General features: G+C 71.8%; 54 protein-coding genes and 3 pseudogenes (2 of these 57 only partly in view). 34 read left to right on the forward strand and 23 right to left on the reverse strand.

All coding sequences use genetic code 11. From position 1 onward, the window contains the following. Both BLW76_RS20135 and BLW76_RS49710 read left to right on the forward strand, forming a co-directional pair. A protein-coding gene (locus BLW76_RS20135; RefSeq protein WP_091309671.1) for a succinate dehydrogenase/fumarate reductase iron-sulfur subunit crosses the window boundary here: on the forward strand, positions 1 to 472 show its 3' portion. It extends 275 nt beyond the left edge of the window; 472 of the gene's 747 nt are visible here — the last part of the coding sequence; its start codon lies off the left edge, out of view; it ends in the stop codon at positions 470 to 472. Positions 473 to 531: 59 nt separating this feature from the next. After that, positions 532 to 711, forward strand: a pseudogene (locus BLW76_RS49710) (IS982 family transposase); the annotation flags it as partial. Between the two features lie 450 nt (positions 712 to 1,161). Here BLW76_RS49710 and BLW76_RS49715 read toward each other — a convergent pair. From BLW76_RS49715 to BLW76_RS20150, 3 genes and pseudogenes are all read right to left on the reverse strand, one after another. Further along, positions 1,162 to 1,362 (reverse strand): annotated as a pseudogene (locus BLW76_RS49715) (HNH endonuclease signature motif containing protein); the annotation flags it as partial. 109 nt (positions 1,363 to 1,471) lie between these two features. Further along, a complete protein-coding gene (ltrA, locus tag BLW76_RS20145) occupies positions 1,472 to 2,929 on the reverse strand; it encodes a group II intron reverse transcriptase/maturase (RefSeq protein WP_167384663.1) in 1,458 nt (485 codons plus the stop codon). A 494-nt stretch (positions 2,930 to 3,423) separates the two neighbouring features. After that, positions 3,424 to 4,551: an HNH endonuclease signature motif containing protein gene (locus tag BLW76_RS20150; protein ID WP_091309676.1), complete on the reverse strand. Its 1,128-nt coding sequence runs from the start codon at positions 4,549 to 4,551 to the stop codon at positions 3,424 to 3,426. Positions 4,552 to 4,738: 187 nt separating this feature from the next. On the opposite strand from BLW76_RS20150, the gene BLW76_RS48590 reads away from it, so the two are divergent. Then, positions 4,739 to 4,876: a hypothetical protein gene (locus BLW76_RS48590; RefSeq protein WP_167384664.1), complete on the forward strand. Its 138-nt coding sequence runs from the start codon at positions 4,739 to 4,741 to the stop codon at positions 4,874 to 4,876. Here BLW76_RS48590 and BLW76_RS20155 read toward each other — a convergent pair. Continuing rightward, positions 4,873 to 5,586, reverse strand: coding sequence for an ArsR/SmtB family transcription factor (locus BLW76_RS20155; protein WP_091319607.1), 714 nt, complete (start codon positions 5,584 to 5,586; stop codon positions 4,873 to 4,875). The two genes, BLW76_RS48590 and BLW76_RS20155, sit on opposite strands and share 4 nt — an antisense overlap. A gap of 94 nt (positions 5,587 to 5,680) precedes the next feature. Here BLW76_RS20155 and BLW76_RS20160 point away from each other — a divergent pair, with 94 nt between their 5' ends. The 7 genes from BLW76_RS20160 to BLW76_RS20190 all read left to right on the forward strand — a co-directional run bounded on the left by BLW76_RS20160 (position 5,681) and on the right by BLW76_RS20190 (position 13,284). Further along, positions 5,681 to 6,853, forward strand: coding sequence for an MFS transporter (locus BLW76_RS20160; protein ID WP_091309677.1), 1,173 nt, complete (start codon positions 5,681 to 5,683; stop codon positions 6,851 to 6,853). Between the two features lie 509 nt (positions 6,854 to 7,362). Next, complete coding sequence (locus tag BLW76_RS20165; protein WP_091309680.1) at positions 7,363 to 9,381, forward strand: phosphocholine-specific phospholipase C; 2,019 nt, start codon at positions 7,363 to 7,365, stop codon at positions 9,379 to 9,381. A gap of 134 nt (positions 9,382 to 9,515) precedes the next feature. Next, positions 9,516 to 9,812: a DUF1540 domain-containing protein gene (locus tag BLW76_RS20170; protein ID WP_091309682.1), complete on the forward strand. Its 297-nt coding sequence runs from the start codon at positions 9,516 to 9,518 to the stop codon at positions 9,810 to 9,812. Positions 9,813 to 9,955: 143 nt separating this feature from the next. Then, entirely contained in the window at positions 9,956 to 10,525 is a 570-nt protein-coding gene (locus tag BLW76_RS20175) for a helix-turn-helix domain-containing protein (protein ID WP_167384995.1), read from the forward strand. Positions 10,526 to 10,577: 52 nt separating this feature from the next. Further along, entirely contained in the window at positions 10,578 to 11,744 is a 1,167-nt protein-coding gene (locus BLW76_RS20180; RefSeq protein ID WP_091309686.1) for an NAD(P)/FAD-dependent oxidoreductase, read from the forward strand. Next, positions 11,741 to 12,004 (forward strand): (2Fe-2S)-binding protein, encoded by a 264-nt coding sequence (locus tag BLW76_RS20185; protein ID WP_091309689.1) that lies wholly within the window; start codon positions 11,741 to 11,743, stop codon positions 12,002 to 12,004. Before BLW76_RS20180 ends, BLW76_RS20185 begins: the two co-directional genes overlap by 4 nt. Beyond that, complete coding sequence (locus BLW76_RS20190; protein ID WP_091309691.1) at positions 12,001 to 13,284, forward strand: FAD/NAD(P)-dependent oxidoreductase; 1,284 nt, start codon at positions 12,001 to 12,003, stop codon at positions 13,282 to 13,284. Before BLW76_RS20185 ends, BLW76_RS20190 begins: the two co-directional genes overlap by 4 nt. Before the next feature lie 5 nt (positions 13,285 to 13,289). On the opposite strand, the gene BLW76_RS20195 is transcribed toward BLW76_RS20190, so the two are convergent. Further along, positions 13,290 to 14,501, reverse strand: a complete 1,212-nt coding sequence (locus BLW76_RS20195; protein WP_091307059.1) for an IS110 family RNA-guided transposase — start codon at positions 14,499 to 14,501, stop codon at positions 13,290 to 13,292. A 245-nt stretch (positions 14,502 to 14,746) separates the two neighbouring features. On the opposite strand from BLW76_RS20195, the gene BLW76_RS20200 reads away from it, so the two are divergent. After that, entirely contained in the window at positions 14,747 to 15,658 is a 912-nt protein-coding gene (locus tag BLW76_RS20200; protein WP_091309693.1) for a dihydrodipicolinate synthase family protein, read from the forward strand. Then, positions 15,659 to 16,660 (forward strand): proline racemase family protein, encoded by a 1,002-nt coding sequence (locus tag BLW76_RS20205; protein ID WP_091309695.1) that lies wholly within the window; start codon positions 15,659 to 15,661, stop codon positions 16,658 to 16,660. Here BLW76_RS20205 and BLW76_RS20210 read toward each other — a convergent pair. From BLW76_RS20210 to BLW76_RS20235, 6 genes are all read right to left on the reverse strand, one after another. Then, positions 16,657 to 17,010, reverse strand: a complete 354-nt coding sequence (locus tag BLW76_RS20210) for a VOC family protein (RefSeq protein WP_091309698.1) — start codon at positions 17,008 to 17,010, stop codon at positions 16,657 to 16,659. The genes BLW76_RS20205 and BLW76_RS20210 overlap by 4 nt on opposite strands. A 49-nt stretch (positions 17,011 to 17,059) precedes the next feature. Beyond that, positions 17,060 to 18,640, reverse strand: coding sequence for a glucuronyl esterase domain-containing protein (locus tag BLW76_RS49720; protein ID WP_244170226.1), 1,581 nt, complete (start codon positions 18,638 to 18,640; stop codon positions 17,060 to 17,062). A gap of 132 nt (positions 18,641 to 18,772) precedes the next feature. Continuing rightward, positions 18,773 to 19,864: a family 2 encapsulin nanocompartment cargo protein terpene cyclase gene (locus BLW76_RS20220; RefSeq protein WP_091309701.1), complete on the reverse strand. Its 1,092-nt coding sequence runs from the start codon at positions 19,862 to 19,864 to the stop codon at positions 18,773 to 18,775. An 18-nt stretch (positions 19,865 to 19,882) separates the two neighbouring features. Next, positions 19,883 to 20,734, reverse strand: coding sequence for a geranyl diphosphate 2-C-methyltransferase (locus BLW76_RS20225; protein WP_091309702.1), 852 nt, complete (start codon positions 20,732 to 20,734; stop codon positions 19,883 to 19,885). 221 nt (positions 20,735 to 20,955) lie between these two features. After that, on the reverse strand, positions 20,956 to 22,509 hold the full coding sequence (locus BLW76_RS20230; RefSeq protein WP_091309705.1) for a multicopper oxidase family protein: 1,554 nt from the start codon (positions 22,507 to 22,509) through the stop codon (positions 20,956 to 20,958). Next, positions 22,502 to 22,885 carry a hypothetical protein gene (locus tag BLW76_RS20235; protein WP_091309707.1) on the reverse strand — a complete coding sequence of 128 codons (384 nt, stop codon included), beginning with the start codon at positions 22,883 to 22,885 and terminating at the stop codon, positions 22,502 to 22,504. The genes BLW76_RS20230 and BLW76_RS20235 overlap by 8 nt, the downstream gene beginning before the upstream one ends. Before the next feature lie 76 nt (positions 22,886 to 22,961). Between BLW76_RS20235 and BLW76_RS20240 the strand changes: the two genes are divergently transcribed. Further along, positions 22,962 to 23,843 (forward strand): LysR family transcriptional regulator, encoded by an 882-nt coding sequence (locus BLW76_RS20240; RefSeq protein ID WP_091309709.1) that lies wholly within the window; start codon positions 22,962 to 22,964, stop codon positions 23,841 to 23,843. A gap of 172 nt (positions 23,844 to 24,015) precedes the next feature. On the opposite strand, the gene BLW76_RS20245 is transcribed toward BLW76_RS20240, so the two are convergent. From BLW76_RS20245 to BLW76_RS20265, 5 genes are all read right to left on the reverse strand, one after another. Further along, entirely contained in the window at positions 24,016 to 24,381 is a 366-nt protein-coding gene (locus BLW76_RS20245) for an ABC transporter permease family protein (protein WP_244170227.1), read from the reverse strand. Further along, positions 24,378 to 25,016, reverse strand: coding sequence for a carbohydrate ABC transporter permease (locus tag BLW76_RS20250; protein WP_244170228.1), 639 nt, complete (start codon positions 25,014 to 25,016; stop codon positions 24,378 to 24,380). The genes BLW76_RS20245 and BLW76_RS20250 overlap by 4 nt, the downstream gene beginning before the upstream one ends. Positions 25,017 to 25,079: 63 nt before the next feature. Then, positions 25,080 to 26,105, reverse strand: a complete 1,026-nt coding sequence (locus BLW76_RS20255) for an ABC transporter substrate-binding protein (protein WP_244170229.1) — start codon at positions 26,103 to 26,105, stop codon at positions 25,080 to 25,082. 49 nt (positions 26,106 to 26,154) lie between these two features. Beyond that, entirely contained in the window at positions 26,155 to 27,360 is a 1,206-nt protein-coding gene (locus BLW76_RS20260) for a DUF3152 domain-containing protein (protein WP_244170230.1), read from the reverse strand. A gap of 19 nt (positions 27,361 to 27,379) precedes the next feature. Then, complete coding sequence (locus tag BLW76_RS20265; RefSeq protein ID WP_091309711.1) at positions 27,380 to 28,387, reverse strand: polysaccharide deacetylase family protein; 1,008 nt, start codon at positions 28,385 to 28,387, stop codon at positions 27,380 to 27,382. Between the two features lie 194 nt (positions 28,388 to 28,581). Here BLW76_RS20265 and BLW76_RS20270 point away from each other — a divergent pair, with 194 nt between their 5' ends. Then, entirely contained in the window at positions 28,582 to 29,523 is a 942-nt protein-coding gene (locus tag BLW76_RS20270; protein ID WP_244170231.1) for a hypothetical protein, read from the forward strand. A 129-nt stretch (positions 29,524 to 29,652) separates the two neighbouring features. Here BLW76_RS20270 and BLW76_RS20275 read toward each other — a convergent pair whose 3' ends face one another. After that, positions 29,653 to 30,123, reverse strand: coding sequence for a hypothetical protein (locus BLW76_RS20275; protein ID WP_091309715.1), 471 nt, complete (start codon positions 30,121 to 30,123; stop codon positions 29,653 to 29,655). Positions 30,124 to 31,074: 951 nt separating this feature from the next. Continuing rightward, positions 31,075 to 31,428: a WGxxGxxG family protein gene (locus tag BLW76_RS20280; RefSeq protein ID WP_091309717.1), complete on the reverse strand. Its 354-nt coding sequence runs from the start codon at positions 31,426 to 31,428 to the stop codon at positions 31,075 to 31,077. Positions 31,429 to 31,689: 261 nt separating this feature from the next. On the opposite strand from BLW76_RS20280, the gene BLW76_RS20285 reads away from it, so the two are divergent. From BLW76_RS20285 to BLW76_RS20295, 3 genes are all read left to right on the forward strand, one after another. Beyond that, the gene (locus tag BLW76_RS20285; RefSeq protein ID WP_091309718.1) at positions 31,690 to 32,031 is read left to right on the forward strand and encodes a hypothetical protein; all 342 of its coding nucleotides are present in this window, start codon (positions 31,690 to 31,692) and stop codon (positions 32,029 to 32,031) included. A 275-nt stretch (positions 32,032 to 32,306) separates the two neighbouring features. Then, a complete protein-coding gene (locus BLW76_RS20290) occupies positions 32,307 to 32,681 on the forward strand; it encodes a hypothetical protein (RefSeq protein WP_091309721.1) in 375 nt (124 codons plus the stop codon). Positions 32,682 to 32,994: 313 nt separating this feature from the next. After that, a complete protein-coding gene (locus BLW76_RS20295; protein WP_091309722.1) occupies positions 32,995 to 33,348 on the forward strand; it encodes a hypothetical protein in 354 nt (117 codons plus the stop codon). Positions 33,349 to 33,404: 56 nt separating this feature from the next. On the opposite strand, the gene BLW76_RS20300 is transcribed toward BLW76_RS20295, so the two are convergent. Then, positions 33,405 to 34,502: an AI-2E family transporter gene (locus BLW76_RS20300; RefSeq protein ID WP_244170232.1), complete on the reverse strand. Its 1,098-nt coding sequence runs from the start codon at positions 34,500 to 34,502 to the stop codon at positions 33,405 to 33,407. 129 nt (positions 34,503 to 34,631) lie between these two features. Between BLW76_RS20300 and BLW76_RS20305 the strand changes: the two genes are divergently transcribed. Next, positions 34,632 to 35,567: a glycoside hydrolase family 43 protein gene (locus BLW76_RS20305; protein WP_091309724.1), complete on the forward strand. Its 936-nt coding sequence runs from the start codon at positions 34,632 to 34,634 to the stop codon at positions 35,565 to 35,567. Between the two features lie 836 nt (positions 35,568 to 36,403). Here the strand turns inward: BLW76_RS20305 and ligD are convergent. Together ligD and BLW76_RS20315 are read right to left on the reverse strand one after the other, a co-directional pair. Then, a complete protein-coding gene (ligD, locus tag BLW76_RS20310; protein ID WP_091309725.1) occupies positions 36,404 to 38,377 on the reverse strand; it encodes a DNA ligase D in 1,974 nt (657 codons plus the stop codon). A 102-nt stretch (positions 38,378 to 38,479) separates the two neighbouring features. Next, positions 38,480 to 39,034, reverse strand: a complete 555-nt coding sequence (locus BLW76_RS20315) for a TetR/AcrR family transcriptional regulator (protein ID WP_091309728.1) — start codon at positions 39,032 to 39,034, stop codon at positions 38,480 to 38,482. A 122-nt stretch (positions 39,035 to 39,156) separates the two neighbouring features. Here BLW76_RS20315 and BLW76_RS20320 point away from each other — a divergent pair, with 122 nt between their 5' ends. Beyond that, on the forward strand, positions 39,157 to 39,861 hold the full coding sequence (locus BLW76_RS20320; protein WP_091309730.1) for an alpha/beta fold hydrolase: 705 nt from the start codon (positions 39,157 to 39,159) through the stop codon (positions 39,859 to 39,861). Between the two features lie 34 nt (positions 39,862 to 39,895). Next, a complete protein-coding gene (locus BLW76_RS20325; RefSeq protein ID WP_091309731.1) occupies positions 39,896 to 40,513 on the forward strand; it encodes a class I SAM-dependent methyltransferase in 618 nt (205 codons plus the stop codon). On the opposite strand, the gene BLW76_RS20330 is transcribed toward BLW76_RS20325, so the two are convergent. Next, positions 40,506 to 41,249 (reverse strand): HAD family hydrolase, encoded by a 744-nt coding sequence (locus BLW76_RS20330; protein WP_244170233.1) that lies wholly within the window; start codon positions 41,247 to 41,249, stop codon positions 40,506 to 40,508. The two genes, BLW76_RS20325 and BLW76_RS20330, sit on opposite strands and share 8 nt — an antisense overlap. 155 nt (positions 41,250 to 41,404) lie before the next feature. Here BLW76_RS20330 and BLW76_RS20335 point away from each other — a divergent pair, with 155 nt between their 5' ends. From BLW76_RS20335 to BLW76_RS20395, 14 genes and pseudogenes are all read left to right on the forward strand, one after another. Next, positions 41,405 to 41,683 (forward strand): Clp protease/crotonase-like domain-containing protein, encoded by a 279-nt coding sequence (locus tag BLW76_RS20335; protein ID WP_244170234.1) that lies wholly within the window; start codon positions 41,405 to 41,407, stop codon positions 41,681 to 41,683. 95 nt (positions 41,684 to 41,778) lie between these two features. Then, a pseudogene (locus BLW76_RS49725) lies at positions 41,779 to 41,898 on the forward strand (DeoR family transcriptional regulator); the annotation flags it as partial. A 199-nt stretch (positions 41,899 to 42,097) separates the two neighbouring features. After that, positions 42,098 to 42,853, forward strand: a complete 756-nt coding sequence (locus tag BLW76_RS20340) for a substrate-binding domain-containing protein (RefSeq protein ID WP_244170235.1) — start codon at positions 42,098 to 42,100, stop codon at positions 42,851 to 42,853. Between the two features lie 79 nt (positions 42,854 to 42,932). After that, positions 42,933 to 44,240: an ABC transporter substrate-binding protein gene (locus tag BLW76_RS20345; protein ID WP_091309733.1), complete on the forward strand. Its 1,308-nt coding sequence runs from the start codon at positions 42,933 to 42,935 to the stop codon at positions 44,238 to 44,240. 13 nt (positions 44,241 to 44,253) lie between these two features. Continuing rightward, positions 44,254 to 45,204, forward strand: coding sequence for a carbohydrate ABC transporter permease (locus tag BLW76_RS20350; RefSeq protein WP_091309735.1), 951 nt, complete (start codon positions 44,254 to 44,256; stop codon positions 45,202 to 45,204). Then, entirely contained in the window at positions 45,201 to 46,043 is an 843-nt protein-coding gene (locus BLW76_RS20355) for a carbohydrate ABC transporter permease (RefSeq protein ID WP_091309737.1), read from the forward strand. Before BLW76_RS20350 ends, BLW76_RS20355 begins: the two co-directional genes overlap by 4 nt. Next, positions 46,040 to 47,044 carry a hydroxyacid dehydrogenase gene (locus tag BLW76_RS20360; RefSeq protein WP_091309739.1) on the forward strand — a complete coding sequence of 335 codons (1,005 nt, stop codon included), beginning with the start codon at positions 46,040 to 46,042 and terminating at the stop codon, positions 47,042 to 47,044. The genes BLW76_RS20355 and BLW76_RS20360 overlap by 4 nt, the downstream gene beginning before the upstream one ends. Next, a complete protein-coding gene (locus BLW76_RS20365) occupies positions 47,041 to 48,876 on the forward strand; it encodes a DUF2264 domain-containing protein (protein WP_091309741.1) in 1,836 nt (611 codons plus the stop codon). Before BLW76_RS20360 ends, BLW76_RS20365 begins: the two co-directional genes overlap by 4 nt. A 79-nt stretch (positions 48,877 to 48,955) precedes the next feature. Next, complete coding sequence (locus BLW76_RS20370; RefSeq protein WP_244170236.1) at positions 48,956 to 49,990, forward strand: LacI family DNA-binding transcriptional regulator; 1,035 nt, start codon at positions 48,956 to 48,958, stop codon at positions 49,988 to 49,990. Between the two features lie 109 nt (positions 49,991 to 50,099). After that, entirely contained in the window at positions 50,100 to 51,368 is a 1,269-nt protein-coding gene (locus BLW76_RS20375; RefSeq protein WP_244170237.1) for an ABC transporter substrate-binding protein, read from the forward strand. A 32-nt stretch (positions 51,369 to 51,400) separates the two neighbouring features. Beyond that, positions 51,401 to 52,336 (forward strand): carbohydrate ABC transporter permease, encoded by a 936-nt coding sequence (locus tag BLW76_RS20380; protein WP_091309742.1) that lies wholly within the window; start codon positions 51,401 to 51,403, stop codon positions 52,334 to 52,336. Next, on the forward strand, positions 52,333 to 53,238 hold the full coding sequence (locus BLW76_RS20385) for a carbohydrate ABC transporter permease (RefSeq protein ID WP_091309744.1): 906 nt from the start codon (positions 52,333 to 52,335) through the stop codon (positions 53,236 to 53,238). The genes BLW76_RS20380 and BLW76_RS20385 overlap by 4 nt, the downstream gene beginning before the upstream one ends. 20 nt (positions 53,239 to 53,258) lie before the next feature. Then, entirely contained in the window at positions 53,259 to 54,212 is a 954-nt protein-coding gene (locus BLW76_RS20390; protein WP_091309747.1) for a glycoside hydrolase family protein, read from the forward strand. A gap of 16 nt (positions 54,213 to 54,228) precedes the next feature. After that, complete coding sequence (locus tag BLW76_RS20395; protein ID WP_091309748.1) at positions 54,229 to 56,175, forward strand: glycoside hydrolase family 32 protein; 1,947 nt, start codon at positions 54,229 to 54,231, stop codon at positions 56,173 to 56,175. Positions 56,176 to 56,217: 42 nt separating this feature from the next. Here the strand turns inward: BLW76_RS20395 and BLW76_RS20400 are convergent, their stop codons facing one another. Further along, positions 56,218 to 56,269 carry the final stretch of an IS110 family RNA-guided transposase gene (locus BLW76_RS20400; RefSeq protein WP_091309750.1) on the reverse strand. It continues 1,142 nt past the right edge of the window, so only the last 52 of its 1,194 coding nucleotides appear in the window; the start codon falls outside the window, past its right edge; the stop codon is at positions 56,218 to 56,220.

A 56,269-nucleotide genomic window follows, 5' to 3' on the forward strand; every position in this document is an offset into this window, starting at 1 on the left:
CGGCGACGTCATCGACGTGGAACCGTGGCGCGCGGCGGGTTTCCCGATCGTCAAGGACCTGGTGGTGGACCGTTCGGCGCTCGACCGGATCGTCCAGGCGGGCGGGTACGTCAGCGCCCCGACGGGCAGCGCCCCGGACGCCCACGCGACCCCGGTCCCGAAGCCGGACGCGGACCTGGCGTTCGACAACGCCACGTGCATCGGCTGCGGAGCCTGCGTGGCGGCCTGCCCGAACGGCTCGGCCACCCTCTTCACGGCGGCGAAGGTGACGCACCTGAGCCTGCTGCCCCAGGGCGGCCCGGAGCGGGCGAACCGGGTGCTGGACATGGTGGCGGCGATGGACGCCGAGGGCTTCGGCGGCTGCACGAACACGGGGGAGTGCGTGGCGTCGTGCCCGAAGGGGATCCCGTTCACGAGCATCGCGACGCTGAACCGCGAGTACCTCGCCGCGAGCCGCTCCGGGCGCCGCTAGACGAGTAATGCGGAAGTCTGGGTGGTGACCGGAGATGGGCGAAGGGTGTGGCCGGCCGCCGACACCGACCGACGGTGAAGCGTTCGGAGCCGGCGGGCTGGGCCAAGTACGGCTTCTGCCGCTCGCACTCGCGCTGGTTCTGGGGCTCGCGGCTGCATCTGGTCTGCACCCCGGCCGGGCTCCCGGTCGCCTGGGCGCCGGCTGCTCCGAAGGTCGACGAGTGGCAGGTGCTCATGGCCAAACCGCCTAGGGCGTGTTCTGTGGATCTTCGTCGGAGGTGGAGGACGATGCAGGCGAGGACGATCTCGGCCCGGTGGTAGGCAGTTCGCTTGGCGTATCGAGTTGCTCGGATGGGTGTAGGCCTCGTCGGCCAGCGCCCGCCCGCCCCGCACCAGCAGCGGCAGCGGCTGCGGGTTGTCCCCGGCCTGGCCCGGAGTGAGGATCACCGCCAAAGGCAGCCCCGCGCCCGGACACTCGTGGAATCGACGCTGATCACGAACTCGACGTTGTCCTCCAGCGTGCCCAGGGAGCCGTCTTTGACGATCACCTCGCTGGCCTGTTTGTGCAGGTCGCAGCGGCGCGATCCGCGCCAAGGCTTTGCCTGTCGGCCCGGGCCCCGAATCGCCGCGATCGGGGGTGGGCTCGTGGGTGTCGGCCCGTAGCCGTGTGGCTGCGGACCTTTCCCGTGGTCAGGCTGCGAATGGCAGTGGTTCGTGCAGGTTGTTGCGCCTCGGTCTTCGTCGACGGTCGATGAAGACCGGTGGCAGGAATTCGGGGAGCCCGTCGGAGGCGATACGGACTTCCCACCCCGAGCGATGCAGCAACCGGTGGTGGTGGGCGCACATCAGCACCAGATTGCTCAGATCGGTGGGGCCGCCGTCTGCCCAGTGAGAGTCGGCAGGGGGCGCGGTGTCCGGATTTCGCCGGGTCGTTTCCCCCTGCCGCTCTCCCGAACCCGGCGTACCCGTTTCCGAGTACCGGGCTCTCCACGAGTCGCCGTCAGGCAGGCGAGACGCCTGGTTTGTCCCATGGTGTCGGTATCCGGTGGCCCCGGTAGCGATAACGCTGAATGGTCATCGTGGCGGGTTGCCAGAGTGCGACACTGTTGTATTCCGGCCACCACCGGTTGTAGTAGCGGCGGATGATCCACCGTCTGCTGGTGCGGGGGTGTTTGTTCTTCAGCCATTCCCAGACCCGCCACCACAGGTAGTGCTGGAGATGGTGGTAGGCCTTGCTGGAGGAACTGTGCCGGAAGTACTGGGCCCATCCGCGGGTCATCGTCCCGAGTTGCCGGAACAGTCGGTCCGCGTCCTGATGGGTGATCCGCTTGGTCGCTGCCTTCACCTTCCGTTTGATGGAAGTCATCGACTTCTTCGACGGATAGGTGTAGATCAGTTTCCGGTCGCTTCCGTATTGAGTGTGCCGCTGGATGCGGAATCCCAGGAAGTCGAATCCCTCGTCGATGTGCACGATCTGTGTCTTTTCCGGGGCGAGCCGAAGCCCGATCCGGTCCAGGATCGCACCGATCTCATCCCATAGTTTCTCCGCGTGGTCTCGGGTTCCGTTGACCAGGACGACGAAGTCGTCGGCATAACGGGTCAGCCGGAATGTTGCGCCGCCGCGTTGGCGATGGCGCGCCCGGGTCCAGGAGTTCCTGTGGTTCTCCCAGATCTGGTGGAAATAGTCGTCCAGTTCGGAGAGAGTGATGTTGGCCAGCAGCGGCGACAGAATGCCGCCCTGAGGGGTTCCGGAATGGGTGTCCCGGTCGGCGCCGTCCTCGCTGAGGATTCCCGCGCGCAGGAACGCCTTGATCAGCTCCAGGATCCGCTTGTCCTTGATCCGTTTCCGCGCCAGCCCGAGCAGGGCGGTGTGGTCGATCTCGTCGAAACAGGCGGCGATGTCGCCCTCGAAGACCCACTCATAGCCCTGCTGGGCATAGTGGCGGATCTCCTCGACGGCGTCCTGGGCCCGGCGTCTGGGCCGGAAACCATAACTGGAGTCCCGGAACCCGGCCTCGAAGATCGGTTCCAGGACCAGCTTCAGCGAGGCTTGAACGACCCGATCGGTCACGGTCGGTATCCCCAGCCGGCGCGTCTTCCCGCCGGTTCTGGGAATGTGCCGTTCCCGGACCGGGAGCGGACGGAACGCCCGAGCCTTCAGATCAGCCCGGATTTCCTCCAACAACCCGACAACACCCAGCTTCGATTCGGTGATCGAGCGGACAGTCCGCCGATCGACACCCGCGCTGCGTGCTCCGGTGTTCCCCGACACCCGTTCCCACGCCGTGACGAGGAATGCGGGGTCGGCCACGAGGTTATAGAGATCATCAAACCGGCGGCCGGGATCGGCCGCCGCCCAACGGTGCAGCTTCGTTTGCATTCCCAGTACCCGCTGCCCTGCGGTGAACGGCACCAACAGCAGATCACCGATGTTCACCGGTGAGGCTTCTTCTGGCATTACCTCAACTTCCCTGCTTCGTCTCGCTGCCGCCCTTCCCCATGTGGACGGCTTTTCCGTCCTCGGAGTACTACGGCGACTCCGCCCCATCGCAAGCCTCTCGGCAGGCAATGCGCCTATCCGTCATCAGACCACCGGCTGTGACCCGTTTATGGAAGGCTTGCGGTGGTTCCCATGTTCACGTGTTCCCGATCGACGAGTGAGGCACCCAGCTTTACCCCGGCAGTCCCTGTGAATACGCCACAGACTTTCTCCACAGGCTGCCCGAGAACAATTCCCGGGCGGACGCTACCCCTACCACTTGGTTCACGCGCACTGCACTACCGACCCATATCCGCCAGGTTCGAGTCGGCTCCACATAACGAGGCTTCAGACACTGATTCCTATTCGTATACCTTCTCGTCTCGCTCACCGAGCCCGCACCATCTGGCGATACTGGCACGACTCGACTTCGTCAGGGCCGCTTGCCACCTCAACCTGCCCATTCCCGCAGGTCAGGCTGCCCTCAGCTTCACCGAACCGCTGTGACGATCCAGCGTCGGAGGTCTTGCACCTCCGATCGGATAAACACGCGCCTCATGGCGCACGTGCCGGATGTGGTGACCTTGGCAATGCCGGGGTGGTCGGTGGCAGCCGGGGAAGGCGCAGCCTCGGTCGCGGAGGAATAAGGCTCGGCGGAGTCCCGCGGAGATCAGGCGACGGAGGCGGCCGAGGTTCAGTGGTTCGCTCTCGGCGCCCAGGACCGCGGGGATGATCATGGCGTCGCAAGCATGCAGCCGCGCTTCAGCCGCGGTCATCGTCCCGGTGTCACCGAGGGTGGCCTTCCCGACCCCGGACTTCAGATCCGCCGACGACACGGCGACCATGACGTGGGCGCGTTCCCCGGCCTGCATCGGCAGGTCCGGGGAGTTGAGGGCGAGATCCACGGCGTCGGAGAACGCATCCCCGTAGCGTTGCGGGGTGGTGCGGAAGTCCGGGCCCTCGTCGCCAGTGCGGCGCTCGGCCAACGCATCCAGCAACGCACTGGCACGCTTACCGGTCTCATCATCGAACCGGCCACTCAGCTCCCACACCCCGGTTCTTTTCCTGCGCAGGAACAACTCCCGGGCCGGAACAACCGGCTCGCTGTCGTGAGGCGCCAAGCCGTCCGGAGCCAGGTGAGCGAGGATGCGGGCCCCGAGACCCGCGACCTGCTTGTGCCCGGCCTCCTCCGCGAACGTCAGCAAATGGGCCTCGGCGCTCAACCGATGCTCGGCCGGAACCCGGGTCAGGACATCGGTGATCACATCGATCATCGGGTTGCTCAACCGCCCCGCCCGCGCGGCAGCGCCGGTGGCGGGTGCCAGGGCGGGAATCGGGCTGCCATCAAGGTTCCGGCCCGGGTTCACCAAGCGAGCACGTTTCACCCATCGCTCGGCAGCCGGCTTCGGAACGTCACCGAGATGCTCCAGAAGCCTTGCCACAGAACGATAGCCGAAGAGCTCCATGGCTCCGCGCTGCTCGATTTCCACCAGCAGGGCACCGAGTTCAGCCTCGGCAGGGCGGATGGTCGCGAGCAGCTCGCCGATGCGGTGGGCTAAAGCCACCGCGTCGGAGGAGGGGTGAGCCGCGTTGTCGGTCATACCTCCAAACTACCGACCATTCGAACACACCGGCATCACACGAAACGGTGAGAACACAAGGTAAAGAAAAGGCCATCTCCGGCGCGGGAAATCGACGCCGCCGACCAGGTCCTGTACTTCTCATGCGGTACCGGCCCGGCGGGTTGTGCATGGACAAGCAGACGCCGTTCGCCGGCCACTGAGGACCGTGCGGACCCCGGGGACGGAAAGCGCGCTGCAGGAACTCGAAGCGGCCGAGCTCGACTGGTACGGCGAGAAGTTCACGTTGCGCCGGCTCGCTCCCGAGCGGGCCGCGCGAGTGCGCCACGAGCTGTTCGGCTGCTAAGGCGCAAACCCCGGCAGCAGTTCACCGAACCGGCGGCGCCCGCGCGGGGTGATGTGCAGCTCGCGGTCTCCGGTTCCCCGCCGGACCAAGCCGTCGGCCAGAAACGCCGCCAGTACTTCGTGGCCGAGGACGCCGCCCAGGTGCGGCACGCGGTGGGTCCGGTCCAGGCACGCCGTCGCCGGCCGCCGCCTGCCTGGCTCGATCTCCGTCGGGGAGACGCCGAGATCCGCGAACGCCGACAGGTCGTCGCCGAGAACCACCTCGGCGCCGGAACCGTCGGGCGGCCGCAGTGCTCCGCGCGCGACGAGCAGGGCGAACACCGCCACGCCCAGCCGGCCCGCCGCGTGGTCGTAACACGTGTGCGCGATGTCCGCGCCGGACTCGGCTCGGTCCGGCAGCGCGATTCCCTCGTTGCCGGCGTAGTGCGCCAACGCCGTGAGCACGCCCAACAGGTCTTCGCGGCCGACGCGGTACAGCGCGTGCCGTCCGGTGTGCTCGACCGTCACCAGCCCGGCCGCGCGCAGGCGGGCCAGGTGGTTGCCCAGGCGGGGTGCGCTCACCCCGAGCGCGTCGGCCAGCTGCACCATCGTGTGCGGGCCTTCCGCCGCCAGCACCTGCAGGGCCGTGAGCCGGACCGGGTCGGCCAGCTCGCGGGTCAGCTCGACGATCGCGCCTTGGACCGCGTTGCCCGCATCGACCAGTCCGCCCACCACGCGACCCTAACACAGTTCATGAACTCGTGAATGATGTTTGCCGCCGCCCCGACGGGGAATTACCATTCACAACTTCGTGAAGGGTGGTTGCATGCGGAGTCTCCTGTGGGGCCGCGGGGTTTCCGCGCTCGGCGACGGCCTCTGGTTCACGATCTGGGCGCTGTACCTCACCCGGATCGCCGGGCTCCCGCCGGTCGCGGTCGGCGCCGGACTGGCCGTGGCGAGCGCGGTCGGCATGGTCGCCGCGGTGCCGCTGGGCGCGTTCGCCGACCGGGCGGGCGCGCGGCCGGTGCTCGTCGCGCTCACGCTGGTGCGGGCCGTCGCGATGGCCGGCTACCTCGCGGTGGACGGCGTCGGGACGTTCCTGGCCGTGACGATCCCGTTCACCGCACTGGCCACCGGGGGCACCGCGGTGCGGACGGCGCTGATCACCGGGCTGGTCACCGGATCCGCCGAGCGCGTGCGCGTGCTGGCCCAGCAGCGGGTGGCCCAGCACGTCGGGTACGCCGCCGGCGCCGGGCTGGGTGCACTGGTGCTCACCGCGGACGCCAGGTGGGCGTACACGCTGGCCATCGCCGGCAACGCCGTCAGCTTCCTCGTGCTCGCCGGCGCGACGCTGCTGGTGCCGGCGCCGGCGCGGACCCAGAAGACGACGACCCGGGTGGTGCTGCAGGACCGGCCCTACCTGTACGTCACCGCGGCGACGGCCGTGCTTTCCCTGTGCTGGGCCATGTTGTCGGCCGGGCTGCCGCTGTGGCTCGCCGGCCGGACCCACCTGCCGCTCGGGCTCGGCGGGATCGTGGTCGTGGTCAGCTCGGTGGGGATCGCGCTGTTCCAGGTCCCGTTCGCCCGGTTCGCGCGGACGGCGACCCAGGCCGCGCGCACGGCCGTGGTGTCCGGCGCCGTGCTCGCGGCGAGCTGCGTGCTGCTCGCCACCACGGCCGGCGGCGCGGGAGCGGGCGCGATCGCGGTGGTGGGGCTGGCCGCGGTGCTGCACGTCGTCGGGGAACTCGGGTACGTGGCCGCCAACTGGGGCCTTTCCGTGCGGCTCATGCGCGAAGACGCCAAGGGCGCCTACCAAGGCGTGACCGAAGCGGCCACGGCCACCGTGCAGATGGTCGGGCCCGGCGTGTTCACCCTCGCGGTCGGCGGCCTCGGCGGACCGGGGTGGCTGCTGATCGCGCTCGTGTTCCTCGCGGCCGTCGCACCGGTGCCGGCGTTGACGCGCCGGGCGATCCGGACGCGGGAACCGGCCGTCCGCTGAGCGACGCACGTCACCCTCGGAGTCCGGAACACCAGCCCTGCCAAGACGTTGTACAGGGTGTCGGTACGGCGGTGCCCCCGGGCCTCACCCCTTGCCTTCACGGCTCTGCCTTCTAAAAGAGGCCGGTAGCGCTGGAGCCGTGTTGTGCCTTCCGCCGCGAGGCGGCCCCCGTACCGGCCTGAAACTCCCGTCTCCGCTCGCAGGTCGACCCCCCTCGGACCTCCGCTGGGCGGAGGCGGGCCTCACGTTTGCCGGGTTCCGCCCCGGGTACACCGGTTCCGGCGGTGCCTCGCCCGGTGTTCGAGCTCAGCCCGTGGTCTCCACAGCCCGGGCGCCCGGGCGGGTCACCGCCGTCGAAGCGGGCGAGGTGGTACTGGTTCTCGACCAGCCGCAGGCACAGGCTGACGTTAACCAGGGTTTCGCCCGGCGTTAGCCTCGGTCCCGGGGCAGGTTCGCTTTTCGCCGCCCATACTGACCCGGCTCGCCACCACGACACCCCCGGAGTCCCCATGACGGACGTCAACCGACGACGTTTTCTGCAGCTGGCCGGCGGTACCGCCGCCCTTTCCGCACTGTCCACCAGCATCGCGCGCGCGGCGGAAATCCCCGCGCACCACCGAACCGGGACACTGCGGGACGTCGAGCACATCGTGGTGCTGATGCAGGAAAACCGGTCGTTCGACCACTACTTCGGCACGCTGCGCGGGGTCCGCGGCTTCGGCGACCCGCGGCCGGCGACCCTGGCCAACGGGAAGGCCGTCTGGGCGCAGTCGGACGGCAAGCGCGACATCCTGCCGTTCCGGCCCGAAGCGGACAACCTGGGCCTGCAGTTCATCCAGGACCTCCCGCACGGCTGGAACGACACGCACGCGGCGTGGAACGGCGGCCGCTACGACAAGTGGGTGCCCGCGAAGGGCTCGACCACGATGGCGTACCTGACGCGCGAGGACATCCCGTTCCACTACGCCCTCGCCGACGCGTTCACCATCTGCGACGCCTACCACTGCTCGTTCATGGGCTCGACCGACCCGAACCGCTACTACATGTGGACGGGCTACACGGGCAACGACGGCAAGGGCGGCGGCCCGGTCCTCGGCAACGACGAAAAGGGCTACTCCTGGACGACCTACCCCGAGCGCCTCGAACAGGCCGGCGTCTCGTGGAAGATCTACCAGGACGTCGGCGACGGCCTCGACGCCGCCGGCGGCTGGGGCTGGATCGACGACGCCTACCGCGGCAACTACGGCGACAACTCGTTGCTGTACTTCAACTCCTACCGCAACGCCAAGCCGGGCGACGCCCTCTACGAGAAGGCGCGCACCGGCACGAACGCCAAGGCGGGCGAAGGCTACTTCGACCGGCTGCGCGCCGACGTCAAGGCCGGGCAGCTGCCGCAGGTTTCGTGGATCACCGCGCCGGAGGCGTTCTGCGAGCACCCGAACTGGCCGGTGAACTACGGCGCCTGGTACATCGCGCAGGTCCTCGACGCGCTCACCGCGAACCCGGACGTGTGGAGCAAGACCGCGCTGTTCATCACCTACGACGAGAACGACGGCTTCTTCGACCACGTCGTCCCGCCGTACGCCACGGCCGGGCAGTCCACTGTGGACACGACGGGCGAGATCTTCGCGGGTTCGGCGGCGAACCCGGCCGGCCCGTACGGGCTCGGCCAGCGCGTGCCGATGCTGGTGGTGTCGCCGTGGAGCAAGGGCGGCTACGTCTGCTCGGAGACGTTCGACCACACCTCGATCATCCGGTTCGTCGAACGGCGCTTCGGCGTGCACGAGCCGAACATCTCGGCCTGGCGCCGGTCGGTGTGCGGTGACCTGACGTCGGCGTTCGACTTCGCCCGCACGGACACGCGGGTACCCGCCCTGCCGGACACCGCGGGCTACGAGCCGCCGGACCGCGAGCGGCACCCGGACTACGTGCCCGCGGTCCCGGCGCGGGCCGTGCTGCCGAAGCAGGAGCCGGGGCTGCGGCCGGCCCGGGCGCTGCCGTACGACCTGGCCGCCGACGCCCAGGTGGGCGCGGCGCTGAACCTGACGTTCGTCAACCAGGGCCGCGCGGGCGCGACGTTCTACGTCGTCTCGCCCGGGGGCGAGCCGCGGACGTACACGGCGGGCGCCGGCTGCTCGCTCGCCGCCGCACTGCCCGTCGCCGGGGGCTACGACTACACGGCGCACGGGCCGAACGGCTTCGTCCGCCAGTTCCGCGGCGGCGCCCTGGCCGGTCCCGAGGTGAGCGCCCGGCCGGCGGGCCGCAGCGGCAACCTGGAGCTGGTGCTGACCAACAGCGGCCCGACGCCGGTGCGGCTCACGCTGACCGACTCCTACGGCCGCCGTTCGACGTCCCGGCTGCTGCGGCCGGGCGCGCGGGTGGCCGAGGTGGTGGACACGCGACGCAGCGGCAACTGGTACGACGTCTCGATCGTGTCGGACCGCGATCCGCGCTTCCTGCGGCGGCTGGCCGGGCACGTCGAGACCGGGCGGCCGAGCACGAGCGACCCGAACACGCTCACGCACTGAGCTCGATCGGGTGCCGCCGGTTCCTGTCACCCGGCGGGGTTCACCCGGCCGCGTCCGCCGGTGTTGCGGGCCCTGGGCCGTGGTGGGAGCGTCGGGGAACCGACTGTTTTCCCACCACGGAACCAGGAGTGCGGATGACCACCACCGAGATGCCTGCCGTGCACGAGTGCACGGTCAGCGGCTGTTCCTACAACCACGACGGCTGCCACGCGTTCGCCATCACCGTCGGCGGCCACAACGGATCGGCGGACTGCGGCACGTTCGTCCCCCTCAACACGAAGGGCGGCTTGGACCGGGTCGTGGCCCAGGTCGGTGCGTGTTCCCGGACCGACTGCCGCCACAACGAATCGCTGGAGTGCACGGCGTCCAGCATCCGGGTCGGCCCCGGCGACGGCGGCCACGCGGCGAACTGCCTGACCTACAGCAAGTAACGGCTCGGCGGAGCTCCCCGCGGCGGACCGTGCCGCGGGGAGCTCGGCATGTCATCATGGCGCCCTGGCCCGATCGGCAAACCGAACGAACGGCGGCGCTGGTGGACGCTTTACCGAACGACGGTGACCCGTCGATCCGCGACATGCTGGCGGTCAACCTCCGCGCGGCGAGGGCGGCACGCGGCCTGTCGCTGTCCGAGCTGTCCCGGCGCTCGGGCATCGGCAAGGCGACGCTCTCGCAGCTCGAAGGCGGCACCGGCAACCCGACCATCGAGACGGTGTTCAGCCTGTCCCGGGTCCTCGAAGTGGCCATTTCCGACCTGCTCGACCACCGCCCGCGCGGCGGGCTGACCGTGGTGCGGGCGGCCGAGGTCGAGGTGCTCCGCGGCGAGGGCGTCGACCTGCGGCCGCTGCGCCGGATCGAGGCCGACAACAGCGTCTTCGAGGTGTACGACCAGGTCGTCCGCGGGGACGCGCCGCAGCGCTCGCAGGGGCACGTCGGCGTCGAGCACACGGTCGTGCAGACCGGCAGGCTGCGGGTCGAGGTCGCCGGCCGGACCGTGGACCTCGGGCCGGGCGACTACGTCGCGTTCGACGCCCGCGAGGCGCACAGCTACACCGCGCCCGACGGTCCGGTGCGGTCGGTGCTGCTGCTGCAGTACCGAGCGGACGAACGGCTCGAGGGCAGGCCGCACCCCGTCCTGACCGATTGACACCCCTCCCGGTCGATGCCTATCGTTCGCTATACCGAACGCTGGAGGGTCGATGAACCGAACGCGGGTGGTGGTGATCGGCGCCGGCATCGTCGGCGCGGCCTGCGCGCGGGAACTCGCGCTGGCCGGCTTCGACGTCCTGGTCGTCGACCGCGGCCGGCCCGCGGGCGGCACCACCTCGCACGGCGAAGGCAATCTGCTCGTGTCCGACAAGGGACCGGGCGCCGAGCTCGCGCTCGCGCAGCTGTCGGCCTGGTTGTGGCCGCAGGTACTGGCCGAAATCGCCGCCGACGGCCCGCGCGCGGCGGCCGCGACGGAGTACGACCCGAAGGGCGGCATCGTCGTGGCCACCACGGAAGCCGGCGCCGGTGCGCTCCTCGCGTTCGCCGAGGCCCAGGCCGCGGCCGGCGTCCGCACCGAGCGCCTCGACGCGGCCGACGTAGCGGCGGCCGAACCGGCCCTGACCCGTGCGGTGACCGCCGCCGTCCGCTACCCGGAAGACGCCCAGGTCCAGCCGGCCGGCGCCGCGCTCGCGCTGCTGGGTTCGGCGTTGCGCCGCGGCGCCCGGCTGCGCACCGGAGCCGAGGTCACCGGCGCCCGGACGTCGGGCGGCGGCATCACCGGAGTGCACGTGGCAGGGGAAGTGGTCGAGGCGGACGTCGTGGTGAACGCGGCGGGGCCGTGGGCGGGAGAGGTGTCGGCCCGGCTGGGCGCACCGATCGCGGTCCGGCCCCGGCGCGGCGAGGTCCTGGTGACCACGCCGATGCCGGGCGTGGTGCGGCACAAGGTCTACGACGCGGACTACGTCGGCGCGGTCGGCACGGGCAGCGGCGAGCTGCAGACGTCGGCGGTGGTCGAGTCGACCTGGGGCGGGACGGTGCTGATCGGTTCGTCCCGCCGCCGAGTGGGCTTCGACGACACGATCCGCCCGGACGTGCTGGGCGCGATCGCGGCCAAGGCGGTCCGCCTGTTCCCACCACTGGCCGACGCGGCGGTGATGCGCGCGTACGGCGGCTTCCGGCCGTACGTGGAAGACCACCTGCCGGTGCTGGGCGAGGACCCGCGCCTGGCCGGCCTGTGGCACGCGACGGGACACGAGGGGGCGGGAATCGGCTTGAGCACCGGAACGGCGAGGCTCCTGCGCGAACTGCTGACCGGGGTGGCACCGTCGATGCCGGTGGAAGAGTTCACTGTGGACCGTCCGGCGGTGCTGGCGTGAGCGAGCCGATCGCGATCACCGTCGACGGCGAGACCGTGACCGGCACCGCCGGGCAGACCCTCGCCGGCCTTCTGCTCGCCGCCGGGCGGGTGTCCTGGCGGACCACCCGGTCCGGTGCGCCGCGCGGTGTCTTCTGCGGCATCGGTGCCTGCTTCGACTGCCTGCTCACCGTCAACGGCGTCGCCGACGTCCGCGCCTGCCGCCGTCGTGCCGCCGACGGCGATGATGTCCGGACCCAGTCACGGGAGGCGGGCGCGTGACGCACGTCGTCATCGTCGGTGCCGGGCCCGCCGGGCTCGCGGCCGCCGAAGCCGCGCTTGCCGCCGGGGCCGACGTCACCGTCCTCGACCAGGCCGATGTGCCCGGCGGGCAGTACCACCGGGGTGCCGCGCACCGGTTCGAGGCGCTCCTGAGCCGGTGCGCGTGGTGGCCGGAAAGCACCGTCTGGGCCGTGGAAGGCCGGCGGGTCCACGTCCTGCGCGGCCCGGCCGACGGGACGAACCGCCGGCGCCACACCCTCGAACCCGACGCCCTGATCCTCGCCACCGGCGCGCACGACCGCGTCCTGCCCTTCCCCGGCTGGCAGCTGCCCGGCGTCTTCACCGCGGGCGCCGCGCAGGCACTGGCCAAGGGGGAGCGGGTCGCCGTCGGGCGGCGGGTGCTCGTCGCCGGGGCCGGGCCCTTCCTCCTGCCCGTTGCGCAGTCGCTGCTGGACGTCGGCGCCGAAGTGCGCGCCGTCCTGGAGGCGAACCCGGTGCGCACTGTCCTCAGTGGATGGTCCTGGCGGGCGGCCGCGCACCTCGGGAAGATGAACGAACTGGTTCGTCACGCCGGCACGCTGGCCCGGCACCGCGTCCCGTACCTCTGCGGCCGCACGGTGATCGAGGCCCGCGGCGACGACCGGGTCCGCGAGGCCGTCACCGCGCGCGTCCGCGCGGACTGGTCGGTCGTCCCCGGCACCGAACGCACCTGGGAGGTCGACGCCCTCTGCGTCGGGCACGGCTTCGTCCCGCAGCCCGAACTGGCCGTCGCGGCCGGCTGCGCCCTCGACGGCGGGTTCGTCCGGGTCGGCGACGACCAGCGCACCAGCGTCGCCGGCGTGTTCGCCGCGGGGGAGCTCACCGGCATCGGCGGCTCGGTCGCCGCCGCGGCGGAAGGCGCGGTCGCCGGGTGGGCCGCCGCCGGGAAGACGCCGGGCCGCGCCCTGCTCAAGCGGCGTGACCACGCCCGCGCCTTCGCCCGCCGCCTGGCCGCGGCCCACCCCGTCGGCGCGGCGTGGCCCGGCTGGCTGCGCGCGGACACCGTCGTCTGCCGCTGCGAGGAAACCACCTACGGCGACCTGAAAACCGCCGCCGCGGACCCGGCCATGCCCGGCCCGCACGCGCTCAAGCTCGGCACCCGCGCCGGGCTCGGCCCGTGCCAGGGCCGGATGTGCGGCCCGGCCGTCGCCGAACTCTGCGGCGGCGTCGAACGCCACCACCGTCCGATCGCCCAGCCGATCCGCCTGGGCGAGCTCGCCGATCCGAAGGAGTCCCCATGAGTTTCCTAAGTCAACCCTTCCACTGTGTTGATCTTGGTGGTGGTGTGGTGGATGGCAGGGTCGTAGCAGGTTCTGTCGCGCCAGCAGGCCCAGATGACGCGCAGCCAGGCGCGGGCCAGGATCCGCACCGCGTGGGGGTGGCGTTTGCCTCGGGAACGCGCGTTGTTGTAGATCGTGGCGGCCCAGTTGCTGTCGTGCCGGCTGTTGTCGGCGAAGGTCATCAGGGCTTGCCGGGCTCGGCGGTTGACCGCGTGCCGGAAGTTGACCTGGCGGTGTTTCCCGGATTCCTTGGTGACCGGTGCCGCACCGGTCTCGGCGGCCAGTTGCGCGCAGCCGTTGGCGCGTTCGAGCATGGGGCCGATCTCACCGATGACTTGACCGAGGTTGACGGAGCCGATCCGGGGCAGTCCGGCGATCAGTTCGGCCCAGGGATGCGTCTTGACTGCCTCGGCGATGGCGGCATCCAGTTCGCGGATGGTGACACGCAGGGACCGCACCAGCTGCACTTGGACACCGACCAGCCGGGTGATCACAGTCCGGCCCAGCCGGGAGGCCGCCGCGGGGGCGGTGCGCAGCCGCTCGATCAGCGCACTGCCGGGTCGTTTGCCGGAGTAGCCGTGGCGTTTGCAGAACGCTTCCAGCCGGCCGGCGGTCAAGCGGGCCGCGTCCGCGGGCGTGGGGTAGCGGTCCAGGAAGGCCAGGGCGATGTCACTGTCCAGGCTTGCGAACACGGCTTTCCCGCCGGGCCAGTGCTCATCCAGCAGCGCAGCGAGCTGGTTGACCGCCGCGACGCGCGCTTCGACGTGGTCGGCGCGTTGCCGGGTCAGCGCTTGCAGCTCCAGTGTCTCGGGCAGCGTGGGTGTCAAGGTCCGCAGCTGGTGGCCGTCGGTGCGCAGGTAGTCCGCGAGTTTGAACGAGTCGCCGGGGTCGCTTTTGGCCCGGGCTGCGCCCCAGCGGGGCCGGACGGCGTTGAAGGCGTTGGGGTGTATGGGAATCACGGGGTGCCCAGCAGCCAGCAGCCGGTCCACGACCAGTCCCCGGGTGGTCTCGATCGCTACTGGCAGCCCGGCCGGATCGCCGTGGCGGCGCAGCCTGGCCAGGGTGCCGGCAATTCCGGTTTCGGCGTGGGCCAGCGCCCATCGGTCGGTCCTCGTCCCGGCCTGGTCGATCACGGTCACATCGTGCGAGCCGCTGGCCCAGTCCCATCCCGCGAACACGCGCGCGGTGCTCCTTCTCTGACGGTGAAGGACCCGCTCGGTGGTGAGGACGCTGTCCGGAAGCTCATTAATCGGCCCTCGGCCAGGTCGGGGCATGTTCCTAAGGCCGGTAAAGCGGCCTCGGCCCGGCGGGGCTGGCAGTACTCATGCTGGCCGTCAAGCGGCACGCACGCTAGGCCATGCACCCACCGGGACCGAGTGGTCACAACCCTATCGGTTCGGGCTGCAGAAGGGATGGTGGCCTAATGAGCACCCGCGACCTCGGCGGCGTGGTCGTCGCCGCCGCGCTGCCCTACCGGGCCGACGACGCCGCGCCGGCCGGGCTGGCCGTCGACTACGACGCCTACGCCGAGCACTGCCGGTGGCTCGTCGGCAACGGCTGCCGCGGCGTCGGCCCGAACGGTTCCCTCGGTGAGTACTCCTCGCTCACCGACGACGAACGCCGCCGCGTCGCCCGCACCGCGATCGAGGCCGTCGGGACGGACGGCATCGTCGTCGTCGGCGTCCACGGTCCCGGCGCGCACCAGGCGCGGTACTGGGCCGAGGCGGCGGCCGAGGACGGTGCGCACGGCGTGCTCTGCCTGCCGCCGACGCTCTACCGCGCCAACCGCGGCGAGGTGCTCGCCCACTTCGAGGCGGTGGCGTCGGCGGGCCTGCCGGTGATGGTCTACAACAACCCGTTCGACACCAAGGTCGACCTGACACCGGACCTGCTGGCCGAGATCGCGCAGATCGACAACGTGGTGGCGGTCAAGGAGTTCTCCGGCGACGTCCGCCGCGTGCTGGAGATCCGCGAGCGCGCGCCGGAGCTGGCGGTGATCTCCGGCGCCGACGACGTCGTCCTGGAAAGCCTGCTGATGGGCGCCACCGGGTGGTTCGCCGGGTTCCCGAACGTGTTCCCGGCCGAGTCGGCGCGGCTGTACGAGCTCGCCACGGCGGGCAAGCTCGCTGAGGCCAAGGCGCTGTACGAACCGCTGGTGGCCGCGTTCCGCTGGGATTCGCGCACGGAGTTCGTGCAGGCCATCAAGCTCGGGATGGACATGGTGGGCCGGCGCGGCGGGCCGTGCCGTCCGCCGCGGGGGCCGTTGTCGGACGTCCACCGCGAGCAGGTCCGCGCCGACATGGGCCGCGCGCTCGCGGCGCTGGGGGTGGCGTAGATGCGGTCTTCGCGCGCGATCACGGCGGTCGACTCGCACACCGAGGGCATGCCGACCCGGGTGGTGACCGGTGGCGTGGCGCCCATCCCCGGCGCCACGATGGCCGAGCGGCGCCGGTACTTCATGGCGCACCTGGACCACCTGCGGCAGTTCCTGGTGAACGAGCCGCGCGGCCACTCCGCGATGAGCGGCGCGATCCTGCAGCCGCCGTGCCGCGAGGACGCGGACTGGGGCGTGCTGTACATCGAGGTGTCCGGCTGCCTGCCGATGTGCGGCCACGGCACGATCGGCGTCGCGACGGTCCTGGTCGAGACGGGCATGGTCGAGGTGACCGAGCCGACGACGGTGGTGCGCCTGGACACCCCGGCCGGGCTGGTGCACGCGGAGGTCACGGTCCGCGACGGCCGGGCGTCGAGCGTGAAGCTGCGCAACGTGGCCTCGTTCCTCGCCGAGCGTGACGCGGTGGTGTCCGTGCCCGGACTCGGCGACGTCCGCTACGACCTGGCGTACGGCGGCAACTTCTACGCCATCCTGGACCTGTCCTCCGTGGGGATTCCGTTCGACCGCGCGGAGAAGGACCGGATCCTGCAGGCGGGCCTGTCGATCATGGCGGCGATCAACGAGCAGCGTCCGCCGAAGCACCCGGAGGACCCGCTGATCGGCGGCTGCAAGCACGTCCAGTTCCTGGCGCCGGGTTCGGACGCGCGGGCGTCGCGGAACGCGATGGCGATCCACCCGGGCTGGTTCGACCGGTCACCGTGCGGCACCGGAACGTCGGCCCGGATGGCCCAGCTGCACGCCCGCGGCGAGCTGCCGCTGCACACGCCGTTCGAGAACAGCTCGTTCATCGGCACGACGTTCACGGGGTCACTGGTCGAGGAGACGACGGTGGGCGGCGTGCCGGCGGTGATCCCGGAGTTCTCCGGCCGCGCGTGGATCACCGGGACGGCCACCTACCTGCTCGACCCGGACGACCCGTTCCCGACGGGCTTCGTGCTCTAGGCGGGTTGCCAGAGCTCGATGCGGTGCCCTTCGGGGTCGGTGACCCAGCCGAAACGGCCGATACCGGGCATGTCCTCGACCTCGTCGGCGACGTCGGCGCCGCGCGCGCGGAGCTGGGCGAGCATCGCGTCGAGGTCGCGGACCCGGAAGTTCAGCATGGTCTGCTGGGCCGGGGAGCCGAAGTAGCCGGTGCCGGCCTCGAACGGCGCGAAGAGCGTCGTGCCGGCTTCCTGCTGCCAGCCGCCCTCCTCGCCGGGATCCAGGCCGAGGCAGTCGCGGTACCAGGCCCCGAGGGCTGCCGGGTCCGCCGCGCGGATGAAGTACCCGCCGATGCCGAGCACGCGTTCCATGGGGCGATCCTGCCAGCCCGGACCGGGCAGGAACAGGTGGCGCGCCGGGCTAGCCCGGCGCGCAGGCCGCCGTCGTGCCGGTGGCCGTTCCCGTTCCCTGGTAACCGAACTCCGTCGACTGGCCCGCGGACAGCGAACCGTTGAAGCCGGTGTTGGTGAAGCGCACCGCGCCCGTGTCTCCGCTGCGGCCGGCGTTCCACACCGACGTCACCACCGCTCCCGCGGGCAGGTTCGCCGTCACCGTCCAGCCGGTGATCGGGGCCGCTCCCGCCGTCACGCGGATCGTCGTCACGAACCCGCCCGTCCACTGGTTCACCGACACCGCCGCCGTGCAGGCCCCACCGGCCGGCGTCGTCGGCGTCGTCGGTGCGGTGGGCGTGGTGGTGGGTGTGGTCGTGCCCGGGCCGTCCGTCAGCGTCGGCGTCGACCAGTCGCGCCACTCGGCCAGGTTCCCCGCCTTCTTCGCGGCGATCCGGATCGTCCCCGCCGCACTCCCGGTCCTGAGCAGGAACTTCTGGATGTTCTGCTGCAGCGGCGTCCGCCACTCGGGCCGGGACGCGCAGTGGGTGCCGTCCTGCACGTCGGACCAGTACGTGATGTTGGCACCCACGCCGAGCGCCTTGTACACCTCCGCGCCGGCCAGTGCCGCGACGCTGCCGGAACGCGCGCCCAGCCAGTCGATGTGCGGGTTCTCCATGATGAACAGCCCACGCGGGGCGACCATGCCCACCAGTTCGTGCGTGTCGACCGGCAGCCCGGCCGGATTGCCGGTGTACGCGCTGAACGCGTCGCCGAACCACGGCTGCTCGCCGTAGGCGTTGCCCAGCCCCTGTGACCCGCTTTCGCCGGGGATGCCGCGCAGGATCGGGACGCCCGCGGTGCCGGACTCGATCGGCATCGTCAGCGCGATGCGCTGGTCGAGCACGCCGACCGCGAACGCGCCCTTCCCGTACCGCGAACACCCCGTGACACCGAGCGCATCCGCCTTGAGGAACTGGCCTCCCGCCTGCTCGATGACGTCGATGATCCGGCTCACGCCCCACGCCCAAGCCGCCAGCAGCCCGGTGCCGCTCGACGCGCCGTAAATGCTGTAGAAAGCGCCTTGTTTGTTGTTCCGCGGCGTCCCTTCCTTGCCGACGGCCAAGGGGTCGTAACTGATCACCGCCGCGCCGGACGCCCGGATCGTCGCCGTGTCCGCGCCGAATCCGCCGACCGCGAAGACCGCCGGGAACGGCCCCGTTCCGCTCGGCAGCTGCACGCCCGCGGAAAAACCGGCACTGCGGCCGTTTTCGCTGACGTTCACGGTGATGTTCGTGGCCGAGACGCTCCCCGTGACACTGGCCGGCTTCACCGGTTTCGGGCCGTGGATCGTCCGTTCCGCCAGCTTCTTGATCTCCTGCCTCCGGCACCGCCAGTCGGTCTTCGAGGTGACGCGGGTGCCGTCGATCTTCTTGAAGGGATCAGGAAGCTTGGCCGTCGAGGGGAACGAGCCGGGCAGCGACACCGGACAGTCGGCGCCGTCGTCTTCGACCGCCGCGGCGGCACCGGGGGCCACCGCGATCAGGCCGGCGACGGCGATCAGGGTGGCGGCGAGCAAGGCGAGTGCGGGACGGAGCCGCGAACCGGACACGGGTTCTCCCTTCCGGATGTAAACAGATGAAAAAACGGTAGAACCGTTTCGTTTACACCGTCAAGAAGGGCGGGGTGACCGAAACTTTCGAAACGCATCCGGTTTCGAAAGTTTCGGTTTCCCGTATTCGGCCTACTGATAACGGGGATTGGTGGCGTGCCAGGTGAAGCCGCCGCCCATCCAGGAACGGACGCCCACCAGGAACCGCTGCAGTTCCGGGGACGGCACGGCCAGCAGTTCGCGGTGGCCGTCCTCGAACTCGTGGACGATCCGGTTGTGCAGCGCCACCGTGGCCTCGACCGCCTCTTCGACCGGGCAGCCCCGGTCGGCGGCGATCTGCAGCACCATGTTGCACACCGGTTTCTCGTCCGCGGCGTCCTTGGCCACCGAGTGCAGGTCGTTGACCAGCACCGACGCCGTCCCCGCGCGCATCATCGCCTCGCGCACCCGCGGGTCGTAGTAGAACGGCGCGGCCAGCTCGTAGCCGCCGACGGCGTCGACCAGCGTCATCGACGTGTAGAAGCTGTCGTGCTGGCGGGCCGCCAGGTACTCCCACGCCGGCGGGTAGCGCCCGGTGTGGCGCCACGCCGCGTAGGCGTCCCAGCTGACGAACATCGAGAACGTCGCGTAGCAGACCCGCTGCACGAGCACCGGCGAGCCGTGGCGGCCCAGGTGCTCGATCCCCGAGTGCAGCCCGACGAGGATCGGGTCGCCGCGCAACGCCTCTTCCAGGGGTTCGGAAAACTCCCCGGCCGGGGCGACCGGGTCCATCGCCGCCATGACGAGGGCCAGCCGCGGCGGGAGCTCGGTGGGGGCCGCGCCGAGCGTGCTGTCGTCGGCGTAGTAGTCGTCGGCCGCCCACCAGACCGCGTTGAGCTGGGCGGCGACCAGCAGCCGGTCCGGGTCGTCGCAGTCGGTGTGGGCGAGCATCGCCAGCCTGCCGAAACCCGCCCCGGCGATCTGCTCCAGGCCCTTGCCGGTGAACCCGCAGCCGGCCGCCCAGCTGACCAGGCGCCGGTCGACCTCCGCGGCCAGGCCGTCGTCGACGCGACCCTGGACCGGGCAGTACAGCGGCGACGCGCTGCCGTCACCCCACGGCAGGTACGCGTACGCCGGGTCCTGCCCGGCCGACGGCAGGAACTGCGTCGCGATCCGCGCCGCCGACGTCCCGAGCCCGAACGGTGCCGCCGGTGGTCCGCCGGTCCAGTGTGGACACTCAGTCACGGTGGGCTCCCGTCTGCCTCAGACGCGGTCGGCGGCGATGAGCAGGTAGTGGAAACTGCCTTCGCGGTAGGCGGTCAGGAACGGCTTCTCGACGCCGGTGGCGACCGGCGACTGCTCCCGCAGCTCCCAGTAGGGGATCGTCGCCGCGGTCAGGTCGACGACGTTGATCGGCACGAACCCGTTGGCGGCCAAAGCCTTGAAGTAGTCGCCGCGAGCGTGGATGTTGCAGATGTAGTGCTGGTCGATCTGGCTCACCGCGCGCGACCGGCCGCCGGTGACGTCGTTGTAGCACCCGGTGATCGTCACGTACCGGCCGCCGGGCTTGAGCTGCCGCGCGTGCTCGGCGAACAGGTCGTTGAGGTCGACGTACATCGTGCTCTCGTTGTTCCAGATGCCCTGGAACGCCCCGGATTCGAAGCCGGTGTCGAGCATGTTCCGCAGGTGGTAGCGCACCGAGCCGTCGATCCCGCGCTGCCGCACGTGCGCGTTGGCGAAGCCGACCTGCTGCTCCGAAATGGAGATGCCGTCGACCTGGCAGCCGAACCGCAGGTGGGCCATGACGCTCGTGCCGCCGCGGCCGCAGCCGGCGTCGAGCAGCCGGTCCTCCGGCGCGATCGGGCCCAGGTGGTCGAGGAGGACGTCCGCCTGCGCGGTCTCGAGGCGGTGCATTTCCGCGATGATCGCCTCGTCGCGCCGGTCGGCCGGGGTGTCCAGCACGGCGGGGTCGTAGTCGCCGAGGCCGTAGTGGTGGTGGTACAGACCGTCGACGTCGCCCAGGCGGAGGTTCACCGGATCCTTCTCCGCGTTCCAGTAGTCGGCGACCGACTGCTGGTACGCGGTCCGGGTCACGGGCTTCTCGAGAGCGGTCATCGATTGAACTCCTCGGTCGTTTCCTTGGCAGAAAAGGGTTTCCCCTCGCTCGAAACGCTAGTGGCGGGAGTTTCGCAGGGAAAGGACCTTCACTCGGGCTCCGCGGTCGTGGCCCGTCCGGCCCAGTGGGGCCCGCCGCGGAGGTGGTCGGTACGGAAGCCGCCGGCCCTCGTTCGGCATCGGCGGCGCCACGACCGGGTGACGGCACGCGACAGCCCGTGTCAGGTGATTTCGAGGTTCGCCATCATGCCCATGTCCTCGTGTTCGGCGTTGTGGCAGTGGAAGAGGTACCGGCCGCGGTAGCCGTCGAAGCGGGTGACGATCTCCGCGGCCTCCCCTGGGCGCAGCGAAACGGTGTCCTTGAGCCCGGCATCGTGCGGCAGCGGCGGCCGCCCGCCGCGCGAGCGCACGCGGAACCCGGCCAGGTGCAGGTGGATCGGGTGGTGGACGTCGGCGACCAGCCGCCACACCTCGACGTCGCCGAGGGCGACCGTGACGTCCGTGCGGGCCGGGTCGAACGGCCGCCCGTCGATCAGCCAGCCGCGCCCGCCGTGCCCGCTGTCCAGTTGCCCGGCCCGGAAGGAGAACTCGCGCACCCGGACCGGCCGGTCCCAGGCCGGCAGGTCCGTCGACAGCACCGCGGGTACGCGGCTGTCGTCCCGCACGCGGCGCGCGACCCGGAACGCCATCACGTCGGTGGTGCGCCCGGACCCGAGCCGGTTCAGCAGCCGGACACGGCCGCCGACCGGCACGGCCGCGAAGTCGACGACGACGTCGTAGCGTTCGGCCGGCCCGATCGGCAGCGCGGTGTGGGTGACCGGGGCGGCCAGGAGCCCCTGGTCCGCGCCGATCTGGACGAGCGGGAGCCGCCGCCCGTCGTCGGTGACCGCCTCGAGTTCGTAGTGCCGCGCGTTGGACGCGTTGAGCAGCCGCAGCCGGTAGCGGGCCGCGTCGACTTCGTGCACCGGCCACGGCGCGCCGTTGACCAGGACGACGTCGCCGAGCACGCCGCCCAGGAAGCTCTCCCGCACGCCCGGCCGGTCCCGCAGCGTGCCGTCCACCGACGGGTAGTCGAGGCTGCCGTCGGCGGCGAACGCGCGGTCGGCGATCAGCAGCGGCAGTTCCCGGTCGCCCGCGGGAAGGCCGAGCGTTTCCTCGGCGTCGTCGCGCACGATGTGCAGCCCGGCGAGGCCGCGCCAGATCGCCGGCGCGGTGAAGTCCATCCGGTGGTCGTGGTACCAGAGCAACGCCGGCCGCTGGTCGTGCGGGAACGTGTAGTCGCGGGTCAGGTGGGTCCGCACGGCCCGCGGGTCGGGCATCGCGTGGTGACCGGCGGTCCACTGCGCGGGCAGCACCAGGTCGGTCGGGTAGCCGTCGGAGTCCGCCGGGGTCCGCCCGCCGTGCAGGTGCACCACGGTCGGCACGGGCAGCTCGTTGCGGTGGGTCACGGTGATCGGCTCGCCGCGGCGGGCCTCGATCGTCGGGCCGGGGAACGTACCGCCGTAGGTCCACATCGGCGTCCGGATCCCGGGCAGGATCTCGATGTCCGCGACGCGCTGGGTGATCTCGTAGCGGCCGGGCGCCACCGGTGCCAGCACCCGCGGCCGCGGCAACGGCACCTGGAACGGCGGCGGCAGCGGCACGGCGCTGCGGAGTTCGGCGCCGGTGAGCGCGGGGCGCCGCGACAGCGCGGCCGCCGTGGACAACCCGGCAGCGGCCAGCAACCCGAAGGCCCCGCCGAGGCGCAGCGCCTGGCGCCGGTTCACCTCACGCATCGACGGCCCCCGGCGGACGGCGCCACACGGCGACGACGAGCACGACGAGCCCCGCGACGGTCAGCACGCCCAGGGGGAGGTGCAGCCACAACGCGCCGTCCAGCCCGGCGAAGTACTGGACCGTCTCCGCGACGGCCACCGCCGCCGTGGCGAAGAACGGCCACGCCCGCCGCAGCCGGACCCAGACCACGACCGCGACGACCAGCTGCGCGTAACCGAGCGACGTGACGACGTCGGCGCCGGTCGCGTGCAGGCGCAGGCCGTCGTAGTCGCCGCTGAGGTACACGCCGGCGAACACCGGCTGGCCGGCGATCGCCACCAGGTGCGCGGCTGCCACGACCCGCAGCGCCCAGCTCGTTTTCCCGGTTCTTTCCATACTCCGAAGCTATGACCGCGAAGTCATCGTGTCTAAGATCAATATCGCTATGGTGTTATGACGCGGGAGGCATGACGTGGATCTGGGGACCCTGCGGCAGTTCCTCGTGGTGGCCCGGCTGGAGCACCTCAGCCGCGCGGCCGAAGAGCTGCGCGTCGCCCAGCCGTCGCTGAGCCGGACCATCGCCCGGCTGGAGAACGAGCTGGGCACGCCGCTGTTCGACCGGGCCGGGCGGCTGCGGCTCAACGACGCCGGCCGGCTCTTCCGCGGCTACGTCGAACGCGCACTCGGGGAGCTCGACGCGGGACGCCGCGCGGTCGCCGACGCGACGGGCGAGGGCTTCGGCACCGTGCGGCTCGCGTCGGAAACCTTCCTCACCCTGACCCGGCCGCTCGCCGCGTTCAAGCGGGCCCACCCGGACGTCGAGGTCGAACTGCACCAGCTGCCCGCCGACGCGATGGCGCGAGCCCTGCGTGCCCAGGAGATCGACCTGTGCGTGGCGTCGCAACCGATTCCCGACGAGGGCTTGGCCGGCGTGCAGCTGCTCGACGAGCCGGTGCTGGTGGCCACGCCGCTCGGGCACCGGCTGGCGGACCGCGCCTCGGTGCGCGTCGAAGACCTCGCCGGCGAACCGTTCGTCACCGCCCGGCGCGGGCACTGGCACCGCCGCCTGCTCGACCGGCTCTTCGCCGCCCGCGACCTGACCCCGAAGATCGTCTTCGAGGGCGACGAGCCCGGCGCGATCCAGGAACTCATCAGCGCGGGCCTGGGCATCGGGCTCAACCCGGCCATGGCGCGCCGGGTTTCCGCGCAGGTGCCGGTCGTCTGGCTCCCGGTCGACAGCCCGGACTGCCGTCGCACGATCACGCTGTTCTGGGCCGCGGGCGACCGGCTGCCCGCCGCGGCCCGGCTGATGCGCACCACGCTCACCGGCTGGGAGTGGGACCCTCCGTCGTGATCCCGGCGAGGAAGTGGCGCTGCGCCAGGAAGATCAGCGGCCGCGGCCTCGAACACCTCGCGCGGCAGGCCGAGGAAGAACTGGCGCAGCAGGAAGATGTAGAACGCGCTGCCGAACAGGTTCCCGGCCCACAGCGGCACCTGCGTGTGCGCCAGGCCCACGCTGTTCCAGATCAGGTACACGGGATCATCGTCACCGCGGCCGGCAGCATCATCGTCGCCAGCACCAGGCCGAAGAGCGCGTTGCGGCCCGGGAAGCGGAAGTACGCGAAACCGAACGCCACCAGCGAACTGGTCAGCGTCACGGCGACGGCCGCCGCGAGCGACACGACCACGCTGTTGAGCAGCCAGGCCGCGACCGGCGCGGCCCGCCAGATCTCGACGTAGTTGTCCCAGGCCCAGGTGCGGGGGATCAGCACGTTGTCGAAGACCTGGGCGCGCGGCTTCACCGACGCGCTGAGCAGCCAGACGAACGGGTAGAGGAACAGCACGGTCGCCGCGGAGAGGGCGAGCCGGCGGGCCGCCTGCCGCGCCGTCACCGGTCGGCGCCTTCGTAGTAGACGAACCGGCGGCTCAGCCGCACCTGCACGAGCGTGATCGCCAGGACCACGACGAACAGCAGCCACGCCATCGCCGACGCGTACCCGAGGTGGAGGAACTCGAACGCCTGCCGGAACAGGTAGATCAGGTAGAACAGGGCAGCGTCGTTGCTGTAGGTCGCCGAGGCCGCGGAGCCGTAGAACGCGGTGTAGGCCTCGTCGAACGACTGCAGCGCCGCGATCGTCTGGACGATGAGTGTGAAGAACAGCGCCCCGCTTGGCACGCCACGCAACGCGGCCAGGTAGATGATCACCGTGCTGCCCACCGACCACAGGTTCATGAGCACCAGCCCCGGTTTCACCCACGGCCCGTCGGTGCTCCACTGTGGACCGTCGATGCCGGCCAGCCCGAGCGCGGCGTTGACCAGGCCGGCCTGGCCGTTGAACAGGATGAGGAACAGCACGCCGACGGCGACCTTCGGGGTGATCTCGGGCAGGTGGAACACCGTGCGGAAGAACCCGGCCGACCGGCGCCCCGCCCGCGTGAGCAGGGAGGCCAGCGCCAGCGAGACGGCCATCGTGGCGGGCACCGACATGAGGGTGTAGACCAGCGTGTTGCCCAGGCTCGTGCGCACCGCCGGGTCTTCGAGGAGCCGCTAGGAAGGCATAGGCGGCCCAGGTTTCCTGCGTCCGGCGCTTCACCGGGCGGCGTCCAGCGCGCGCTGGGCTTCCTGCTGGGCCTGGCGCAGGGCCTCAGCGGGCTGCTGCTCGCCCGAGAGCACCCGGTTGACGGCGTTCTGCCAGGCCGTCTTGAACTCCGAGCCGGCCGGGGACGCGGGCATGGTGAAGGCACTTTCCTGGGCTTTCAGCACGGTCCGCACGGCGGCGTCGAACGCCGGCCGGTCCTCGAGTTGCACCAGGGTGCCGAAGATCTCCTGCGCGCTGCCGGTGACCCAGTCGACCGGGGCGCCCGCGGTGTCGGTGAAGGGCGCCGCCGAGACCCGGACGTTGGGGGAGTGGTTGGCGAGGACGTTGAGGGACCAGTCGTCCATCAGGGTGGCCGCCAGCTGGCCCTGCTTGAACGCGTTCTTCTCGCCGAAGAAGTCGAAGGAGTCCTGGAACGCCTTCACCGCGCTCCAGTCGCCCTGGGCGTCGATCAGCGACTTGGCGCACTGCAGGGCGTCGGCCAGCCGCGGGTCGTCGAGGTGCGCGGTGCGGCCGTCGTCGCTGAGCATCTGCACGCCGTTGGCCTTGGCCCACAGCGGGAGGAACTCCGGGATCTTGGGGTCGGACCCGATCCGCGACAGGCCGCTGCCGGTGCGGACGGTGAGTTTCTGCGCGGCCGTGGCCAGCTTGGCGCGGTCGGTGAGGTCTCGGGGCGTGAAGCCGCTTCCGGCGACGGCGGCGTCGTTGACCAGCAGGACCCGGTTGTCGTAGAACTCGGGCAGCCCGTAGACCTTGCCGTCGAGGGTGACTTCCTTGAGCGCGGCGGGCCGGTACCGGGAGACGTCGATGCGCTGCTTCGCGATGCAGTCGGTGAGCGGTTCGAGGGTGCCGCGCGCGGCGTAGGTGCCGAGCAGCTGCCGGTCGAGGTAGACGAGGTCGGGCGGCGCGTGCGAGCGACGGAGGCGAGGAACTGCTGGGCGTCGAAGGCGCTGCCGCCGACCTTGACGGTGGCCGGCGCGATCGCCTTTCCGGCCAGAAGTTTCCGCACCATGGCACACCCCTCCCGAAGGCGGCGCGGATGCCCACGGGACGGCGGGACAAACCGGTTCAGCGCGGCCAGGGGTTGGGACGGCAGACGGCACCGTCGGGCTTGACCTTGCCGGCGGCCCCGGGTTCGGCCCGGTTGAGGTCCGCGAGGTAGGTGTTGGACAGCCCGAAGGTCTGCTGCATCATCACCGGCGCCGGTGCCCCGGGGGCGGGACAGCCGACGTGGCCGAAGCCGAGGGCGTGCCCCATCTCGTGGTTGATGGCGTAGGTGCGGTAGCCGACCAGGTCGCCGTCGTAGGAGTGGGCACCGCGCAACCACCGGGCGAGGTTGACGACGATCCGGTGCTCGCGCGCGAGGCGGCACGAGGAGTCGTAGGGGATGGAGAAGCCGCAGAGGTCCGGGCGCCGGGCGGTGCCGGGCGTGGTGAGGCTGATCCGCACGGCGGGGTCGTCGTCGACCCGCCGGAAGGTGACCCCGGACCAGCCCCGCGGATCGGCGAGGATGGCGTCGACGTCGTGGTCGAACCCGCGGAGGTCGACACCGTCTTCGACTTCGACGGTGTAGGTGAGGATCTTCGGCCCGGCCCCGAGGTCCCGGGGTGGTCCGGGAACGACGTGCCAGGTCCCGCCGCCGGTTTCGGTGACGGGAACACCATCGGGAAGGGCAGCGGGTTCGGGCTTGGCCGTCGGGGTGGTGGTCTGGACGGTGGGCTGCGCGGAGGCAACCCCGGAGACCCGTCGCGGCTCGGCGGCTTGCGGAGTGAGGAGAAGGGCAAGAGCGAGGGCCACGGCGAACACGAGAACGGCGGGCGGCCACCAGTCGGTGGTCGCGGGCCGGGAGGCCGGGGCGGGCAGCGCGAGGGTGGGCAGTGGGGGCGCGACGGCGGGCGGCCGCGGGACTCGCGGAGCCGGCGGGCCGACGGAAAGGGCGGGGGCGATCGCTTGCCGGGATGAGGGGGTGTGCGGTTCGGGTTGGGTCGCCGGTGCATGAGCGTTGGTTTGCCGGGCCGCGGGGGTGCGAGGCTCGGGTTCGGTGGCCGGCGGGTGGGTTGGGGGCGCGGTTTCGGTGGTGGCCCGCAGCTCGAGCTCGGCCGCCGGAGCCGCCGCTTCGGTGGCGATCCGTGGTTCGGGCGGCGCCGCGTCCGGCATCGCCGGGTGCGCCGGGGCGACACGCGCAGTGGTGACCGGCGCGGCAGGCGCCGGGATCCGACTCGCCCTCGTCGCCTCCTGCCCCGGCCGGCGCCGCGGCTGGGGCAGCCAGTCCACGCGGGCCATCGGGTGCCGTTCAGTAGCCAAGGCCCACGCTCGCACACTCCGGTGCCACCGCGGCCGCCGACTTCGGGTACGACACCGTCGACGGGTCGCCGTCGGAGGTGTAGCGGTGGCCGGTCGGGGCGGCCAGCTCGGCGAGCCAGTGGGAAGATCCGTACTGCGCCTCCGGGCCCGTCGACTGGGAGCGGATCCGCGGGATCGCGCCGGGGTCGAACGCCGCCGCGCACGGGGACGGTGCCGGCCCCGCGCCCACCAGCAGCGCGCCGCCGTACGTGTAGCCCGGGCCCTGCAGGGCCAGCCCCCGGCGGCGCGGGCTGCTCCCGTACGGCAGCGCCAGCGTCGCCGGCCGGTAGCCCGGGACAGCCTGGCGGATCAGCGCGTCCTCCTCGGCGATCGCCGCCGTCGCCGCCGATTCCGTTGCCGTGCGCAGGTTCGTGTGGCGGCGCGTGTGGTTGCCGATCTCGAAACCGTGGCCGGCCAGCCAGCGCAGCGCGCGGCCGTCCGCGTCGCCGCCGAACGGGTGCTCGTTGACGTACAGGCTCGCGACCGGCCGGAACCGCGGGTGCGCCGCCGCGACGTCCAGCAGGATGCGGACCGCCGTGCCCGGCTCCGGTTGTCCCTGCGGCGTGAGGTGGAACGCGCTCGGGTCGCCGTCGTCGAAGGTCAGGACCACCGGGTGCGCGCCGGCCGGCAGGTCGAGCCGGCGGGACACCAGTTCCGCCGTCGTGACCGGGACGTAGTCCTCGGCCGCGAGCCGTTCGAGCTCCGCGGTGAAGTCGGCGGGCGTGCGGTCGTACACCGACCGCGGCTGCGCGACGATGCGGTGGTACATCAGCACCGGCACCCGGCCGAGCTCGTCGGCGCCCAGCTGCCGCGCGGCGGCGGGCGTGATGCGGACCGGCGCGGCGGCGGGCGCCGGCCGCGGTGCCGGGGACGCCGGGGCGACCGGCGCGGGACCGCCGCAGGCCGCCAGCGCGAGGAGGGTGGTGAACCCGGCACCGAACCGGAAAAGGCAACGCATGCCGGAAGTGTGCGTCCGGCCCGCCGCGGGTGCGGGCCGGGCCACCGGGTCGGGTGAGCCCGGAATTGCCAGCCACCGCCCGGAAAACGACGTTTCCCCAGGCCGGGGCCATGGGCCGGGAACACGCCGCGGCACGATTCGGTGATCGCCGGAAAACGCGTTTGCCGAAGATCGGCGCCGGGTATTTTCCCGCGATGGTCCCGAAAAAGGCGGTCGCCGCCGAACGAACCTTCGATCGACGCCTGGTCCTCACCGCCGCTCTCGCGGGCTTGGCCACGAGTGCCTGCGGGGCGGTGCAGCGGGGGCAGGTGCTCGCCGTGCCGGCCCCGGCCGCCGTCGCCGCCGAGCCGCCGCCACCACCGCCGAACCCGCTCGAAAAAGGCCTGCTCGTCGGCTTTTGCGGAGCGCCGGGCGCGAAGGCGCTCGGCCGCATGACCGGTGATCTCGCCGAAGCCGGCCGCGCGCTGCGGCGCCAGATCGGGACGTTCCCGCCGGGACGTCCGGTCACCCCGGTCGTCGAGCTGATCGCCACGACCGTCCACCGCTCGCCGGGCGAGGACGGCATGTTCCGCAGCCGCTGCGACGACTCGACCGTGCGCGAGTACCTCGACGCCGCGCGGGCGCTGAACGGCTTGCTCCTGCTGAACATCCAGCCCGGCCGCGCCGACTTCCTGCCCGAGGTCAAGGCCTACGAGCGCTGGCTGACCGAGCCCGACGTCGGCGTCGCGCTCGACCCCGAGTGGGCGGTCGAACCGGGCGTGATCCCGGGCCGGAAGTTCGGCCGCACGACCGGCGGCGAGCTCGACGAGGTGGCCCGCTACCTCGGCGGCCTGGCCGAGGCGCACCACCTGCCCGCCAAGGTGATGATCTACCACCAGGTGGCGGCGTCCGTGGTGCGCGACGAGCAGCTCCTGCTGCCGCACCAGGGAGTTTCGGTCGTCAAGGTCGTCGATGGCATCGGTTCGGCCGCGGCGAAGAAGGCGACGTGGAAGACGCTGATGAAGACGATCCCCGGCCACGTCCGGCCGGGCTTCAAGCTGTTCTTCGAGGAGGACACCCGCCGCGGCGCGGACCTGATGACCCCGGCGGAAGTGCTGGCGCTGACCCCGACGCCCGCCTACGTCGTCTACGAATAACCCGAGGCGAGAGGCCCGGTGCGGTCCGCCGCACCGGGCTTTTTCCTGCCCGGGGACGACGAAAGCCCGGCGCGGAGGGGGATCCGCGCCGGGCCGTCGCCGGCTTCTCCGTCCGGGGGTCCGGCCGGCCTAGCCGACCGGGACGGGCAGCCCGCCGAGAAGGTCGTTCACCAGGGCGGAGAGGCTGATCAGGACGCGCTGCAGCAGCGCGTTGAGCAGGGCGGAAACCGGGGGCAGCGACTGGCGGGACTCGACCTTGGCGGCGAGGTCGTCGACGCCCTTGCGCGCTTCGGTGGTGTCCTTCTGCGCGGTGGCCGCGCTGTCCTTCGCGGCGGCCTGGATGGTGTACCGCTTGCCCTGGGCCAGATCGGAGAGCAGCGGGTCGAGGGTGCCGAGCGTGGCTTGCGTGCCGGCCACGTCCCCGTTGTCCGCCCGCGAGACGAGCTGGTCGCGCAGGCCCTGGACCTCCGCCGCGGCGCTGGTGGTGCTCGACGATCCGCTGCCACCGGGCCCGCCCGCCGTCGCCACCCCCACCCCCGCCAGTGTCACCGCGGCGGCGGTGACGAACACGGTGAGGGCTCGGGTCAGTGCAGTTTTCATGTCGTACTCCTTGGGGATTGTGCGATGCCGACTGCGATCATGGTGATCGCCGATCGGCGATAACGCGAGTGGATGCCGGGCGTCGGCGGAGTGCGTTGATTTCGCACGGTGTACGGGGTCGCGGGTTCCCGGGAACAAACATCGACATCGCGTGAAGCGGGTATTCGACGGTTTTGAGCGGCGGCTACGTTCGGTGATGTCACCACTCGACCGTGTTTCTCGGTTGCGATGGATGGCTGAATCACGGGGGTTTTCTTTACCGAAGGTACGAGGGGTGTCAGATTCGGGTGACGCCGGACTTTCACCCGATCGTGAGGTTTAAGCGGAGAATTGGTGGGTAATCAAGCGCATTTGCCGGGCGGTGGAAAGGCCACTCTTAAGTAGGGTACGATGCGAAAACACTTCTTGCGCGGCGAGTGACTCGCTAATCTGGGTGGCGGTCGCAGGTCGGTTTTTCCGGCCGTTATGGTGGCCACCTCGGTGCCGAGACCTGACAACTGGGCGCCATTCGGAGAAGGAAACGCAGAACGTCCCGACGCCCGACGGCGCCGGGACGTTCTGCGCGAAGAGGAGGAGGGATCCGCGGTGCGCGGCACCAGGGTGACCCGAGGGCTCGGCAGGAGCCGGGTGTGGGGAGAGGGTGAAGCTCGGGAGCCGGGCGAGGGGAGACCTGGTGTGCGGCAAGGGTGACGGCCGGGTCCTGGTGAGGCCGGGTTGCGGGGCCGGCGGTGCCCCGGCCCCCGTCGGAGGCCAGGGCTGCCGTGCCCTCGGTGCTCGATCGCGCGGCGCTGCCGGATCTCCATCGCGTGGTGCTCAGGCCGCAGCGCAGTCGCTCGGCGGTCGGGTGCCCGGCGCTCAAACGCGCGGCGCTCAACCCACCGCACCGCAATCGCCCGGCGACCAATCGCCCGGCAGCCGAGCACCCGGCGGGGACCGGAACTACAACGCCCCTCAGACGCCGGGCGGGTTCTGCCGCGGCTCGGCCGGCGGGTACGTGTTCGCCGGCGGCTGGTTCGTGCCCGCCGCCGGGTATCCCGCCATCGCTCCCGGCTTCGGGCCGCGGCGGACCAAGCCTGCCAAGCCCAGCAGGCCCACCAGGCCGAACAGGCCCCACAGGCCGTTGTTGTCGTTGTCGTTGTCGTCGCGGGCGTTGTCGTTGTCGTCGGTCTGCTGGTGCCACACTGGCGCCGGCTCCGCCGCCAGTGCCGATGCCGCCACTGCCGATGCCGCCACTGCCGATGCCGGCGTAGCCGCCGTCAGGGCGAATGCCGCCGCCGCCACTGCGGTGCTGAGCAGTTTCTTCATCTCGGCTCTTCCTTCCGTTCGGGACGTGGCACTCGGGTGTACCCCCGATCCTCGCCCTCACTCGCTCCGTCACGGGAACGGGCGAAGAGCCCCGGGTTCTGCGGCACTCACGCGCTTTGTAAGATGGTTCCCGGTTCAATCCGGAGCCGGGCAAGGGCGCGCCGGGTGCGCACGTCCGCCTCCGGCCGTCCTTCCCTTTTCTCCGTGCAGTTGCGCATCCGAGCCGGGAAACACCGTCCACTGCCGTGGACCGGGGGAGGAATGAACACCGAACTCGTCGTCGCGCCGCTCGGTGCGACCTACACGCCACGCCTGATCTGCACCACCGGCGACCGCCTGATTCACCCGGCGGACGGCCGCAACGACCTCGCCAGGATCGTCGTGCGGTGGGCCCGCGCCTGGGTTCCCGAAACCTGGCCCGCCCGCCAGTACTTCGCCGCGCTGGGTATCGGTGACGAAGAAAACCCTTGCTACACCGACGAAGACGTCGTCGGGTGGCACCTGCTGCAGCCTCGGCCGGACTCGCTCGCGTGGCGGGTGCGGTCGGGCGAAATCGACGTCACCACCGCGCTCACGGCCGAAGCCGAGGCCTGGCCCGCCTAGGAAACCCCGTCGAAGAGCCCTGCGCCACCCGGTGCAGGGCTCTTCGGCATGTCCAAAACTCCTTCCACCACAAGCGAAATCCCGGAAGTGGTTGGCAGCAAACAACTAACCCGATCGGGGCACACGCGGCGCGGTCAGCGGCTCGCGGTACCCACACGATGGTGGCACGAAGTGGAAACGCCGCCGCGGCATCAGTACGTTTCCCTCACACGGGACGCCGGAACACACATTCACCGCCGTCCCGTTCTCCGAAATCGTTCACCGAGGAGCAATCCATGCTGAAGAAGATCGGCTTCGTCACGGCCACCGCGGCGGCCGGCGCCTTCCTGGCCGGCGGCATCGCCGCGGCCGACACCCCGGACGGCCACCACCACGGGCACCACGGCCACCACTACGGCGGCTACGACTACACCGGCCAGGTCGGCCTGGTGAACCTGAACAACACCGACGTGCTGCACAACGTCAACGGCACGCTCGGCGTGTGCGACAACAACGTCAACGTCCTCGGCGTCCAGGTGCCGATCCAGGACTCGCTCAACGGCATCGGCGTGCCGATCCTCTCGCCGGGCGCGCACGAGGCCAGCGGCCAGAACCCGGAGAACTGCGCCTCGAGCGGGCTGTCCGACGGCGGCACCAGCCAGGGTCACTGAGTTTCCGTGCCCGGGGCCGTCCGTGCGTGCGGAACGCGGCTCCGGGCACGGGATCCGGCGCGGACGTCGCACCGCGCGCCCGGAACACGGAGCGAGCTGCACACTCCGGTTCCGCGTTCCGGGCACGCTGCGACGCCGGATGAGCGCCGACCCGGGTGGGACCGGCCACGACGCTGGAGAAGTGCGCCGGTCCCACCCGGCATGACCGCACAGTAACGAACTTTTCCGGGCCCGGCGAACCGAAGCCGGGCCCGTTCCCTTCCCCGATCCCCCACCGGACCGTCCGGTGGGTTGCCAGAAGGAGTATTTTCCCGTGATCAAGCAGCTCGGCTTCGTCGCCACCGCCCTCGCCGCCGGGATGGCGGTGCTCGGCGGATCCGCGTCCGCGGCCGATGTCACCGTTGCCGGCCACCCGGTCGACACCACCGACCAGTTCGGCCTCGTCGGCAACGTGCAGAACCTCGACGCCGTGCACAACCTGAACGTCGTCGGCGGCGTCTGCGACGACAACGTCAACGTCCTCGGCGTCCAGGTGCCGGTCCAGGACACCGCCAACGGCATCGGCGTGCCGGTGCTCTCCCCGGGCGAGCACGAGGCCGAGGGCCAGAACCCGAGCAACTGCGCCGCCGGTGAGATCGCCGACGGCGGGACCGCCCAGGGCAACTGACCCCTCCGGTCGAACGGTCCGACCGCCGCGCGGGACGAACCCGCGCGGCGGTCTTCCTATGTCCGGTCCAGCCGGTGCACGGCCACTTCGCGCACGACCAGCAGCACCGCGGCCGCGACCGGCACCGCGACGAACGCGCCGACCACCCCGAGCAGCTCGAACCCGAGCAGCACCGCGACGACCGTGACCAGCGCGGGCACCCGCACGGCCCGGCCGACGATCTTCGGCAGCAGCACGTAGTCCTCCACCAGCCGGTAGCCGACGAAGAAGCCGAGCGTCGCGAGCCCGGCCGGCACCGAAACCGAGAGCGCGACGAGCGTGGTGCCCGCCCCGGCCACCACCGAACCCGCCACCGGCACCAGGTCGAGCACGGCGACCAGCACGGCGAGCACGAGCGGGTAGGGCACGCCGAACGCCGACAGCCAGGCGAACGCCGCCGCGCCCGCGATCAGCGACACCACGACGTTGCCGACGAGGTAGGCGCCCACCTTCCGGAAGACCGCGTCGCCGATGAGAATCACCCGCGGCCGCCGCGACCGCGGGGCCAGCCGGTAGAGCGCCGTGCGGATCCGGGGGAAGTCGGCGACGAAGTAGGTGGCGAGGACCACGACGATCAGGGCGTCGCCGAGCAGCGCCGCGAGCGACTTCGCGACGTCGGACAGCCGGATCGAGCGGACGGCGGTTTCCAGGCCGAAGGTTTCGTTGGCCCAGCCGAGCAGACTGCCGTGGTCGCGCAGCAGCGTCAGGTACCGCGGTGCGCCGTCCCGCAGCTGCGTCGCCTGCTCGGCCAGCGGGACGGCGGCCGCGGCGAGCGCGCCGCCGAGGACGGCCAGCCCGGCGACGACGACCACGGCGGCGGCGACCGGCCGCGGCACCCGGCGCGCGAGGCGGGCGGTCAGCGGTTCGAGCCCCACCGCGAGGAAGAACGCGATGCCGATCAGGAGCAGCACGTCCGAGGCCGCGAGGAGCAGCTCGACGACCGCGACGGTGACGACCACCCCGGCCGCGGCGAGCAGCCCGGTGAAGAACGGCGAGCGGCGGTCGAGCGGCTTTCCCGGGGCGCCCAGCGGCTTTTCCTGCCGGGCCGCCGCGCCTTCGGCCTCGCCGACGGGATGCCCGGCGCGGTACGCCCCTCGGCCGCTCGTTGCGTGCATGAGTCGGCGGCTACCCCCGCGCGGCGCCGGCGAATCCACCCGATCCGGGCACGCGGGCAAGTCCACGCTTCCCGGTGACGACGGCCGCCTGCCGTTGCCGGAACCGTTGGTGTGTCAACAAAATCGCCTATGGGTTTCAAGAGTCTCGTGCCGGTCGCCGCCGTCGCCGCCGCGTTCGCGATGGCCCCGGAAGCGGCGGCCGTCAGCGCGCCGCGGCTGCTGATCAACCAGGACTTCCCCGATCCGGACGTCGTCAAGACCGCGTCCGGCTACTTCGCGTTCGCGACGGGCACGAAGACCACGCGGATCGCACTGGCCACCGCGGCCGCCGCGGACGGGCCGTGGCGCGTCGCCGGTGACGCGCTCGGCGCCGTGCCCGCGTGGGCGAAGCCGGACGGCGGGTTCTGGGCCCCGGACGTCACGCAGCTGGCGGACGGGACATTCGTGTTGTACTTCGCGGCTGCGCAGACGGCGGGCGGCGAGATGTGCCTCGGCGCGGCGACGGCTCGGAAGCCGGAAGGCCCGTACACACCGGCCGGCGGCCGGCCGCTGGTGTGCGAGCCGGGCGACCACGGCGACATCGACCCGCAGACGTTCGTCGACGCGGACGGCTCCCGCTACCTGCTCTACAAGAGCGACGGCGCGGCGACCGGGCCGCCGTCGGCGATCTGGGCGCAGAAGCTGCAGGCCGACGGCCGTACGTTCGCCGGGCCGCGCACCGAGCTGTTGCGGGCCGACCTCACGGCGGAGAAGTCGGTCGTCGAGGCGCCTTCGGTGGTGAAGACGGGCTCCCGGTACCTGTTGTTCTATTCGGCCGACACGTTCGAGAGCACGGGCTACCACACGTGTTACGCCGCCGCGCCGACGCTGGGCGGCGCGTTCGTGAAGGCGGACGGCCGTTTCCTGTCGACGGAGCTCCTCGGCGGCAAGGTGGACGCCCCGGGCGGCGCCGACGTGGTGGACGGCCACATCTTCTTCCACGGCTGGCTGGGCGGCGGCCGCACGGCGCGGGGCCTGTACTCGCTGCCGATCACGTTCCCGGGTGACGTCCCGCAACTGGGGTGACGCTGTCACCCACCCGGGTAACGCTCGGGTTGGGCCGGCCGGGGGAGGGATATCCGGAGCGCGAGGAACGGAGGAAAGTCATGACGGTGTGGTGGGGACTGGCGGGCTTGCTCGGACTGCTGGGCTGCTGCGGCCTGCTCCGAAGCCACCGCCCCAACGGAGCCCCGATCGAGGACGGCCCCCTGGCCCGCTACCCGGTGGCGCGCGAGCCGGCGACACCGAACGCGGACGCGGCCCACACGCCATTGATGACCCCGGCGATCACCCCGGAGATGCTCGGGCGACCGGCGTTGCCTCAGGCGCCGGAGGCGGGGGTGGTGCCGGAGCCGGGGTTGGTGCCGGAGTCGGGGAGGATGGCGGGGGAGATCCCGGCGCCGCGGCCGCAAAGCGGGGCGGAGGGGATCGGAGTGCCGTCGGGGGCGCCGGGTGTGCGGGGGCCGGTGGCGCCGGCTGGGTTGCCGCAGCCGGTGGAGGTTCCGGCGCCGGCTGGCCGGGTGCCCGCCGTACCGCAAGGGGCGCCGCGGCCGGCCGACGGTTCGAGCGCGCGGCAGCCGACCTCCGCCGGCCCGCGACCAGAGCCGCGGCACGCTCTCCGGCCGGTGGAGGTCGCGGGGCCGAGGTCGAACGTACCCGAAGTTCCGCAGATGCGGCCGGATCCGGAGACCAAGCCGGTTCCTGAGGCCGGCCCGCCGGAAACCCAGCCGGAACGCCGGCCGGAACCCAAAGCGGAACGTGAGCCGGAACCCGAGCCGCCGACCGCCCGTGCTTCCTCGCCGCTCCGCTCTCCCGCCGGTCTGCTCGGCAAGGTCAAGCGGCTACTCCGGCGCCGCTGACCGTCACCCCAGTGGTGCGCTGTCCTTCGCCACTCCGGCTAGCAGGTCTCCGTGCTCGTCGATGCGGTCCAGTACGTCGTCCGCCGTGAAGGTCAGGTGCGTGACGTGGCCGCACGCGCGGACTTCGTCCCACGTCACCGGGGTCGAGGCCGTCGGGTGGTCGCGGCCGCGCAACGAATACGGGGCCACCGTTGTCTTCGCCGGGTTGTTCTGGCTCCAGTCGATGAACACGCGGCCCGTTCGGTGGGCCTTCGCCATCACCGCCGTCACCGAATCCGGTGTCTCGGCGGCCAGGCGCTGGGCCACCCGCTTGGCGTACGCCGACGGCGCCGCCGGGTCGTCCGTGCGGATTCCGCAGTAGAGCTGCATTCCCTTCGAGCCCGACGTCTTCGCGTACGGTGTCAGCCCGTCGTCGACCAGGACGTCGTGGAGGCGCTCGGCCACCCGGCAGCAGTCGACGATCGTCGTGCCGGGGCCCGGGTCCAGGTCGAACACCAGGCGGTCCGGGGGCCGCCGGGTGCCCGACTCCACCGTCCATTGTGGAACGTGCAGCTCCAGTGCCGCCATGTTCGCCGCCCACACCAGGCCCGGGAGGTCGTCCAGGAGCGGGTAGTCGATCGTGCCGCCGGTGCCGGCCAGGCGCACCGTGCGCAGCCAGTCCGGGGCGCCGTTCGGGACGTTCTTCTCGAACCACTTCTGGCCCTCGACCCCGTTGGGGTAGCGGATGAACGTCACCGGCCGGCCGGCGAGGTGCGGCAGCAGCACCTCCGCCACGCGCGAGTAGTAGTTGATCACCTCGCCCTTGGTGAACCCGTCCGCCGGGTACAGTACCTTGTCCAAATTGGACAACGTCAGCCGCCGGTTGCCCGCCTGGACCGTGATCCGCTGCGGCTCCGCCAAAGGCGGCGGTGCAGGCGCAGGCGCGGCAGGCTCGTGCGGCACCGCGCGCGGGGCCAGCACCTCCGCCGGGTCCTTGTCGTGACGCAGCCCGCGCCACGCCGTGTGGCGGACGCGCCCGGCACGCGTGAACTGGCGGTAGACGATCTCGCCCACCAGTCGCGGCTCCACCCAGCGGGCGCGGACCGTGTCCTCGCGCGGCGGCGTCGTCACGAACGGGTGGGTGCGCCGCTCGATCGCCTGCAGCTGTTCCTGCAGTTCGGTGCGGCCGGCCTGGCTGAAGCCGGTGCCGACGTCGCCGATGTAGACGAGGCCGCCGGTGGCGGGGTCGTGCGCGCCGAGCAGCAGCCCGCCGAGCGTGCCGGTGAAGCTGCGCTGGCCGGGCCGCCAGCCGCAGACGATCACCTCCTGCGTCCGGACCAGCGGGTGCTTGAGCCACGAGTCCGGCCGCTGCCCGGGGGAGTAGCCCGACGAACGCAGCTTCGCGACGACGCCTTCGTAGCCGGCGGACGCGGCGTGGGCCAGGAAGTCCGCGGGCGTGCGGCGGTCGGCGGCGAGCTCCTCGAACGTGACCGCGCGGACCACCGAAACGCGGTAGGGATCGGGCATCGGCAGCTCGGCCAGCAGGCGGCGGCGCTCGTCGTACGGCGTGGCCAGCAGGCTCCGGTCCCCGAGCTGCAGCAGGTCGAAGGCCAGGAACCGGACCGGGACGTCCCGGAACTCCAGTCCCTTCGGCCCGCTCTGGTGCCGGACGTAGCGGCCGCGGCGTTCCTGCATCCGCTCGAAGTCGATCCGGCCGTCGTCGCCGTAGACGACGATCTCGCCGTCGAGGTAGGCGGCGCGGCCGTCGAGCGCGGGGGTGAGCACGCCGGCGAGGTCGGCGAACTCCGCCGTGAAGTCGATGTTGTTGCGGCTGGTGAGCACCGTCGTGCCGTCCGGGGCGATCCGCATGGCCGCCCGGTAGCCGTCCAGCTTGTACTCGTACGCCCACTCCGGGCCGCTGCGCAGCCGGCCGCCGTCGGCCTTGGCGAGCATCGGCTCGAGCCAGGCCGGGACGCGCGCCGCGTCGGGTGCCGCCATCTCGGACCTCCGTCACCTTCCGTGCCCAAGGTAACCCGTTCGGCCTAGATTTGCCCGGTTTCTGCAGGTGAAAGCGACCGGAACGCCTGTTCGTGCGGTCGTTCAGGGCAGGAAGTCGTCGACCGCCCGGCGCAGCGTGGTGCGCACCTTCCCGGGTTCGTCGAGTTCGCCGCCGTGCAGGGCACCGTCGCGCAGCAGGACGAGCACCCGCGCCGCGTGGTCCGGCTCGGGGTGGCCGAGCGCCGCCGCCTGCTCGCGCAGGACCTCGAAGAACCACTTCCGGTGGTCGTCGATCACCTGGCGCACGCGGTTGTCCGGGTCGGGGTACTCGGCGGCGGCGTTGAGGAACTGGCAGCCGCGGAAGTCGTCGCCGCACGTCGCGTTGCCGACCACGGCCATCGTGTCCGCCAGCGCGTCGCGCGGCGGCTTGCCCGCGCGCGCCTCGGCGACGGCCTCGCGGATCTGACGGCTCGTCTCGGCGAGGTAGGCGGCGACCAGGTCATCCTTCGTGGGGTAGTGCCGGTAGAAGGTCGCCCGGGTCACCGCGGCTTCGGAAACCAGGCGTTCGACGCCGACGGCGTGGATGCCCTCGGCGTAGAAGAGGCGGGCGGCGGTCGCGAGCAGCCGGTCTTTCGGGTGCGGCTCGGCAGTCCTCATCCCCGCAGCTTAGAGAAAGACCGATCGTTCTGCCAGGTCTGCTTCATCACATTGCCACGGCGGCTCCGGCGCGCCACAGTGGCTAACAGAAAGACCGATCGTTCTCCCTGAAGGAGTCAGCCATGAGCAAGCCCACCATCGTCCTGGTCCACGGCGCGTTCGCCGACTCGTCGAGCTGGACCGGCGTCGTCGCGAAGCTGCAGGAGCAGGGCTATCCGGTCCAGGCGGTGGCCAACCCGCTGCGCGGCGTCGAGTCCGACGCGGCCTACGTCGCCGACGTCGTCAACAGCGTCTCCGGCCCGGTGGTCCTGGCCGGGCACTCCTACGGCGGCGCGCTGATCAGCCGCGCGGCCACCGACGCACCGAACGTCCGCGCGCTGGTCTACATCGCCGCGTTCCAGCCGGACACGGGCGAAAGCGTGTTCGAGCTCTCCGGCCGCTACCCGGGCGCCAAGCTCGGCCCGGAGACCACGAACGTCCTGGAGCACGACGGCCGGCCCGAGCTGTCGATCAAGCCGGCGGACTTCGCCGAGGTCTTCGCCGCCGACGTCCCGGCGGTCACCGCCGCGGTCCTGGCGGTGACCCAGCGGCCGGTCGCGCAGCAGGCGCTCGCCGCGCCGTTCGAGGGCACCCCGGCGTGGACCAAGCTCCCCTCGTGGACGCTGATCGCCAACCAGGACAACGCGATCCCGGCCGCCGCGCAGGAGTTCATGGCCGAGCGCGCGTCCTCGACGGTCCGGCGGATCGACGCCTCGCACGCGGTCGCGGTGTCCCAGCCCGAGGTGGTCGCCGAGGTCATCCTGGCCGCGGCGGCGAGCGTCGAGTGAGCCGGAGCCCGGCCGTCCGTGGTTCGCTGGGACCATGACGAAGGCGGAGCGGTGGCGTCGGTACTGGGACCGCAAGTCCACGGCCTACGACGCCGAGATGGGCGTCTGGGACCGCCGGCTCTTCGGCGACTCGCGGGAGTGGGCGTGCGGCCGGGCCGAGGGCGAGGTGCTGGAGGTCGCGGCCGGGACCGGGCTGAACCTCCCGCACTACCCCGCGGACGTGACGCTCACCGGCCTCGACCTCAGCGAGGGGATGCTCGCCATCGCCCGTGACCGGGCCCGGCAGCTCGGCCGCCCGGTGACGCTGCAGCTCGGCGACGCCCACCAGCTGCCTTTCGCCGATGGCTCCTTCGACACCGTGGTCTGCACGTTCGGGCTCTGCGCCATCCCCGACCCGGCCGCCGCCGTCGGGGAGATGGTGCGGGTGCTGCGCCCGGGCGGGCGGCTGGTCCTGGTCGACCACGTCGCGTCGTCGTCGCGGGTGGTGCGGGGCGTGCAGTGGCTGCTCGAACTGGCGAGCGTCCCGCTGGCCGGTGAGCACTTCCGGCGGCGGCCGCTGCGGCTCGTCGAGGCGCTCGGGCTGCCGGTGGAGCGGCGGGAGCGGTTCAAGCTCGGGCTGGTCGAACGGCTGGTCGCCCGCAAGGTCAGCTGATCAGCACGCTCTCGTCGAGCCCGGCCAGCAGCGTGGCGGCGTCGTCGTAGACCGCGACGGCGCCGGCTTCGGTCAGCTCCGCAGCGCTGACGCCGCCGGAGCGCACCGAGACCGTGCGCACGCCGGCCTTGGTGGCGGCGTGGACGTCCCAGACCGCGTCGCCGACGAAGATCGTCTCCGCCGGTTCGGTGCCGGCCTTCTCGAGCGCGGCGAACACCGGCTCCGGATCGGGTTTCGTCGCTTCGACGTCGTCGCCGGAGACGATGCCGGTGACCACGTCGTCGACGTCGAGGACCTTGCGCAGCGCGTCGAGCTCGTCCGGTCCCGCCGACGTCGCCAGCACCACGCGCACCCCGCGCCCGGCCAGCTCGCGGACGAGGTCGGGGGCGCGGTCGAACGGCCGCAGCAGGTCGGCCGTCTCCAGGTAGAAGCGGCTGTGCAGGTCCTTCGCCCGGTCGCCGATGCGGTCGGCGTCCTCGTCGCCCAGCAGGGTGCGCAGCAGCTTGCCGGACCCCTTGCCGATCGCGCGGTGCACGCGCCAGGAGTCGACCGGCCGGTCGAGCGCGTGGAACGCCCGGTGCCAGGCGTGGACGTGGAGGTAGTTGGAGTCGACGAGCGTGCCGTCGACGTCGAACAGGACCGCGGTGGCGATGGCCGGCTCCTCGCGTCGGTGTGCTGGGGGACGATCCGGATACCCCGGCCCGGCGGCGGGTACACATGACCGGCCCGGGAGCACCGGGAACCCTCAGTGGCGGCCGAACCGGTCGAGCCACTGCTCGATGACGGCGGCCGCGATGGTGGCGTCCTGGCGCAGGATCCGGACCAGCTCGAGGCCGCGCAGCAGGGCCGGCAGGGATTCGAACTCGACGCGCGCGACGGCACTCTGCCGCCATGGTCACCGACGCCGCGAGATCGCGGCCGCGGTGGCGGCGGCCAACGCCGGGGTACGACCTCAAGCTGTACGCCGAGCAGGGGCAGGACGTGCAGCCGGAGGTGTGGGACCCGATCCGGGACTTCCGGATGATGAAGGAGAACACCGACAACTTCTTCAGCCTGTGGCGTTCGGGTTGTCCGGCGACGGCGATGTGGGTGCACCGGCTGGGTGCGGAGCGGGCCAAGCGGATGCTGCTGACCGGCGACACCATCACCGGCACGCAGGCCAAGGAGTGACATCGCCGCCCGCTGACAACAGCTCGACCGGCGCCGCGGCTGATCGTTATGCTCGGAGAACCGATCGAACGAACAGCCGACGGACGAAGGTCGAGATGCGGGAGCCGGGAGACGACCGGCGGCGGCGGATCCTCGCCGTCGTGGAGGCGCGGGGCCAGGCGCGCGTCACCGAGCTCGCCGCGGAGCTGGCCGTCTCCGTCATCACCGTGCGCCGGGACGTCGAAGAGCTGGCCAGGGCCGGCCGGCTGCGGCGGGGCCACGGGGTCGTCCGCTCGCTCGTCCCGCGGCGGCCGGAACCGGTGGCCACGCCGCCCGACGGCGGGCCGGTCGTGCTCGTCGTGCCCGAACGCCACGCCTACCTCACCGAGGTCCTGCACGGCGCCCGCGCCGCGCTGGAGGCGGCACGTCCGGGTCGTGCTGCACCCGGCGCCGCAGGTGCCCGGCGCCGAACGGACGATCGTCGAGCGGCTGCTCGCCGACGACGCCCGGGGCGTGCTCATCGCGCCGCGCTGGCGCACCGTCGGCACCGAGGACGCCGACGACGGCTGGCTGGCCGCCGCCGACGTGCCCGTCGTCCTGATGGAACGGCGGCCGCGGCCCGGAAGTGCCCTGCACGCCAGGGATTCCGTCTGCACCGACCACTGGTACGGCGTCCACCTCGCCGTGACGCACCTGCTCGCCCTCGGGCACCGGCGGATCGTGCTGGCCGCGCGCGACGACAGCCCGACCGCGCGGGCGCTGCGCGCGGCGTTCGGCGACATCTGCGCCGGACGGCCGGACATCGAGGACTGGACCGTGGTGCTCAGCGCGCCGGGCGCCGGCCAGCAGCCCGTGGCCGACCTCGAGCCGCTCGCCGGCGTGCTGCGCGCGCACGCCGCGACCGGCGTGATCATGCACGGTGACGTCGACGCGCTCATGCTCGTCCAGCAGCTCGCGGACGCGGGGATCACCGTGCCCGGCGACTGTTCGGTGGTGGCCTACGACGACGTCGTCGCGGCGCTGGGCAGCACGCCGCTGACCGCGATCGCGCCCCCGAAGGCCGAGGTGGGCAGGCTGGCCGCGGAACTGGTGCTGGAGCGGCTGAACGGCCCCGCCGGCCGGCCGTCGCGGCGGATCACGGTGCTGCCGGAACTGAAGGTGCGCGGCTCCTCCCGGCCCCTGATCGATTGACCGAGTTGACCGGGCCTATTGACCGGAATTCGTTCAGGCGCCCAAACTGCGGGGAGCCCGCGACCCGCAGGAGGCATCGATGCCTGTCCGCCCCAGCCGCCGGACCGTGCTCGCCGCGGGCCTCGCCTGGCCCCTCACCGCCGCCTGTTCGGGCCCCGGCGCAGAAGCCCCGCGCGGTGCCACCCGGATCACGTTCTGGTCCGCGCTGCGGGGCAGCCAGCAGGTCGTCGACGCGTTCAACCGCACGCAGAACCGGATCCACGTCGTGTTCCAGCAGATCCCGTCCGGCGACCAGGGCGGGTACGCGAAGCTGAGCAACGCGGTCCGCGCGGGCAACGCCCCGGACGTCGCCACCATCGAATACCCGCAGGTGCCCGGGTTCGCCATCGACGGCGTCGCGCGGGACATCACCGACCTCGTCTCCGATCGCCTGCGCGCCAAGCTCCTCCCGCAGGCACTGCGCCTGACGACGTTCGCCGGGCGGGTGTTCACCGTGCCGCTCGACGTCGAGCCGATGGTGCTGCACTACCGCACGGATCTGTTCACCCAGCACGGATCCGGGCCGCCGCGGACGTGGGAGGAGTTCACCGCGGTGGCCCGCAAGGTCCGCGACGACCGCCGCCGCCTGGTCGCCTTCGCGACCGACGGCGCCACCCAGTTCGCTGCGGTCTCGTGGCAGGCGGGCGCGCAGTGGTTCGACACCGACGGCGGCGCCTGGAACGTTTCCCTCGCCGACGCCGCCACCCGCCGCGTGGCCGGGTACTGGCAGGACCTGATCGACGACGGCCTGGTGTTCGCGAACGGCGTCCAGGGCAGGCAGGGCGACGCGCAGATCGGGCAGGGACTCGTGCTCGCCCGGCTCAGCGGCGCCTGGGACGCCGGCGCGCAGATGAAGGCCCGGCCCGCCCAGAAGGGCAAGTGGGCGATCGCGCCGCTGCCGCAGTGGGATCCCGCGCACCCGGCGGTCGGGACGCACGGCGGTTCGACGTTCGCCGTCACCCGCGACAGCGCCCACCCGGAAGCCGCGATGGAGTTCATCGAATGGCAGGTGTCGCACCCCGACGCGTTGCGGGCGCGGCTGTCCAGCGGCACCAGCAGCCAGTACCCGGCCGCGCCCGACCTGGTCGAGGTCGGGCGGAAGGCGTTCGACCGCCGCTACTACGGCGGCCAGGACATCTACCGGCTGTTCGAGACCGAGGCCGCGAAGATCCGCGACGGCTGGACGTGGGGCCCGCGGATGAGCGCGACCCACCGGGTGCTGCAGGACGGCTTCGCCCGGGCGAGCGCCGGCGAGGGCAGCCTCCTGGACGCCGTCCGCGACGCCCAGCGCGCCACCATGCCGGACCTGATCGCCCTGGGGCTGGCGACGACCGAGCACAGCAGCTAGGGGAGAGAGGCCGATGACGACGACACTCGCGCGTCCGGAAAGCGCTTCCACAAGGCCGGCACCCCGTGTCCGGCGGAGACATCGGCAGGGCACCGCCGCCGCCGTGCTGATGGCCCCGTTCTTCGCGCTGCTGGTGGTGGTTTTCCTCGTGCCGGCCGGGACGGCGCTGTGGCTGAGTTTCTTCGGCGCCGACGAACCGGGCCTGGGGTTCGGTCCGGAGCACACGATCTTCGCCGGGTTCCGCAGCTACGCCGCCGTCCTCGCCGATCCGACGTTCCGCAATGGGCTCGGGGTCGTCGCGCTGTACTGCCTGCTGTACCTGCCGCTGCTGGTCGTCTGCTCCCTCGGCCTGGCGCTGCTGCTCGACTCGGGGCTCGCGCGGCTGCGCGGCTCGGCGCGGCTCGCGCTGTTCCTGCCGCACGCGGTGCCCGGCATCATCGCCGCGCTCATCTGGCTCTACCTCTACATCCCCGGCCTGTCCCCGGTGGTCGACCTGTTCGGCAAGGCCGGGATCACGGTGGACTTCCTCGGCGTCCACACCGTGATCCCGTCGATGGTGAACATCGCGCTGTGGAGCAACCTCGGCTACAACGTCGTCGTGTTCTACGCCGCCCTGCAGGCCGTGCCGCGCGAAGTGATCGAAGCGGCGGTGGTCGACGGCGCCGGCGGCGTCCGGACCGCGCTGTCGATCAAGACACCGCTGATCCGCGCGTCGATCGTGATGGTCGTGCTGTTCACGCTGATCTGGTCGCTGCAGCTGTTCACCGAGCCGATGCTGCTGTCGCAGGCCACGCCGATGATCACCGCGCGGTTCTCGCCGAGCATGTACATCTACGACGCCGCGTTCACCCGCAACAACTACGGGCTCGCCGCGGCCGCGTCGGTGATCCTGCTCGCGTGCACGGTCGCGCTGTCCTACGGCGTCACGCGCTGGACCACCCGCACCCGGGAGGACGTCCGGTGAACCCGCCCAAGATCCTCGGCCGCGCGGCCGTCAACACAGTCGTGGCGATCTCCGTGCTGTACACGCTGGTCCCGGCGCTGTGGCTGGTGCTCGCCGCGATGAAGGACTCCGACGCCCTGTTCGGCAGCGACCTCCTGTCCCTGCACGGGTTCTCGCCGCTGAAGAATTTCCAAGACCTGTTCGCCATGGACAAGGGCATCTACGGCCGCTGGTACCTCAACAGCCTGTTCTACGCCGTCGGCGGGGCCGCGGTCAGCGCGCTGGTGAGCATCGCCTGCGGCTACGCCTTCGACAAGTACGCCTTCCGGCACAAGGAAAAGCTGTTCGGGCTGGTGCTTGCCGCCGTGATGGTGCCGCAGACGGTGCTCGCGCTTCCGCTGTACCTGCTGGCGTCGGGAACCGGCGTCGTCGACACCGTGTGGGCGGTGTTCGTCCCGGTGCTGTTCAACCCGTTCGGCGTCTACCTGGGCCGGGTGTTCAGCCAGGGTTACGTGCCCGGCGAGGTCCTGGAGGCGGCGCGGATCGACGGGGCGGGGGAGCTGGCGACCTACTTCCGGGTCTCGCTGCGGATGCTCGGCCCCGGCGTCGTCACCGTGTTCCTGTTTCAGCTCACGGCCATCTGGAACAACTTCTTCCTGCCCATGGTCATGCTGTCGACCCAGAAGCTGTACCCGGTCAGCCTCGGCCTCTACAGCTGGAACAGCGCGGCCACGACGTCGCCCGAGTACTACCCGGTGGTGATCACGGGCGCGCTGCTGGCCGTCCTGCCGCTGGTGCTGGCGTTCGCGCTGCTGCAACGGTTCTGGCGCTCGGGGCTGACGGCGGGGGCGGTCAAGTGAGCCGTCCGGTCGCCGCGCTCGCGATGGCTCCCCGTGCCGCGGCGGCGGTGCTCGACGACGGCGCGATGACGGCGCTGCGCGGGCTCTGCGACCTCGCCGACGGCGTGCTCGACGACTTCACGAGTCCCGCCGCCCGCGCCGTCCTGCCGGACGTCGAACTGCTGGTCACCGGCTGGGGCTGCCCGCCGCTGGACGCCGCCGTGCTCGCCGGCGCGCCGCGGCTGCGGGCGGTCGTGCACACCGCCGGCTCGGTCCGCGGGCACGTCACCGAAGCGTGCTGGGACCGCGGGATCGCCGTCACGTCCGCCGCGGCGGCGAACGCTGTGCCGGTGGCCGAGTACACCGTGGCGATGATCCTGTTGTCCGGCAAGCGGGTGCTGGAACGCGCCCGTGACCACCGGGCGGCCCGCCGCGCCGGCGACAGCCTGGGCGTGTCGCCGCACCTGGGCAACTACGGCCGGACCGTCGGCATCCTGTCGGCGTCGATGATCGGACGGCGGGTTCTCGGCCTGCTGCGCCCGCACGACTTCCGCCTCCTCGTGCACGACCCCCACCTGACCGCGGCGGAGGCGGCGCAGCTGGGCGCGGAACCGGTGAGCCTGGCCGAGCTGTTCGCCCGCGGCGACGTCGTCAGCGTGCACACGCCGTTGCTGCCCGAGACCCGGGGGCTGGTCGGACGGGAGCTGATCGCCTCGATGCGTCCGGACGCCGTGCTGATCAACACCGCGCGCGGGGCGGTGCTCGACCAGGACGCGCTGGCGGAGGCGACCGGGGCCGGCCGGATCCGGGCGATCCTCGACGTCACCGACCCGGAGGTGCTTCCGCCGGGGCATCCCCTGTGGACGGACGGCAACGTGCTGATCACCCCGCACCTGGCCGGCTCGCAGGGCAACGAGCTGCGGCGGCTGGCGGAACTGGCCGTCGCGGAGGTCACCCGCTGGGCGGGCGGGCAGGCGTTCGCCCACCCCGTCCGCCGGGAGCGCCTGGGGATGATCGCGTGAAGCTGCCCGGAGACGACCACGCCCTCAGCCCGCACACCGGGTACACCCGCGACCACTGGATCGCCGTGGCGGACGGCCTGCTGGCGGCGGCGTGGCGGTGGGCGACGCCGGGTGGCGCCCGGCTCGACCTGCCGGGCCCGCCGTCGGGCAGCGGCGTCCGCTCGGACGGCCTGGAAGGCTTCGCCCGGACGTTCCTCGCCGCCGCGTTCCGGGTCGCCGGCGAAGCGGGCAAGGACCCGCACGGGTGGCTCGAGCGGTACGCCGGGGGCCTCGACGCGGGCACGCGCACCCCGGGGCGGGACGACGCGGAGTCGTGGCCGCTGATCGGCGACCACCCCGTCGCCGGCCAGCCGATGGTCGAATCCGCGTCGGTCGCGCTCGGCCTGCGGCTGACCCGGCCGTGGCTGTGGGACCACCTCGCGCCCGCGGTGCAGGACCGGGTCGAGGCGTGGCTGCGCGGCGCGCTGCGGCACGTCCCGGCGCCGAACAACTGGTACCTGTTCCCCTTCACCGTCGCCGGGTTCCTCGCCTCGGTGGGGCGCGCCGACGCCGAGACGGCGCAAGCCCGCGACCGGGCGCTGGAGCTCCTGGACGGCTGGTACCGCGGCGACGGGTGGTACGGCGACGGCGACGGCCGCGCCTTCGACCACTACAACGGCTGGGCGCTGCACCTGTACCCGGTCCTGGACGCCCACCTCGCGGGCGGCCCGGCGCCCTTCGGCCCGCGGCTGCGGGAGCACCTGGCAAGCTTCGGGCTGTGGTTCGGCGGCGACGGCGCACCGCTCCACTTCGGACGGTCGCTGACCTACCGCTTCGCGGCCGCCTCGGCGGTCGGCCTCGGCGCGGTCACCGGCGACACCCCGCTGCGGCCGGGCGTGTCACGCCGGCTGCTCAGCGGGGCCCTGCGCTACTTCCTCGACCGCGGCGCCGTCGACGAACACGGGCTGCTGAGCCTCGGCTGGCACGGGCCGCACGCGCCGACGGTGCAGCACTACTCCGGACCGGGCTCGCCCTACTGGGCGTCGAAGGCGTTCGTGTGCCTGCTCGCGCCCCCGGAACATCCACTGTGGACGTCCACGGAGGAGCCCGCGCCGAGCGAAACCGCCGACACGGTGCTCGCCCTGCCGGCCCCGGGCCTGCTGCTGCAGGCGACCCGCGACGACGGCGTCGTCCGGCTGCACAACCACGGCAGCGACGGCGTCCGGCCGCACGAAGCCGAGGCGGCGGCCGGGGACCACCCGCACTACGGCCGGTTCGCCTACTCCACCCGGACCGGGCCGACCGCGCGCGACAACCCGGCCGACAACCACTTCGCGGTCGTCGTCTCCGGTGCCCGCAGTGTCCGGCGCCGGATCCACCCGCTCGGCGCGGGCCAGGCCGACGGCTGGGGCTGGGCGGCGTCCTGGCACCGCCCGGTGTTCGGGTCCGGCCCGGCGACGGTGCCCGGGCTGCGCGTCGAGAGCGTGACCGTGGTGCGCGGGCGGGACGAGTTGCGGGTGCACCGCGTGCTGGGCGCCCCGCCCGGCGCGAGCGTCGAAGAGACGGGCTGGGCGACCGCGCCCGGCGAGTCCGTGCTCCGGCCCCTCGCCGGCTGGACGGGCCGGGCCGAGGTACGCGCGCCGCACGGCACGGCGTTCGTGCCGTGGGTGTCGCTCTCGCGGCTGACCGGGGACGTCGACGGCACCGCGGTCTTCGTCGCGCTGGCCGCGCTGGGCGGCGAGGCGGGCGACTCGGTCGCGTCGGTCGTCGAAGAGGGGGTCGACGTCGGCTGGCCGGACGGGTTCGCGGTGCGGATCCGGTTCGGGCCGCTGCGGGTGGACGGCGGGCCTTGACGGGCGCGCAGTCCGGCTGCATACTCCCGTAACCTCCCGTTAATCGATTAACGGAAGCCAGGGAAAGGAGGGCGCCGCGATGGTCCGGGTCCGGATGTCCGACGTGGCTGCCCGTGCGGGGGTTTCCACGGCGACCGTGTCGATGGTGCTCAGCGGGCGGGACGAGGCACGCGTGTCGCCGGAGACGCAGCGGCGGGTGCGGGAGGCCGCCGCCGCGGTCGGGTACAAGCCGAACTCGGTGGCGCGGAGCCTGCGGACGCAGCGGACGCGCATGGTCGGCCTGATCTCGGACACGATCGCCAGCACGCCGTTCGCCGGGCGGATGCTGGCCGGGGCCAACGACGTCGCCCGGGAGCAGGGGCACCTGGTCGTCCTCGTCGACACCGAACAGGACCCCGCGGCCGAGCGCCAGGCGCTGAACGCGCTGAGCGGCCAGCAGGTCGACGCCATGATCTACGCCAGCATGCACCACCGCGTCGTCGAGGTGCCGGACGGCCTGCCCGAGGACGCCGTCCTGCTCGACTGCGCCCCGGCGCGCGGGGGCCGGGCCGCGGTCGTCCCGGACGAGCGGGCCGGCGGGGTGGCCGCGGTGCGGGAGCTGGTGGCCGCCGGGCACCGCCGGATCGCCTTCCTGGACGCCGAAGAACGGTTCGGGCTCGTCGCCTCGCCGCTGCGGTACGACGGGTACCGGCAGGTGCTGGCGGAGGCCGGGATCGAGCCGGATCCCGCGCTGCACGCCCGTGCCGAACCGGTGGCAGGCGGGGGCCGGGCGGCCGCCGGGCGGCTGCTGGACCTGCCGGCGGAAACCCGCCCCACCGCGATGTTCTGCTTCAACGACCGCATGGCGATGGGCGCCTACGCGGCCGCGCACCACCGGGGCCTCTCGGTGCCCGGCGAGCTGTCCGTGGTCGGCTACGACGACCAGCAGCTGGTCGCGGCCGAACTCGATCCGCCGTTGACCACGATCGCGCTCCCGCACTACGAAATGGGCCGCTGGGCGATGGAGGTCGCGCTCGGCCTGCGGCAGGCCGACCCGGCGGAACCGCACCGCATGCCGTGCCCGGTCATCCGCCGGGCTTCGGTGGGCCCGCCGCCTGCCTCGCCCGAGGACTGACCGGCGGCGGACCGCACTTCGCACTGCATCCCACATGGCAGTTGGCGCTGCCATCCGGCACGGAGGCGACGGTGAGGTCGCGCTCCGCTACAGAGAAAGAGATTCCACGGTGAAACGCAAATCCCTCTCCGTCATGGTAGCGGTCCTGCTCGCGCTCGGCGGCTGCGCCCGCGCGAGCCAGGAGTCGTCCGGCGCGCCCGGTGAGATCACCATGTGGACGCACTCGGCGGGCAACCCCGGCGAGCTGGCGGTCTACCAGCGGATCATCGCCGACTTCAACGCTTCCCAGACCCAGTACAAGATCGTCGAACAGAACTTCCCGCAGGGCTCGTACAACGACGCGGTCACCGCGGCGGCCGCGTCGCGGAAGCTGCCCTGCCTGCTGGACATGGACGGCCCGGTGATGCCGAACTGGGCCTGGGCCGGCTACCTGCAGCCGCTGGGCCTGCCGGACGACCTGATCAAGACGCTGCTGCCCACGACCGTCGGCCGCTACAAGGACACCGTCTACTCGGCGGGCTACTGGGACGCCGCGCTGTCGATCTTCGCGCGGAAGTCGGTGCTGGACAAGAACCAGATCCGGATCCCGGCGATCGAAAAGCCGTGGACGCTGGACGAGTTCGACGCGGCCGTCGCCAAGCTGAAGGCGAACGGCTACGCCACGCCGCTGGACCTGGGCGCCGCCGACAAGGGGGAGTGGTGGTCGTACGCGTACTCGCCGATGCTGCAGAGCAGCGGCGGTGATCTGATCGACCGCGCCACCATGAAGTCCGCAGAAGGCGTGCTGAACGGCCCCGACGCGGTCAAGTTCTTCACCTGGTTCCAGCAGGCGTTCAAGAAAGGCTGGGCCGACAACGCGGGCCCGGTCGGCAACCAGCGGTTCATCGACAACAAGGTCGCCCTCAGCTACACCGGCGTGTGGAACGCCAAGGACGCACTCGAAAGCGTCGGCGACGACCTGCTGATCCTGCCGCCGGTCGACTTCGGCAAGGGCCCGAAGATCGGCGGCGGCTCCTGGCAGTGGGGCATCTCCGCCGGCTGCCCGAACGCCGACGGCGCCCGCGCGTACCTGAAGTTCAGCTTCCAGGACAAGTACCTCACGGCCTTCGCCGACAGCCAGGTCGTCATCCCGAGCACCACGGCCGCCGCGGCGGCGTCGAAGTACTTCGGCGACACCGCTCCGCTGCACCCGTTCGCCGTGCTGTCGCAGAAGTTCGCGCTCGCCCGCCCGGCCACCCCCGGCTACCCGGTGATCTCCTCCACGTTCGAGAAGGCGGCCAAGGACATCATGAGCGGCGCCGACGTGAAGCCGGCGCTGGACACCGCCGTGCGCGCGATCGACACCGACATCAAGTCCCAGAACGGCTACGGCTTCTAGTGGGCCGGCCTGCCGCACTGAAAGAGTCGTTCATGTCGTCCGATGTAGCGAAAGAGTCGTTCACTGCACCGGCCCGGCCGAAAGTCCACCACGAACGGCGGTCCGCGCGCCGGGCCGGCTGGGCCATGGCCGCGCCCGCGGTGCTGTTGCTGCTGGCGTTCCTGATCGTCCCGGTGGTCCTCGGGTTCGTCCTGTCGTTCACCAACGCCCGGCTCGTCTCGCCCGAGCCGACCACCTTCACCGGCCTCGACAACTTCGTCCGGGCCTTCACCGCCGATCCGGCGTTCCTCCGTTCGCTGGTCAACACCTTCTGCTTCGCCGCGGTCGTCGTGCCGGTGCAGGCCGGGTTCGGGCTGCTCCTGGCCGTGCTGGTGAACCGGAAGATCCGGGGCGCGGTGGCGTTCCGGGTCATCTTCTTCATCCCGGTCGTGACCTCGATCGTCGTGGTCTCGATCCTGTGGAAGTTCATGTACCAGCCGGACGGGCTGATCAACTCGTTCATCGACTCGATCACCTTCGGCGCCTGGCAGGGCACCGCGTGGCTGAACGACCCGAGCACGGCGCTGACGGCGATCATCGTGCTGTCGATCTGGCAGGCGGTCGGCTTCCACATGCTGATCTGGCTGTCCGGCCTGCAGACCATCCCGCCGGAGCTGTACGAGGCGGCGCGGATCGACGGCGCGGGCACCTGGCAGCAGTTCCGGAACGTGACGTGGCCGTGCCTGCGCCCGACCCGGGTGTTCGTGCTGATCACGATCACCATCGCCGCGCTCGGGCTGTTCGTCCAGATCGACGTGATGACACAGGGCGGCCCGGTGGACTCGACGTCGACGCTGGTCTACCACGCGGTCCGGATGGGCTACCACCAGCAGCAGATCGGCTACGGCTCGGCCCTGTCGCTGGTGTTCTTCGTGCTGGTGCTGATCGTCGCGCTGGTCCAGCGCTTCCTGACCCGGGAAAAGTCATGACACTCCACAAAGGACACAGTGACGAACGCGTGTTGCGCCGGCGCCGCCGGGTCTGGACCTACCTCGTCCTCGTCGGGCTCGCCGTCTTCTTCCTGTTTCCGCTGGTGTTCATGTTCGTCTCCAGCCTGAAACCCGACGGCCAGATCCTGTCCGACGTCGGCGGCTGGCGGGCGTTCCTGCCGGTCGGGAACATCGGTTTCGACAACTACGCCGCCGTGTTCGACCGGGTGCCGGTCGGGCGGTTCCTGCTCAACTCGGTCCTCGTCACGGTGGTGATCGTCGGTGCCGGGCTGGTGGTGAACTCGATGGCCGGGTTCGCGATCTCCCGGCTGCGCTGGACCGGCCGCGGCGTCGTGCTCAGCGTCATCATCGCCACGTTGATCGTGCCGTTCGAGACGATCGCGGTGCCGATGGTCTACTGGGTCTCGCGGCTGCCGACCCTGCTGTTCCAGAACGGACAGCTGGTGTACGACTTCGGGTGGCTCGACACCTACCAGGTGCAGATCATCCCGTTCATCGCCAACGGGTTCTCGATCTTCCTGTTCACCCAGTACTTCTCGACCATCCCCACCGCGCTCGACGAGGCGGCCCGGATCGACGGCGCCGGCTGGTTCACCATCTACCGCAGGATCGCCGTGCCGCTGTCCGGCCCGGCGTTCGCCACCGTCGCGATCCTGACGTTCCTGCCGGCCTGGAACCAGTACCTCTGGCCCAGCATGGTCGTCCAGGACGAGCAGCTGCGGCCGGTGATGGTCGGCATGCAGTACTTCTTCCAGGACACCACCGCCTGGGGCGAAGTCATGGCCTACACGTCGATGATCACCCTCCCGGTGCTCGTGGTCTTCCTCGCCTTCCAGCGCGCGTTCGTCAGCAGTGTCGCGGCCAGCGGCGTCAAGGAATGACGGCTCTTCGAAAGGAACGCATGTTTTCGCTGCCCGACTCCTGGGTCTGGGACTTCTGGTTCGCCGACGACGGCGACCGCTACCACCTGTTCTTCCTCTACGCCTCACGCGCCCTGCACGACCCCGAAGCCCGGCACTACCGCGCGTCGATCGGCCACGCCGTCTCGGCCGATCTCGGGCACTGGACCCGGATCGAGGACGCGCTGGTCCGCGCGGACACCCCGGCGTTCGACGACCTCGCGACCTGGACCGGCTCGGTCGTGCGGCACCCGGACGGGACGTGGTTCCTCTTCTACACCGGCGCGACGCGCGCGCCGGGCGGCAAGAACGTCCAGCGGATCGGCTACGCCACCTCGCCGGATCTCGTGACGTGGCAGCGGGCTCCGGACAACCCCGTCCTGGCCGCCGACCCCCGCTGGTACGAGACCCTGGACGACGGCTGGCACGACGAGGCGTTCCGTGACCCGTGGGTGTTCGCCGATCCCGGCGGCGACGGCTGGCACATGCTGATCACCGCGCGTGCCGCGACCGGCGAGGCGTTCGAACGCGGCGTCGTCGGCCACGCCGTTTCCGCGGACCTGCGGCACTGGGACCTGCGCCCGCCGCTGACCGCACCCGGCCCGCGCGGGTTCGGGCAGCTGGAGGTCCTGCAGGTCGAGGTGGTGGACGGCCGCCCGGTCCTGCTGTTCTCCTGCCTGGCCGAGCACGCCTCGGCGGATCGTCAAGCCACCGGCACGACCGGCGGAATCTGGGCCGCGCCCGCCGGCGGCCCGCTCGGGCCGTTCGACATCGCGGCCGCCGAACCCGTCACCGACGACCGCCTTTACAGCGGCCGGCTGGTCCGCCGCCGGTCCGACGGCCGCTGGGTGCTGCTCGCCTTCCACCACCGCGGCGAACACGGCTTCGTCGGCGCCATCGGCGATCCCCTGCCGGTGGCGTGGGACGGCAAACGTCTCGCCATTCTCGAATCCTGAATTCCCGGAGGTCCCCATGCGCTCAACGACGAGCCGCCTTCGCCTGCTCTCCGCCGTCGCCCTCGTGGCGGCGACGGCGGTGGCGGGCCCGACCGACGCACCCCCGGCCGCCGCGGCGGCCACGTACCGCGCGCAGTACCACTTCACGGTGCCCGACCACTGGAAGAACGACCCCCAGCGGCCGGTGTACGTCAACGGCAAGTTCTATTACTACTACCTCTACAACGTCGACTACCCGACCACGGTCGGCACGGCCTGGCGGCTGGCGACGACCACCGACAACGTCGCCTTCGCCGACCAGGGGATCGCGGCGCCGAAGAACACCAACGCGAACGCCGACCTGTGGTCCGGGTCCGCGGTCGTGGACACCGCGAACACGGCCGGGTTCGGCGCCGGCGCGGTGGTCCAGCTGGTCACGCAGCAGGACCACCCGGTCAACGGCTCCGGGCCGCAGGCGCAGTTCCTGTGGTACTCGATCGACGGCGGCCGGACGTTCCGGCCGTACGGCGACACCCCGGTGATCCCGAACGGCGGCCGCCGCGACTTCCGGGACCCCAAGGTGATCCGGGATTCCGCACGCGGCCGGTGGGTCGCGGCGATCACCGAAGGCGACCGGATCGGGTTCTTCACCTCACCGGACCTCAAGACGTGGACGCGGCAGTCGGACTTCGCCGGCGGAATGGGCATCCTCGAGTGCCCGGACCTCTTCCCGATCCGCGCCGACGACGGCACCACGCACTGGGTGCTCGGCGTGAGCGCCGGCGGGACACCGGGCACCTACGCGTACTGGACCGGAACCTTCGACGGCGCCGCGTTCACCGCCGACGCCGCACCACAGTGGCTCGACCACGGCTTCGACTGGTACGCCGGAGTCACCTGGGAGGACCCGGCCGCACCGGCGGACCGGCGGTTCGGCCTGGCCTGGATGAACAACTGGGCCTACGCGGACACCACCCCGACCCGGGCCGCGGACGGCTTCAACGGCACCGACTCGATCGTCCGCCAGATCACCCTGAAGCACTACCCGGACGGCTACGCCCTGGCCTCGCAGCCGACCCCGGCGCTGGCTTCCCACGCCAGTTCGGTGACCGATCTCGGCACCATCCAGGTGAACGGCGGCCTGGTGCCGCTGGCCTACCACGGCACGGCCTACCAGCTCGACACCGACGTCAGCTGGACCCAGCTGGACAACATCGGCCTGCAGCTGCGGGTGTCGGCCGACGGGACCCGGCACGCGGACACCGGGATCTACCACGACTACAGCTACCTCAACCGGCGCCAGACCGGTTCGCCCGACACCACCGGCGCGCGCGGGGAGAGCCACGCGCCGTGGGACCCGGCGAAGAAGACCGCCCACCTGCGGATCCTGGTCGACCGGACCACGATCGAGGTGTTCGTCGACGACGGCCGGTACGTGCACTCCAGCGAGGTGTTCGCCGACCCCGCCGACACCGGCATCAACCTCTACACCACCGGCGGCAGCGCCACGTATGCGAACACGACGATCACCGAGTTCCCGGACCTGTCCCAGCGCCCGGCGCACGTCGTCTCCGGGTTCGAAGGCACGTCCTACGACCCCGGCTGGACCACGACCGGCAGCTTCACCGGCACCGGCCCGTCGTTCGAGTACCTGCCCGGCATGGTCGGCAACGCGGTACTGGACACCTTCGCCGGCGGCGGCGACCCGGCCACCGGCACGATCACCTCACCGCCGTTCACGCTCGACCGCAACCACCTGCACTTCCTGCTGGCCGGTGGGAACCACCCCGGCCGGACGTCGATCAACCTGCTGGTGAACGGGCAGGTCGTGCGCACGGCGACCGGCGACGACACGGGCGTGCTCAAGCCGGTGGACTGGGACGTCAGCGGGCTGCAGGGACAAAGCGCCCAGGTCCAGGTGGTCGACCAGGAGACCGGGGCGTGGGGGCACCTGATGGTCGATCAGGTGCTGCTGAGCGACTGAGCCGAGCCGGCCGGCCGGGGGGGGGGTGTCCCTATGTGGTTGTCAAGCCGCGGCGGGAGCGGGTTGGCGGTAGTGGGTGCCGTTGCGGAGCATG

This window comes from Amycolatopsis tolypomycina (genome assembly GCF_900105945.1).
GTDB classification, from domain to species: domain Bacteria; phylum Actinomycetota; class Actinomycetes; order Mycobacteriales; family Pseudonocardiaceae; genus Amycolatopsis; species Amycolatopsis tolypomycina.

Bases quoted from the DNA above. Each gene is read 5' to 3' on its own strand.
- BLW76_RS20320 (WP_091309730.1), top strand. From the start codon at position 39,157: ATGAGCAAGCCCACCATCGTCCTGGTCCACGGCGCGTTCGCCGACTCG.
- BLW76_RS20160 (WP_091309677.1), top strand. From the start codon at position 5,681: ATGCGGAGTCTCCTGTGGGGCCGCGGGGTTTCCGCGCTCGGCGACGGC.
- BLW76_RS20305 (WP_091309724.1), top strand. From the start codon at position 34,632: ATGGGTTTCAAGAGTCTCGTGCCGGTCGCCGCCGTCGCCGCCGCGTTC.
- BLW76_RS20200 (WP_091309693.1), top strand. From the start codon at position 14,747: ATGAGCACCCGCGACCTCGGCGGCGTGGTCGTCGCCGCCGCGCTGCCC.
- BLW76_RS20265 (WP_091309711.1), bottom strand. From the start codon at position 28,387: ATGCGTTGCCTTTTCCGGTTCGGTGCCGGGTTCACCACCCTCCTCGCG.
- BLW76_RS20385 (WP_091309744.1), top strand. From the start codon at position 52,333: ATGACACTCCACAAAGGACACAGTGACGAACGCGTGTTGCGCCGGCGC.
- BLW76_RS20165 (WP_091309680.1), top strand. From the start codon at position 7,363: ATGACGGACGTCAACCGACGACGTTTTCTGCAGCTGGCCGGCGGTACC.
- BLW76_RS20325 (WP_091309731.1), top strand. From the start codon at position 39,896: ATGACGAAGGCGGAGCGGTGGCGTCGGTACTGGGACCGCAAGTCCACG.
- BLW76_RS20345 (WP_091309733.1), top strand. From the start codon at position 42,933: ATGCCTGTCCGCCCCAGCCGCCGGACCGTGCTCGCCGCGGGCCTCGCC.
- BLW76_RS20370 (WP_244170236.1), top strand. From the start codon at position 48,956: ATGGTCCGGGTCCGGATGTCCGACGTGGCTGCCCGTGCGGGGGTTTCC.
- BLW76_RS20270 (WP_244170231.1), top strand. From the start codon at position 28,582: ATGGTCCCGAAAAAGGCGGTCGCCGCCGAACGAACCTTCGATCGACGC.
- BLW76_RS20285 (WP_091309718.1), top strand. From the start codon at position 31,690: ATGAACACCGAACTCGTCGTCGCGCCGCTCGGTGCGACCTACACGCCA.
- BLW76_RS20170 (WP_091309682.1), top strand. From the start codon at position 9,516: ATGACCACCACCGAGATGCCTGCCGTGCACGAGTGCACGGTCAGCGGC.
- BLW76_RS20175 (WP_167384995.1), top strand. From the start codon at position 9,956: ATGCTGGCGGTCAACCTCCGCGCGGCGAGGGCGGCACGCGGCCTGTCG.
- BLW76_RS20315 (WP_091309728.1), bottom strand. From the start codon at position 39,034: ATGAGGACTGCCGAGCCGCACCCGAAAGACCGGCTGCTCGCGACCGCC.
- BLW76_RS20380 (WP_091309742.1), top strand. From the start codon at position 51,401: ATGTCGTCCGATGTAGCGAAAGAGTCGTTCACTGCACCGGCCCGGCCG.
- BLW76_RS20205 (WP_091309695.1), top strand. From the start codon at position 15,659: ATGCGGTCTTCGCGCGCGATCACGGCGGTCGACTCGCACACCGAGGGC.
- BLW76_RS20235 (WP_091309707.1), bottom strand. From the start codon at position 22,885: ATGGAAAGAACCGGGAAAACGAGCTGGGCGCTGCGGGTCGTGGCAGCC.
- BLW76_RS20335 (WP_244170234.1), top strand. From the start codon at position 41,405: ATGGTCACCGACGCCGCGAGATCGCGGCCGCGGTGGCGGCGGCCAACG.
- BLW76_RS20150 (WP_091309676.1), bottom strand. From the start codon at position 4,551: ATGACCGACAACGCGGCTCACCCCTCCTCCGACGCGGTGGCTTTAGCC.
- BLW76_RS20230 (WP_091309705.1), bottom strand. From the start codon at position 22,509: ATGCGTGAGGTGAACCGGCGCCAGGCGCTGCGCCTCGGCGGGGCCTTC.
- BLW76_RS20225 (WP_091309702.1), bottom strand. From the start codon at position 20,734: ATGACCGCTCTCGAGAAGCCCGTGACCCGGACCGCGTACCAGCAGTCG.
- BLW76_RS20300 (WP_244170232.1), bottom strand. From the start codon at position 34,502: ATGCACGCAACGAGCGGCCGAGGGGCGTACCGCGCCGGGCATCCCGTC.
- ligD (WP_091309725.1), bottom strand. From the start codon at position 38,377: ATGGCGGCACCCGACGCGGCGCGCGTCCCGGCCTGGCTCGAGCCGATG.
- BLW76_RS20210 (WP_091309698.1), bottom strand. From the start codon at position 17,010: ATGGAACGCGTGCTCGGCATCGGCGGGTACTTCATCCGCGCGGCGGAC.
- BLW76_RS20180 (WP_091309686.1), top strand. From the start codon at position 10,578: ATGAACCGAACGCGGGTGGTGGTGATCGGCGCCGGCATCGTCGGCGCG.
- BLW76_RS20280 (WP_091309717.1), bottom strand. From the start codon at position 31,428: ATGAAGAAACTGCTCAGCACCGCAGTGGCGGCGGCGGCATTCGCCCTG.
- BLW76_RS20290 (WP_091309721.1), top strand. From the start codon at position 32,307: ATGCTGAAGAAGATCGGCTTCGTCACGGCCACCGCGGCGGCCGGCGCC.
- BLW76_RS20390 (WP_091309747.1), top strand. From the start codon at position 53,259: ATGTTTTCGCTGCCCGACTCCTGGGTCTGGGACTTCTGGTTCGCCGAC.
- BLW76_RS20350 (WP_091309735.1), top strand. From the start codon at position 44,254: ATGACGACGACACTCGCGCGTCCGGAAAGCGCTTCCACAAGGCCGGCA.
- ltrA (WP_167384663.1), bottom strand. From the start codon at position 2,929: ATGCCAGAAGAAGCCTCACCGGTGAACATCGGTGATCTGCTGTTGGTG.
- BLW76_RS20395 (WP_091309748.1), top strand. From the start codon at position 54,229: ATGCGCTCAACGACGAGCCGCCTTCGCCTGCTCTCCGCCGTCGCCCTC.
- BLW76_RS20275 (WP_091309715.1), bottom strand. From the start codon at position 30,123: ATGAAAACTGCACTGACCCGAGCCCTCACCGTGTTCGTCACCGCCGCC.